We start from the raw sequence: 56,928 nt of genomic DNA, 5'->3' as shown, positions 1-56,928 counted from the left end.
TCACCGCCGACGCCGATTCCGGCGAGACTTGATCCCGCGATTCCGTCGGTTCGGCGCAACGGCGCCGGGCCCTGCGGGCGGGTCAATCGACACCCCGGCAAATTCGTGTCAAAGTAACCGGCGTTTTTTTGCACAAAAACTGACCGAGATACGACGATGCTTGAGAAGCTGCACAAGCCCCTACGCCGGGCGCCCCTGATACCCAGTCTGCTGGCCCTCGCCATCCTCGGCGGCTGCCAGCGCGACGAGGCCCCGGAGGCCGGCGCCAGCGCGCTGCAGGCGCAGAATGCCGCCGCCACCGCAGATGCCAAAGACAGTGCTGTCGACCCCGCCGCCGAGACGCAGCGCCTGACCGAGTGGTTCAACGAGCGCTACGAGGAAAAGCTGCAGTTCAGCCCGATGCAGCTTTCCTACCTGGGTCGCAAGGACCTCTACGACCAGATCGACGACATGGGCGAGGAAGCCTCGAAGCGCAAGCTGGCCTGGATGGCGAAGACCGTCGAGGAGCTGAAGAAAAACTTCGACTACGACAAGCTGACCCCCGCCGGCAAGGAATCCTACGATCTGTGGGTTTTCCAGTACGAGCAGGACAAGGCGGCCGAGCCCTTCAAGCGCCACGGCTATTTCGCCGGTGAGCTGGGCGGCCCCGAGGCCTCGCTGCCCAACTTCCTGATCAATATCCACAAGGTGGATTCCGTCGAGGACATGCAGGCGTACATCGCCCGTATCGACGGCATCAGTCGCGCCATGGACCAACTGCTCGAGCGCGCCAAGCTGTCCGCCAAGGACGGTATCCGCCCGCCGCGCTTCGCCTACGACCTGGCCGTCGAGCGCGCGCAGAAAGTCACCGCCGGTGCACCCTTCGGGGGCGAGGGCGAGGCCCCGCTCTACGCCGACGCCAAGGCCAAGATCGAAACGCTGCAGAAAGACGGCAAGATAGATGACGACACCGCCAAGAAACTGCAGGCGCAGGTGGAGCAGAGCCTGAACGAGAAGCTCAAACCCGCTTTCGACGCCTATATCGCCTGGGCGCAGGCGGACCGCGAGAATGCCAGCGAAGAGCCGCAGGGCGTCTCCAGCCTGCCGAGCGGCGAGGCCTTCTACAACAATCGCCTGGCCAACTACACCACGCTGGACCTGACCGCCGACCAGGTACACCAGATCGGCCTGGACGAAGTGGCCCGCATCCGCAAGGAAATGGAAACGATCAAGGAGCAGGTGGGTTTCGAGGGCAACCTGCAGGAATTCTTTACCTTCATCCGCAATGACGACCAGTTCTATTACCCCAACTCCGACGAGGGGCGCGAGGGCTACCTGGCGGAGACGCGCAGCTTCCTCGAGGACATCGAGAAGCGGCTGCCGGAATACTTCGGCATACTGCCCAAGGCGAAGCTGGAAGTTAAGCGGGTGGAACCCTTCCGCGAAGTGGCGGGCGGTGCCCAGCACTACCAGCCCGGCACGCCGGACGGCTCCCGCCCCGGCACCTACTATGTGCACATGTCCGACATGACTGCCCTGTCGACCACCGACATGGAGACGGTGACCTACCACGAGGGCAGCCCCGGTCACCATATGCAGATCTCCATCGCCCAGGAGCTGGAAGGCATTCCGCAGTTCCGCACCCAGGCGCACTTCACCCCCTACGTCGAGGGCTGGGCGCTCTACTCGGAAAAACTCTCCAAGGAGATGGGCCAGTTCCGCGATCCCTACAAGGACTTCGGCCGCCTGACTGCGGAGATGTGGCGGGCCATCCGCCTGGTGGTGGACACCGGCATGCACGCCAAGGGCTGGACCCAGGAGCAGGCAGTGGAATACTTCCTGGAAAACTCCGCCATCCCGGAGAGCGCGGTGCGCTCCGAAGTGCGCCGCTACCTGACCCTGCCCGGCCAGGCCACCTCCTACAAGATCGGCATGCTGAAAATCCTCGAGCTGCGCGATCAGGCGAAGGAGCAGCTGGGAGACAAGTTCGACATCCGCGGTTTCCACGACACGGTCCTCGGTGCCGGCGCCCTGCCGCTGCCGATGCTGGAGGTGCGGGTTGCTGCCTGGGCCGACCAGGTCAAGGCCGGCTAAGCTGCCGACCTGGATTCACTCCAGACAAACAGGCCGGGCATTGCCCGGCCTGTTTGTTTCTGAGTACCGAAGCAGCCGCCACAGAGGGGGCATCTATGAAATTGTGTGTGGCGCAAACCCGGCTGGACGGTAAAAGCCAAGGGCTGAAAGTATTCGATACAAACAGCGGGGCAGCGGCTGTAAAGTACCTGTAGCAACTGACGGTTTGCGATAAGAGTTTGCCGGGCGGGCGCGGGAACCCTTATCGACGGGTTTGCCCGCCTTTGCCGCGATAGGAGCACGCAATGAAAACAACCATGAAAAAACTCCGCCGCTGGCTGGCGGCTGCAGCGCTCGGCGGTGTCGCCGCCTGCGCAGCCGCAGCGGAGGTGGTGCGGGAGAAAATCGACAGCGAGGTGCACAGCTTCCGCCTGGTGCGCCTGGCCTCCGGCCTGCATCACCCCTGGGCCGTGGTGCGCCTGTCGGAAGGCCGCTTCCTGGTCAGTGAGCGTCGCGGCCGCCTGGCGCTGATCGAGGGCGGCCGGGTCGGGTATCTCGACGGCGCGCCGCCGGTGTCGGCGCTGGGCCAGGGCGGCCTGCTGGACCTGGTGCTGCACCCGCAGTACGGTGACGGCGAGCACGACTGGATCTACATGACCTATTCCAAGCCCGGCGAAAACGGCACCGCCACGGCCCTGGCCCGCGCGAAACTCAAGGGAAATGCGCTGGCGGATTTCGAGGAGCTGTTCGTACAGGACCGCTACTCCCACCCGGGGCGCCACTACGGCGCGCGGCTGGCCTGGCGCGCGGACGGCACCCTGCTGATGACCGTCGGCGATAGGGGCGTGACCCCGGAGCGGGCCCAGGACAGGCGCGACCACGCCGGCAGCGTGCTGCGCCTGACCGAGACCGGCGTGGCGCCGGCGGACAACCCCTTCGCCGGCGACGACAGCGGCCTGGACGAAATCTACAGCTACGGCAACCGCAATATCCAGGGGCTGGTGGTGGCCGATGACGGCCGCATCTGGGCCAGCGAGCACGCGGCACTGACCGGCGACGAACTGAACCTGATAGAGGCGGGAGCCAACTATGGCTGGCCCGTGGCGACCCGCAGCAAAGACTACGGAACAAAAGAACCGATAGGCGTGCCGTCCCTGCCCGGCGTGCGCGAGGCGAAACACATTTACAGCGGCCGCTTTGCCCCCTCGGGCCTCGCGCAGGTGGACAGCGACCATTTCCCCAAATGGCAGGGCAACCTGCTCGCCGGCGGTCTCGGCAGCGAGAAACTGCTGCGGCTGGTGCTGCGTGATGGGGAGATCGCCCACACCGAGCCGTTGCTCGAGGGAGAGATAGGCCGTATCCGCGACGTGCGCCAGGGCGCAGACGGCTATATCTATCTGCTCAACGACAGCAGCGACGGCGGTCTCTACCGGCTGGAACCCACTCGATAAAAAACGGAGTCACGACTATGAAAACCATCCAATTGCTCGCGGCCATTCCCGTCGCACTGCTGCTGATACTGGCAGGACCCGTGCTCGCCGCCGAAGCCGTACCCACCGAGATCGTCGTGCGCGCCAAGGCCAAGGACGCCAAGTTTATCGGCACCTCCATCGGCGGCGCCATGGTGCGTATCCGCGACGCCGAGAGCGGCGATATACTGGCCCAAGGCCTGACCCGCGGCAGCACCGGCAACACCGAGGTCATCATGGAGAAGCCCCGCGGCCGCTACGATGCCATTGGCGAGGGGGCAGCCAGGTTCGAGACTAAACTCGATATCAGCGAGCCGGTTTTCCTGACCGTGGAGGTGCTGGCGCCCTACATCAAGAAGCAGGCGCGGGTGCTGGCGCAGACCCAGACCTGGCTGGTGCCGGGCAAGCCGATCGGCGGCGACGGCCTGGTGGTGGAGATCCCCGGCATGGTGGTGGACGTGCTGAGTCCGCAGACGCACTTCTACACCACCGCCGACAAGAGCCCCTTCGAGATTCGCGCCAACGTGGTGATGATGTGCGGCTGCCCACTGACCGACGGCGGTCTCTGGGACGGCAGCCAGATAGAGGTGACGGCCATCGTCAAAAAGGACGGCGAGCCTTACAGGACAGTGCCGCTGAAGATGCTGGACACCATGAACACCTTCAGCGCACCGCTGCAAACCGCAGAGCCGGGTGTCTACGAGATTCTCGTCTACGCCTACGACCCCAAGACCGGCAACACCGGCGTGGACAGGGTCAGTTTTATCGTCAAATAGGGACAGAGAGGGGGAGCCAAGCCATGCATATTCGCGAGGCGGTCGAGGACGACCTGGAAGCCATGTGGGGAATCTTCCGCGCGGTGATCGCCGGCGGCGACACCCTGCCCTTCTCGGACTCCATCGACAGGGAGACCTTCCGCGCCCACTGGTTCAGCGAGGGGCAGGTCACCTGCGTGGCCGAGGAGGATGTGCACCTGCTGGGCATGTACAAACTCGGCGCCAACTACCCGGACCTGGGCTCCCATGTGGCCAGCGCCACCTACCTGGTGCGGCCGGAGGTACAGGGGCAGGGAGTCGGCCGTGCCCTGGTCGAGCACAGCATTGCGCGCGCCCAGGATGCGGACTACCTGGCGATGCAGTTCAACTATGTGGTCAGCACCAACAGGGCGGCACTGACACTGTACGAGGAACTGGGTTTCGAGATTGTCGGAACCCTGCCCAAGGCCTTTCGCCACTCTGAACTCGGCCTGGTCGACGCCTATGTGATGCACCGCTTTCTGCAGTAGGTTTTCCACTTTCCCTCCCCCGCGCCGGTGGCGCTTGACTCGTCGGTGCCAAAACGGTGGAATAGCGCACCGGTAAATCGGCTGGCGCCGTTTACATCTCAGATCTGGGCCGCTTTGGCCGCAGGTCGTCTCCGGTGACTGCTTTTAATCCGGTCACCACTCCATGGCCCGAAGCTGCGGGCCCCACATTGGCGGACACACCGCCGCATTTTCGACGCTCACAGCCGTGTGAGGCGGCGCCGTGTCCTGCGCAAAAAACGAAGTTACACAGGAGGAAACATGTCTATGGCAGGTGATCTGTACCCTTCCCGCGTCGGCGGCAGGGAGCAAATCATCGAAAGAAAAGATCCGGTGGTCTACGGCGATGCGGGCGCGGACACGCCGCTCGACCGCGCGCAGCTGGATTGCTATGAAGAAAACGGCTACCTGATCCTGCCGGACCATATGCCGGAAATGGTGCAGCCGCTGCGCGCGGAGATGGAAAGGTTGCGCGGGCAGCTGCGCGGCCGCGAGGAGCTGGTCTGCGAACCGCAGAGTCAGGTGCTGCGCACCATATTCAGCCCGCATAAATTCAGCCCCCTGGTGGATCGCTTCTTCCGCCACGAAAAAGTGCTGCCGCTGGTGCGCCAGTTACTGGGCTCCGACGTCTACCTGATGCAGTCCCGCCTCAACAACAAGCCCGCCTTCACCGGCCGCTCCTTCGCCTGGCACTCGGATTTCGAGACCTGGCATGTGGAGGACGGCATGCCGCGCATGCGCGCGCTGACCGCCTGGGTCATGTTGAGCGAAAACCACGAGCGCAACGGGCCCCTTTACGTGATTCCCGGCTCCCACAAGCTCTATGTGTCCTGCCGCGGCAAAACCGGCGAGGACAACTACAAGTCCTCCCTGCGCCAGCAGGTGCTCGGCGTGCCGCAGCCGGACACCATGCGCGAGATACTGCGCGAGCGCGAAATCCACGCGATCACCGGCGGGCCGGGCACCCTGGTGATTCACGAGTGCAACCTGCTGCACGGCTCTCCCGACAATATCTCCGGCGACTCCCGCCAAGTGTTGATGTGCGTCTACAACAGCGTGGAGAACAGGCCGCTGGCGCCCTTCGGCGGCCTCAGGCAGCGACCGGCGTTTCTTAGCAGCCGCGACTGCACCCCGGCCAGGGTGGCCTAAAATGCGGTAAACGAATCGCAGGGGAAGCGGCGATGAAGGAATCGGGCAGGAAGGCACTGCTCCGGGAACACCGGCCGGAAAACATCGCCCAGCGCCTGCAGCGGAAGCCGGAGTCGCAGAAGGTCTCGGATTTCGTGCTGGGCGCCATCGACGGCTGCATCACCACGTTTGCCGTGGTGTCCAGCGCCTTCGGCGCCGGCTTTCCCCCCCTGGTGATACTGGTGATGGGTTTTGCCAACCTGCTCGCGGACGGCTTCAGCATGGCGGTGAGCAATTACGAGGCGGTCGATGCCCAGCGCGAGCATTTCGAGGCCGCCAGGCGCACTGAAGAGCGCCATATCAAGCTGGTGCCGGAGGGGGAGCGCGAGGAGGTCCGGCAGATCTTCGCCAACAAGGGCTTCAGCGGCGAGACGCTGGAGCAAATCGTCGCCACCATCACCGCCAACCGCAAGCTGTGGGTGGAGACGATGCTCACCGAGGAATACGGCCTGAGTTTCGAACGCTTCAGCCCGGTGGCCTCGGCGCTGGTCACCTTCGCCGCCTTTGTCGCCGTGGGTGCTGTACCGCTGGTGCCCTTCCTGTTGCCGGGTCCGGGAATGGAGGCGCAATTTATTGCCAGCGCGACACTGGCCGGCCTGGTATTCCTCGCGATCGGTATGCTGAAGAGCCTGGTGTATGCGCGGCCGAAACTGCGCTCGGCGATCAGCACCTTCCTGCTCGGCGGTGGCGCGGCGTCCCTGGCTTTCCTGGTCGGTTATCTGCTGCGGCAGCTGTTCGGTATAGAGGCGGCCTGAATTTTTTGGGGCCGCTCCTACCGGGAGGGAGTCGTCAGTCGATGGCTACCGCTTCCAATATTTTGTCTCTGTTTGCACGCGTCTCCTCCCCGCCGACAACCCGGTCGATATGGTACCTGGGCCGTCGCTTCACCTCCTCGAACAGCTTGGCGATATACTCGCCGATCACGCCCAGGCACAGCAGCTGCACGCTGCCGATAAACAGCAGCGGCAGCAGTATGGACGCCCAGCCGGGCACGGCATCGTCGGTGAACAGCCGCGTCGCCAGCACCCAGGCGATGACAAAGAATGAGAAGGCGCTGGCGGCCAGCCCCAGCAGTGTGATCGCCCGCAGCGGCGCGGTGGAAAAGGCGGTGATGCCGCTCCAGGCCAGGGACAGCATGCGCCTGAGCGGGTACTTGCTCTCGCCGGCGGCGCGCTCCCGGCGGCGGTACTCCACCTGCGAGGAACTGAAGCCCAGTTCGCGCACCATGCCGCGCAGGAAGAGGTTGGCCTCCGGGTATTCCAGCAGCGCGTCCAGGGCGCGGCGCGACAGCAGGCGGAAGTCGGCGTGGTTGAACACCAGGTCGACGCCCAGTTTGTGCATCACCTTGTAGTAACCCTCGGCGGTGAAGCGCTTGAAGAAGGTGTCCGTGTGGCGTTCGTTGCGCACGCCGTAGACCACCTCGCTGCCCTGTAAATAGTGGTCCAGCATCGCCTCGATGTTGTCCGCACCGTCCTGCAGGTCGGCGTCGATACTGACCACCGCCTCCTCCACCGTCTGCGACAGGCCCGCGTGCAGCGCATTCTGGTGGCCGCGGTTGCGCGACAGTTTGATCGCGACTATGGACTCTTCTTCAGCGGCAATTTCCCGCATCAATTCCCAGGTCCCGTCGCGGCTGCCGTCGTCCACCAGGTAGATCTTCGAATCGGCGGTGGCCTTGCCGATGCGCACCAGCCGCTTGAGCAGCCGCGACAGTTCCGCGCAGCTGTCCCGCAGTATCTCCTCCTCGTTGTAGCAGGGCACCACTATCGCCAGGGAGGGCGCGTCTTTCATTAGTGGGCCGCGGGCGCTATACGAGCTGTCAGACATTATTCTCTCCGGTAGATCCAGTACTGGTGCAGGGCGAAGTTGCACACCAGGGTGATGCCGGTGGCGATGCACTGGGCGGGCAGGTAGTGGAAGGCGATCAGCAGTACCGCGAAGCTCGCGGTGTTGACCCCCAGCCCGATCAGGGCCACCAGGACAAATTTGGGCAGCGTGCGCCAGTGGCTGGCGCGGCTGGCGAAGGTGAAGCGGTAGTTGAGCCAGTAATTGAATGCGGCGGAAATCGCGAAGGCCGACGCGGAGGCTAGTACCGCGTTGATGGACAGCAGTTCGACAAACAACGCCAGCAATAAAAACTGCAGCAGGGTCGCCGCCCCACCGACACAGGCGAAGCGCACGAAGCGCCGTTGCAGCAGCCACTCAATCACTGCCCGGCTCCTGTTTGAGGAAGCGGGCCATGGCCCAGGCGGCGTGGTCGTGGTGGTTGCTGTCCAGCGGCTCCACCAGCAGGGTCAGTGTGTCGGCGCCGTTCAGTGGCAGCAGTATTTCGCCGGCACTTCCGTGGGTGAAGCGGCCGCTGCTGAAAACTTCCTCGCCGTCGAGCAGCAGCTTGAACTCCACCAGGCCGCGGCGGCCGCCGTCGTCGCTGAGGCCGTAGTGGCTGTGGAAATACTTGGCACCGGCGGGAATTTCGTAGCGCGTCTCGCTGCGGGCGTGCACGCCGAGGCCGCGGGCAAAGCGCTCGCCGCCGATCGCAATGGGCCTGCGCCCGACGCTGCGATCGATACCGAGGTTGCCCCACTGCTGGTGGTGGCTGTCCGTACTCAATTCACTCAAGAAAAGGGCCCCATCGCGCTCGAACTGCGCCGCCAGCGCCCACTGCTGCCAGGCGTAGCCGCCGCCGAAGCAGAGCAGCAGGCCCGCACCGGTCAGCAGGGCGACACTGGGCCCGTGCGCCTTTTCTTCAGTCTCTTCGCGTCGCCGGCGCGCTGCCACACCCAGGCCCAGCAGCAGCGCCGCCTGGGCCAGCAGCAGCCCCTCGGCGGGCTTGCGGTAGCGGCCCTCGTTGACCGCGATCGGCATCAGCCCCTGCACCAGTATCCACACCGCGATCAGCACCGGCAGCAGCCGCCGGCCGCGCAGGCGGCGCCAGTAAATCGCGGTGGCGGCGATCAGCAGCAGCGTCAGCGGCGCCCACAGCCAGCGCATGTGGAAATTCGCCCGGTCGACCGCCCGCTCCAGGTTCTTGTCCGGCCAGGAGGCGCCGAAGAAGAGGTAGATCAGGTTCTCCTTGGTTATCCACAGGTAGTCGGAGAAAGTCAGCGGATTCTCCGCCAGCGCCTTCTGCCAGTCCTCGCCGCCGCGCTCCAGGTCGATGGTCACCTCGACGTGGCCGCGCCGCGCCGTCTGCCAGTCGGACAGTGGCGCCAGCGGCTGCTCGCCGGTGGAGGGCGACGAGAACCAGTAGTCCCAGCGCTCGCCGCCGCGGCGGTAGTGGATATTGATCTGCTTCTTGCCGGAGCGGGTGTAGACGGACACCAGCTTGCCGTTGCCGTGGGGGGCGAATAGCTGCATCTGCTGGTAGGCGCGGTAGGTCAGTGGGCCCAGCACCAGCGCCAGCAGCAGGACCGACCAGGCGGCCTTGCGCAGCTTGTCCCCCTGCTCCAGCCACAGCCAACTGCAGGTGACCGCCGCCAGCGGTATGGCGATGCCGCGGGTCAGCCCGGCCAGGGCCCACAGGAAGGCCATCAGCAGGAAGCTCGGCAGCGTCTGCTTGCGCCGGCAGCGCCAGCTGGCGTAGAGGGCCGCGCCCAGCAGCGGCAGCAGCAGCGTCTCCTGCATGAAATAGCCGTAGATGGCGGTCCAGGATGGCAGCAGCGACAGCGCGGCCCAGCCGCCCAGGGCGACCAGCTTGCCCGGCTGCAGCTCGCGCAGGAAGCGGTACCAGATCCAGGGCGTGAACAACGACAGCAGCGCCGTGTAGAAGGCGACCAGCAGCGGGTCTTCCAGGGTCAGCTTGCCGAGCAGGCCGATATACAGCTGGTAGAACACCGGATCGGTCAGCGTCATGGGGTCGTTGCGCAGCGCGTCCACGCCCTGTTCCCAGTGGCGCTGGGGATCGCTCCAGATATGGTCGAGGGGGTTGAACTGCAGGATATAGTCGATCCGCAGCCAGGCGCCGACAAACACGAGCCCATACAGCAGGGCATAGAGGCATTCGCGCCGGGTCAGCCGCAGTTCGAGTTGCGGCAGGAGAGTGGCGAGGGAACTGAAGCGGCGGTTTCCAGTGGCGGCGGCTGTGTCCGCCGGGTGGCTGTGCATGGGGACTGCCCCGATTATTGTTGTTGCGGGCTGGCGGCCATCTTAACCGCAGGACGGTAGCGGTAACACTGATTGAGGCGCCAACGGTGTCGGAACCTGCCTCAGACAGCGACCACCTTGTTGCGCCCGCCGTCCTTGGCGCGGTACATGCGCGCATCGGCCTCGGCCAGCAGCTGGCCGTGGGTGGCGCTGGCGGGGTCGCCCTCGGCGACGCCGAAGCTGATGGAGATGGTCACCGGCGGGTCGTATTTCTGGCTCAGGGCCTCCACCTTGCCGCGCAGCTTCTCCGCGAGGATGCCGCCGCCGTGCAGGTCGGTGTTCGGCAGCAGCACCAGGAACTCCTCGCCGCCCCAGCGGGCCACTATGTCGTCGGCGCGGGTGTTGTCCCGCAGTACCTCGGCCACGTCCTGCAGCACCCGGTCGCCGAAGGCGTGGCCGTAGGTGTCGTTGAGGGTCTTGAAGTTGTCCAGGTCGCCGATCAGCACCGCGTAGCGGCCGGCCAGGTGGCGGTTGCGGCGCTCCAGCTCGTGCATGGCGCGGTAGGCCTCGCGGCGGTTGGCCAGCCCGGTCAGCGCATCGGTGGAGGCGCGGTTCTCCAGCTCCCGGGTCAGCCGGTGCAGCAGCTTCTGGGTCTGGTGGCGGCTGCTGTCCAGCAGCGCGGTGAGGGCGGTCAGGGCGCCGAACACGGCGATAAAACGCGCGCGGTAGGCGGTGTCGTACTCGGCGGTGAGGCCGGGGAAATCCGGGTAGAAGAGCACCAGCGCGGTGGCGCCGCCGATGGCGGCCAGCGCCGCCACGCCGCCCTTGTAGCCATACAGGTTGATAAAGCCCGGCACCAGCATCACCGCCCACATCAGGCCGGTGTTGTTCACGCCGCCGGACAGCAGCAGGTAGAAGTAGAGCACCAACAGCAGGGTGCCGACCAGCAGCGGCGTCTTCCTGCTCGGGCCCACCAGGTTGATGGTGATATAGGCGCCGAGGATCAGCGCGGCCACGCCGAACAGGGTGGTGGCCTGCCAGACATCGCCGCCGGTCAGCGCGATGGCCGCCATGGCGCCGGTGATCGCCATGGAGAAGATCAGCATATAGCCGGAGGCCTGGATGCGCCGGCGCAGCTCTATCTGGCGCGCCTCCTCGATGGGGTCGCGAAACGCCAGGCTCTGATTGTCATACCCTAGGTTCATGGGGGGCCCTGTGATTGTGCGGGCCACTACCTCCGTCCGGCCCGGCGCCGCGTCATTGCGGCGCGACTTTAATAATTAGTTTTTCTGATCCTTGCATTCCCCCGGCCCAACCCGGTGCACTGCGAATGCGGAGTGGCGGTCAGTATATTGCGATTCGCCCCGGCACCAAAGCGCCGCGCTACAGTATCAGTAGTCCGGAATGCGAAATTGAGAAACCGTGGCAAAAATTGAACTGACTTGCGGCGATATCCTGGCGCTGCGCGGCGACGCCCTGGTGTGCCCGGCGCACAAACATCTGATCCGCGGGCGCGGCCTCTCGGCGCAGATCTACGACCGCGGCGGCGCGGCCCTGGCGGCGGCCTGCGAGCAGCAGCCCGAGTGCACCGTGGGTGAGGCCAGGATCACCCGCGCCTACGGCCTGCCGGTGCAGTATCTTTTGCATACGGTGACACCCCAGTGGAGCAGCGGCGACCAGTGGGGCGCCCAGGCGCTGGTGCAGCTGCGGCGCTGCTACGAGAGTGTGCTGGCCTTGGCGCGGCAGAAGAAACTGAAAAGGCTGCTGTTCCCCGCCCTCGGCGCCGGCACCAACCGCTTCCCCCACTCCATCGCCGCGCACCAGGCGCTGGAGGCGCTGCACGGGCAGAAGGAGGGCTTCGAGAAACTGACGGTCTGCCTGCACACCCCGGCGGCGCTTGGGGAGTGGCGGCGGGTGGAGCAGCGCTTTTTCGGCGGTGACTGATTCCCCCTCCGGCCGCGGTTATTGGTAGTATTCGCAAACCGCAAATGATGACAGGGAGTGTTTATGCGAAGGCCGGTCTGTTTGTTGCTGATTCTGGGGGCCCTGGGCCTGTTGGGCGCCTGTGCCAGCGGCCCGCAGGTGTCCGGGAAAAATTTCGTCTATGAAAGGGATATCGGCGAGGGTTATGCCACCCTGTACGTCTACCGCCCCTACCAGCGAATCGGCAGCTGCTGCTGGCCGAAGCTGAAGGTCGACGGCAGACCGGTTGCGGACCTGGGCAACGGCTCCTACAGCGTCATCCATATTGCGCCGGGCAGTTACGATTTTTCCTTTGAATATCTCGAGGGCGCGCTCGACTCGCCGCGCCCGACCCTGCAGATTTTCAACAAATCCCGGGTCTTCAACTTTGCCGCGGGCAAGGAGTATTTCCTGAAATTCAATATTCAGGTCGATCGCGATATCAGCTTCGGCAACATCGGCGGATCTTCTGCACCCGTCTCTTCCAACCGGGTATACGATATGGGCATCGATCTGGTTGAGAGGGATATCGCCATGATCGAGTTGCAGGACACCGGCGAGATAAAACCGATCGTTGCGAGAGTGGCCTTGTAAACCCCCGCTAGCGCGTCAACACATCTGCCAGCGTCAGCAATATCAGCAGCGCAATCCACAGCAGCCCCCCCACCGCTACCAGGCGCAGCAGTTCGCCGGCGGAGCGCAGGCGCATGAATACCAGCATCACCAGCGCGGCCATGGCCGCGGCGCAGAGGAAATGCACCGAGTAGCGCAGCGCCGCGGACTGGAGCATGCCGGCCAGCAGGGTGATGCCCAGCAGCAGCATCAGCGCCAGCCAGGTCAGGATTGCGGGGCGGTAGTGCATGTCAGGCTCGCAATAGATAGAAACATGTAAAAATAAAGATCCACACCACGTCGATAAACGCCCAGTAGAGTCCGGCGATATGCAGTTGCCGGTCGAGGCGGTCCGGCCGGCGCCAGCGTCGCGCCAGTGCCAGCATCACCGCCAGCACGCCCAGGCCGATCAGCATATGCAGCGCGTGTAGTCCGGTGGCGATGAAATAGAGGTTGAAAAACAGTTCGGCCACTTCCGGTTGCTCGCCAGGATAGTGAAACGGCAGGCCCAGCACCGGCATCAGCTGGTGGCGGAATTCCTCGTACCATTCAACTCCCTTGATCACCAGGAAGGCCGCGCCCAGCGCCATGGTCGCCAGCAGCCAGAAGGCGGTGGGGCCGCGCCGCCGCGCGCCCGTCGCCAGCTCCGCCAGGGCCATCGTCAGGCCGCTGCTGAACAGCAGCGCGGTGTTGATCGCGGCCAGGGTCAGGTTCAGGTGCTGTGCCGCCTCGGCAAAGATAGCCCCGTGGCGCAGGCGCAGTATCGCGAAGGCGGCGAAGAGGCCGCCGAACAGCAGCAGTTCGGTGAGTAGGAACATCCACATGCCCAGCAGGCCGGCGTGGCTCTGCTGTGCCATGGAGTCGAACTGTATTTCCGGCGGCGTCTCGCTTCCGGACTGCTCACTTGTAGGCATAGGGCTCCTCGTCTACCACGGGTGTCTCGGCAAAGTTGTGCACCGGCGGCGGCGACGGCGTCTGCCACTCCAGTCCCTTCGCATCCCAGGGATTGGGGCCGGCCTTTTCGCCGCGGCGCAGGGACCAGGACAGGTAGATCAGCGGCAGCAGGTAGCCCAGTGCCAGCACGCCGGCGCCGAGGCTCGACAGCACGTGCAGCAGCTCGAAGTCGTCCGGGTAGGAGTGGTAGCGCCGCGGCATGCCGGCGTAGCCGAGCAGGAACTGCGGGTAGAAGGTGAGGTTCAGCCCCACCAGCAGCGCCAGCGCCGCGGTGGTGGCCCAGGGGCGCGAGTACATGCGCCCGGTGAGCTTCGGCCACCAGAAATGCAGTCCGCCCATATAGGCGGTCACCGCGCCGCCGACCATGATGTAGTGGAAATGCGCGGTGACGAAATAGGTATCGTGCAGGTGCACGTCCAGCGCCAGCGCGGCGAGGAAGACACCGGTCAGGCCGCCGACGGTAAACAGCTCCAGGAAGGACAGGGCGTAGATCATCGGCACCGAAAAACTGATGGAGCCGCGGTACAGGGTCGCGGTCCAGTTCAGTGTCTTGATCGCCGAGGGCACCGCCACCAGGAAGGAGAAAAAGGAAAACAGTATGCCGGCGTACATGCTCTGCCCGGACGCGAACATATGGTGGCCCCAGACCACGAAGCCGAACAGCGCTATCGCCATGATCGCCAGCACCATGCCCTTGTAGCCGAAGATCGGATTGCGCGAGAAGCAGGCGATGATTTCGGAAACGACCCCCATCGCCGGCAGTATCATGATGTACACCGCCGGATGCGAGTAGAACCAGAAGAGGTGCTGGAACAGCAGCGGATCGCCCCCCAGCGCCGGATCGAAAATGCCGATGCCGAGGCCGCGCTCCAGTCCGATCAGCAGCAGGGTGATGGCAAGCACCGGCGTGGCCAGCACCATGATCAGCGCGGTGGCGTAATTGGCCCAGACGAACAGCGGCAGGCGCAACCAGGTGAGCCCCGGCGCGCGCATGGCGTGTATGGTGACGATGAAATTGATCCCGGTGAGGATCGACGAAAAGCCGACGATAAAAATCCCCACCGCTGCGGCCAGCACCGCGGAGTTGGAAAATAGCGTGGAATAGGGGGTGTAAAAGGTCCAGCCGGTATCCACGCCGCCGGCGATTACCGCCGCCAGCGTGAAGAGACCGCCGAGGGTGTAGATATACCAGGACAGCAGGTTCAGTTTCGGGAACGCCATGTCCCGCGCGCCCACCATTATCGGTATCAGGAAATTGCCCAGCGTGGCCGGTATCGATGGAATCAGGAAAAACCACACCATCACGATACCGTGCAGGGAAAACATCCGGTTGTAGCTCTCCGCGCTGAGCAGATCCCCGGCCGGTGTAAGCAGTTCCAGGCGGATCAGCAGCGCGGCACCGCTGCCGAAAAAGAAGAACGCGGTGATGGAAAACGCGTAGAGCCAGGCGATGCGCTTGTGGTCCACGGAGAGCAGCCAGGAGCGGATACTCCAGCCGCCGCTCAGGTAGTCGCCCTCTGTCGCGTGGCGGTCCTCGCCCTCCGAATAGACGATGCTAGTCATTTTGCCCGTCGGCCTCCAGTGACTGGATGTAGGAGATCAGCTGCAGGATTTCCTCTTCGGAAACCTGCCCGGAATAGCTCGGCATGATCGGTTGGAAACCGGAGACCAGTTGTTTCTGCGGTTCCAGGATCGAGTCGCGGATATAGGCCTCGTCCGCGATCACCTCGCTGCCGCCGGCCAGCGGCACCCGGCTGCCGAAAAGGCCCCCGAGCTTGGGCGCCAGCGCACTGCCGCCGGGCTTGTGGCAGCCGCTGCAGCCGTAGTTCTGGAACAGCTGTTCCCCTGCCTCTGCGCGGCTGGGGCCGGCGAGCCGCCCCGCCAGCCACTGCTGGTAATCGGTGCGGTTCAGCACCACTACCTTGCCCCGCATGCGTGCGTGGTCGGTACCGCAGTACTCCGCGCAAAAAAGCCGGTACTCCCCCGCGCGGGTGGGGGTGAACTGCGCGCTGGTGTACATGCCCGGCACCGCATCGCGCTTCAGCCGGAAGGCCGGCAGGAAAAAACTGTGGATCACGTCCTGCGAGGTGATGCGCAACTCCACGGTCTCGCCCACCGGCACATGCAGTGTGTTGATCTCGCGGCTGCCGTCCGGGTGCTGGATCTTCCACATCCACTGCTTGCCTACCACGTCGATAGTGATATCCGCGTCCGCTTCTCCGTACAGATTCAGGTATAACTGGCTGCCCCAGTAAAAGAGCCCGAGAAACGACAGCAGCAGGAGCAGGGCGAAGGTAATCTCCACACGCCGGCTGGTGTGTTCCGACAGCAGTTCTCTGCGCTCCCGCTGCAGGCTGCGCCGGTAGCGCGCGGCGAACACCACCACCAATCCTGCGAGTATTGCCATCAGCAGTGCGGAAATGCCCAGCAGCGCGTAGTAGAGGTAATCCACCTGGGCCGCATAGTCCGACGCCTGCGTCGGAATCAGCTGCAGGCCGAGTAGCGGGTCTTCGATCGCCGACGGTTGTTCAATTGGCGCCGTGTTTTCGCTCATGATATTTTCTCCGCCCGCTCACGGCTGTCCCGCCGGCGCAGGCCGACTATCAGGGCGAGCAGCGCGAGCACAGACAGGCCGCCGGCGATCTGCAGCAGGCGCACGACGGCGAAACTGTAGCGGCCGTTTTGCGGATCGAAGTGGTAGCAGCGCAGCAGCAGCTGGTCCACCGGGCTGCCGAGCCGGCCCCGGCCGGCATCCACCAATGCCAGGCGCAGGTCCGGCTGCGCCGGGTCCAGGCGCAGCAGGTAGCGGCTGATGGGGCCGCCGCTGGCCACCACCACCAGCCCCGCCGGGTGCGCGTAGCTGTTCCGTGCGGCGTCGTAGGTGTAGTGAAAACCCACTGCCTGTGCCAGTGTGTCGATGGCCGCGGATACGCCGGTCAGCAGCTGCCACTCGCCCACTATCGATCCGTGGCGCCGACTCAGGCGCTGCAAAAGTTCCGCGGCCTGCGCCGGGGTTTCGCGCGGATCAATACTGACCACCGCGACCCGGTAATCGTCGGGGGCAAACGGCAGTGCACTCACACTCTCGGCGAGGCGGTCCAGCACCATCGGGCACAGGTGTGGACAGTTGAACCAGGACAGCACCAGGATCAGTGGCTTCTGCTGCGCCAGCGCGGCCAGTTCAATATTTTCATTCCGGGCGTTGAGAAAGTGCACCGCAGGCAGCGGCTGGCCGATGTGCTGCTCAAAGGCAACCCTGTCCAGGGTTTGCTGTTGGGGCGAAGACGGCTGTGCAATGGCCTGAATGGCAAGCGAGAGCAATAGCAGTGCACAGAGTGATTTCATTGCATGCCCTCCCCTCGCGTATTTCCTGTCCCGGTTTTTTCTTCATTCGCCTCTTCCGGCAGCCCGCGCTCCAGCAGCAGTGTCATGGCGCGCTCTATGGGGATATGCACCACGCCCGCGCGCCGGTCCACCCAGCCGACACCATGCAGCCGCTGTTCCACTTGCCGCTGGTACTCCGCCATATCCGCGCGCGGATTCCGCTGCAGGCGCGGCTGGCCCTGCGGTACCGGCAACGGCTCGAACAGCGGCGGCGGCGGTTGCGGTCGCCAGTAGAGGTAGGCCGCCCACAGCAGCAGCCCGCTCACCAGCACCAGTACCAGCGTCAGCAGCATGGTCCAGGCGATGGGCCCCACGGTCGACAGGTCCGGTTCGTGTTTACGCCGTCCGGCCATGCTCTTCTCCGCGATGAGCGGCCGCGCGGATGGCGGCGACGTAGACGGCACCGATCACCAGCACCAGTGCACACAGCAACAGCAGCTGCGCAACGCTGCCGCCGCCGAACGCCGGCAGTACCAGCCAGCCGATCTGCAGCAGGTGACCGAGCAGGCAGCTGGCGGCCGCGGCCGCCAGCCAGTCCGCGCGGCCCTTGGCTTTACCCGACAGCAGCACGACAAACGGCAGCAGGAAAAAAAGCGCAAAGGAGATGACGCTGAGCGGGCGCCAGAGGTCGCGGCTGCGGTGGACATACCAGAGGATCTCGTCGGGCAGGTTGGCCGACCAGATGACGATGTACTGGGAAAAGGCGAACAGCGCCCAGCCCAGCAGCACCCCCAGCCACAGGTTGGCGATATCCCGGCGCGCGTCCGGCTCCATGCCGCCCGCGCCGAGCAGCAGCACCCAGGCGAAGGCCGCGACCACCGCATTGGCGGCGAGCATCAGGCCGTAGACATCGGAATAGAATTCCGGCTCCAGGGACATCAGCCAGTCGAAGGAAAAAAAGGTCAGCGCCAGCAGCCACAGGATCAGTCCCGGCGCCTGGATGCGATTGTTGCGCGGGCGCCAGACGCCGAGGGCGTGGGCGAGCCACAGCCACAGGGCGAAATAGACCAGGCTGCGCAGGATAAAAAACGGCGGGTTCAGGTAGGCGAGTTTGTTCTGCACCAGTTCCGGCAATTCCTGCGCGGGTGCCGTCCAGGCGAACAGGGACTGCATACCGAGCAGCAGCGGCAGCAGCGCGGCGGCGAACAGCGGCAGTGTCGCCGCGACCGCCAGCCACAGCGGCCTGCCGGCCTCGCCCCAGCGGCCGCCGGTCAGGCCGTGCACCATCAGGATCGCCAGGGCGCCGAGCGGCAGGCATCCCCACACCAGCGCCGCCGCCAGCCAGGCGGCCGCAAACGGTTTTCCGGCCAGAGCGCTGGCGGCCGCGCCCAGCGCCAGCGCGACTGTTCCGGTGAAAAGTATCGCGCGCGGCTTCACGGTGCCTTCTCCAGCGTCTCGCGTTCTTGCGGCGTCAGGTCGTCGAGGGTCGCGTGCTGGGACAGCTGCAGCGCGCGGATATAGGCGGCGATGGCCCAGCGATCTTCCGGCGGCACCCGCGCGCCGTAGTCATACATTTTGCCGAAGCCGTCGCTGATCACGTCGTAGAAATGGCGCAACGGCGCCTCGCGCAGGCGCGCACTGTGCAGCGACGGCGGCGCGGGAAAGCCGCGCTGCACTATCATGCCGTCGCCGTAACCGGCGCCACCGTGGCAGGGGCTGCAGAAAATGTCGAAGCGTTCGCCGCCGCGCTGCAGCAGTGCGCGGCTCAGTGGCTCGGGCAGCGTCTCCGGGCGCGGGCCCAGCGGGTCGCCGCGGGCGACGGTACCCTCCGCCGGCACGCGCGCGGACTGGTCGTTCGGCCAGCCGGGCGCAGCCGCCAGCGGGTCGTAGCGCGGCTGGTCGCGCATATCGTTGCCGCAGGCGCACAGCATCAGGATTGCGATCAAACTGATGTAGGGCGGATAAGCGCAGCGCATCCGCCAGGGCCAAATGGTGGATGCGCTGCGCTTATCCACCCTACAAAATCGTACGCTGAGCCGCATCACAGCGTCAGCTCCCGCACCGACAGCGCGTCGCAGTCGCGCAGCAGTGCTTCCAATTGCGCCGGTTCGCCGCCGCGAACGCTCAGGAAAAAACCGTCCGCGGAGGCGCGAGCGAAGTCGTCTTCGTTGAAGACCGGGTGATAGAAATGCGGCAGGCGGTTTTTCACCAGCATGGTGATGGCCGCACCCATCACCGCATTGAAAATACCCACCGCGAAGGTAATCGGCAGGAAGGCCGGCCAGCTGTCCAGCGGCTTGCCACCGACGACGATGGGGTAGTCGATCACCGCCGTGTACCACTGCAGCAGATAGGCGATCCCCGCGGTGGCCAGCCCGGCCGCGAGGGAAATGCGCCGGATCCCCACCTCATCAAATTCCAGCGCCTCTGCCAGGCCGGGCACCGGAAAGGGTGCGTGCGCCTCCAGGCGGCGATAACCCGCCTCGCGGACGCTGCGGGCCGCAGTCAGCAGGGCCTCGCTGCTGTCGAAGCGCGCGAGCAGTCCGTAGTGTCCGCTATCCGAGCCCTTCACTCGCGCTTCTCCTGTTGATTTCTTCTCGCTGCTCTCTCTTGTGCTCTTCCCTATATATGGCCACACGCATATCGTGCATGGACACCACTGGCGCCAGGCGCACGAAGGCCAGCAGGAAAAATGCGAAGAGCCCCAGGGAGCCGAGGGCGAGCAGAATGTCCCAGGCGGTGGGCATCGCAGTGCCCCAGGTGGCGGGGATAAAACTCGCGTGGGTGCTGGTGAAGAGTATCTGGTAGCGCTCCAGCCACATGCCGATATTGCTGGTGATGGCGAGCGCGAAGAGCGCGCCGGGCGAGCGGCGCACGTGCTTGAACCACAGCAGCTGCACCAGCAGCACATTGCACAGGAACATGCCCCACCAGGCGGGGGCGTAGGGGCCGGTCCAGCGGTTGATATAGACGGCGCGCTGGTAGAGGTCGCCGGAATACCAGCCGGTGAAAATTTCCTGGATATAGGAATAGTCCACGACCAGTGCGAACAGCAGCATCATGCGCCCGAGATAGTCCAGGTGACGACGGGTGATCAGGTCCTCGAGATGGAAAAAGCGGCGGGTGATCACCGCCAGCAGCGATACGGTGGCGAAGCCGGAGAAGAGCGCGCCGGCGACAAAATAAGGCGGGAAAATGGTGTAGTGAAAACCCGGCACCAGGGACACCGCCAGGTCCAGGGAGATGATGCCGGTCACCGACACCACGATCGGCGCCGCCACCGCCGCCAGCACGCCGTTGACCTGCTCGTAGCGCGCCCAGTGCAGCGCCGAGTTGCGCCAGCCCAGCGCCAGCAGGCCGTAGAAAATCTGCAGCCCGCGGGGCTGGGCGCGGTCGCGCAGGGTGGCGAAATCCGGCAGCAGGCTGAAATAGAGGAAACCCAGGGTGAAGAGGAAATAGGTGGATATGGCGAAGAAGTCCCACACCAGCGGGCTGCGCCACTGGGGCCACAGCCCCATGGTATTCGGGTAGGGCAGCAGATACTGCATAAACTGCGGCCGCCCCAGATGCGCGATGGCATAGATGCCGGCGCAGACGATCGCGAACATCGCCATCGCCTCCGCCAGCCGCGCCACCGGCGCACGCCAGGGCTGGCGCGTCAGTAGCAGCACCGCGGAGATCAGGGTGCCGGCGTGGGCGATGCCGATCCACCAGATGGTGTTCACGATCGGGAAACCCCAGGCCACCGGAATATTGATGCCGAACAGGCCGACGCCGGTGCTGAACACCGTGCCCAGGCAGAAGACGAACAGCAGCGCCAGGGCCCCGGCCAGCGCGAACGCCAGGCGCCAGCGCCTGCGCACACGGGGTGCCAGCACCAGGTCGGCGATGCGTGCGGTCATGGCGCCGTGGGTCAGGCCCTCGGGCAGCAGGGTTTCAGCCGTATTCTGGGGCATCTCCTTGCCTCAGTAGCACTTGGTGGATGCGAGGCCGCCATGGATGGCGGTCATGCAGACCAAATTGCCAGGAGCAATTTGGCACAGCGAAGCTGCCCGAAGGGCCGAGCACACGGATGTGCTCGGTGCAAATGCCTGGAGCAATTTTCTGCCTTGGCGCCTATCCACCCTCAAATCCAAGAAGAAACAGCTTCTTGTAGGAGCCTGCCCTGCAGACGATCAAATCGCCCGGAGCGATTTGACGCAGCGAAGCTGCCGAAGGGCCCCGGGCACAGGGATGTGCCCGGCGAATGACCTAGAGGCCCCCTTCTTGTTCGCCTGCAGGGCAGGCGCCTACAGCACAATTCCGGAAGTCCCGAGTCCCGAGTCCCGAGTCCCGAGTCCCGAGTCCCGAGTCCCGAGTCCCGAGTCCCGAGTCCCGAGTCCCGAGTCCCGAGTTCCGAGTCCCGGACTTACGAATTGTCGTCTTCCTTCAGTTTAGGATTCGGGTTATGCACCGCTGCCAGATAGGTGGTGCGCGGCCGGGTGTTCAGCTCTTCCAGCATGGCATAGTTCAGCGGATTCGCCCGCAGGCGGCTGACGCGGCTGTCGGGCTGCGCCAGGTCGCCGAAAACAATCGCCTGTGTGGGGCAGGCCTGCTGACAGGCGGTCTGCAGCTCGCCCTCTGCTATCGGCCGCCCCTCAGTCTCTGCATTGCGCCGCACCGCGACTATGCGCTGCACGCAGTAGGTGCACTTCTCCATCACGCCGCGGGCGCGCACGGTGACATCCGGGTTCTGCAGCGGCGGCAGCGCCGGGTAGGCGGCGCCGGTTCCGGTGTAGTCGAACCAGTTGAAGCGGCGCACTTTATAGGGGCAGTTCTGCGAGCAGTAGCGGGTGCCCACGCAGCGCTGGTAGATCATCTGGTTGAGACCGTCGCCGGAGTGCATGGTGGCGCCCACCGGGCAGACGTATTCGCAGGGGGCGTTCTCGCAGTGCATGCAGGGCACCGGCTGGAAGGTGGCGCGCGGCTGTGATTCTGCGTCGGTGAAGTAGCGGTCCACCCGCAGCCAGTGCATATCGTGGCCGCGCGCCACCTCCTCGGCGCCTACGATGGGAATGTTGTTTTCCGCCTGGCAGGCGGTCACGCAGGCGTTGCAGCCGATGCAGGCGGACAGGTCTATGGCCATGCCCCAGGCGTGGCGGCCCTCATCGGCGGGTAGCGGCTCCGGCTCCGGGTAGAGGGACAGCTCCGGGACGTGGCCCTGGGCGAAATGGGGATTGCGAAGGTACTGGTCGAGATCCGCGGCGCGCACCATATCGCGACCCTCGATATTGTGGTGCACCTGTGTCAGGGCCAGCGTCTGCTCGGCGCCGATATATTCAATCGCCGCCGGCGCGGCCCAGGAATCGTCGCCGGCGCGCAGCCGGTAGGCGCTGACGCCGACGCCGTCGCCGACCCGCCCGGCGGCGGTGCGGCCATAGCCGAGGTGCAGGGTCGCGGCGTTTTCCGGCTGCCCCGGCAGGATCAGTATCGGCACCGTCAGGGTGCGGCCGCCGCTGGTCAGTTTTACCAGGCTGCCGTCGCGCAGTTTTTCCCGCGCGGCGAGTCGCGGGCTGACCAGCAGCGCATTGCCCCAGGTCAGCGTGGTCAGCGGGCGCGGCAGTTCCTGCAGCCAGCCGTTGTTGGCGTGGCGGCCGTCCCACAGTGCCGGGTCCGGGCGGAACTGCAATGTGAGTCCGACCGGCGCCGGTTTCGGCGCGGGCAGCCTTTTGCTCCAGTCGGGGGAAATTTCTATGCTCACGGTTGCCGCCGCGCTGTCCGGCACCAGGCCGTCGCGCAGGCTGTGGCGCCAGAAGTGTTCGAAGTCGTCGCCCCTGTACTGGCCCTGCCAATAATCCTGCAGCAGTTTCAGTGCATCGCCGTCGCTGCCCTGCTCCAGCGCGTTGAAAAATTGCAGCGCGGATTTGCCGCCGTGCAGCGGCCGGATCAGCGGCTGCAGCAGCGCCGCGCTGCCGTCGTAGGCGCGGGCGTCGCCCCAGGTTTCCAGCGCCTGGGCGGCGGGAATATGCCAGTGGCACAGGCGCGCCGTCTCGTCGAGATATTCGCCCCAGTGCAGCCGCCAGGGGACTTTCTTGAAGCGCTCCGCAAAATCCAGCTCCGCCGGCGCGCTGTACACCGGGTTGCTGTCGAGCAGCACCAGGCTGTCGATCTCGCCGGCATCCATGGCCGCGGCCAGTTCGGCCAGCGGCCGGGCTTCGGCGTCCAGGGCGATCGGCGGCAGCCATTCCACGGTGTTGCCGAAGGCGTTCAGTTCCCGATTGATCGCCTGTACCAGCGCGTGCACCGTGGCCGGCTGCTGGTCGCCGGGAATCACCAGGGCCGAACCCCGGTGGCGTTTCAGATCCGCCGCCAGCGCGGCCAACCAGCGCTCGGGCAGCGGCTTCTCGAGTGGTGGCGCTACGGTGATGCCGAGCGCAATGGCCAGCTGGCGCGCGGTGTCCTCCATCTGCGGGTAGGCCAGGGCCAGGCGCTGGTCGGCGTTGGCGCCGGTGACACTGGGGGTGGATTCGACCGCGTAGAGCCGGGCGAGATTTCTGTCGTTGTCCCGCGGGCGGCGGCGGGCGGTGAAATCCCGCGCGTAGCGCAGGAAGCCCGGCTGCGCCTGCATAAAGTCCGCGTCCAGGGAGGCGGCCACGTTTACCCGCTCGAAGCGGTAGCGCGGCTCCAGCGGCCGCCCGAACAGTATCCGGCTGCCGGCGTAGACGCCGCTGCGGTCCACCGGCTCGTGCAGGTACCAGCGCGCGTCGGGCCAGCGCTCGCGCAGCGCCTGAATGCGCGCGCGCTGGCTGGGCGAGGTGACGGTGCCGGTGACGAAGGCCAGGCCGCGGCCGCGGGTCGCGTTCCACTGTTGCCGTTTTTCGCCCAGGGCGCGCAGATATTCGTCGCAGCTGGCGATGGCGCCGCGGTGGCGCACCGAGGCGGAGCGGTCGGGATCGTAGAGGGACAGCACGCAAGCCTGGGCTATGGCGTCACAGGCGCCGAGGGTCGCCGGGTGATCCGGGTTGCCCTCCAGCTTGATCGGGCGGCCCTCATGGCTCTCCGCCAAGACCCCGTGCGCATAGCCGCCGATCAGGGCGGCGCTGGCGTAGTAGCGGGCGCGGCCGGGCACCAGCATCTCCGGCTGCTGCACGTAGGGCACCAGCAGATTGCGCGGTTCGCGGGTGCAGGCGGGCAGTCCCGCCAGGGCCATGCTGGCGCCGAGCAGTTTCAGCAGGCTGCGGCGGCTGATCGACCGGGCGTCGCCGTCGCTGCATAGGATGTCGTCCTGCTGTGCGGCCAGTTCCGTCAGGCTGCGCCAGTAGCCGGCGCCGCGCTTGCCGGCGAGCCGCCGGTCGCCGGGTTTTAGCGGTGGCATGTTATGCACTCGGTCATTCGATCCGTGGGAATCAAGTGGTGCAGCAATGCCGCTGCATCGCTGGCAGGCGCAATGCCCATCGCGGTGATCTGCCCCGCGGCGCGAAGGTTGGGTGCCGGATTGCGGTGGCAGTCCAGGCACCACAGCATCGTCATCGGTGCCGCCTGGCGCATCAGTGGCATGCGGTCCACGCGTCCGTGACAGGACTCGCAGCCGATGCCGCGGGTGACATGGGCCCGATGATCAAAGTAGACAAAATCCGGCAGCCTGTGCACGCGGATCCAGCGCAGCGGAATATCCCGCTCCAGGCTGTCGCGCACCGGCGCCAGCATCTGCGCGTTGGTCCACAGCTGCGAGTGGCAGCTCATGCAGGTGTGGGTATCCGGCAGCCCCGCAAACGGCGACTTGTCCACCCCACTGTGGCAATAGCGGCAATCGATACCCAGGCCGCCGACGTGGTGCTCGTGACTGAAAGGCACCGGCTGCTCGGGAATCGCCCCCTGGCCGGTGCGATAGGGGGATCGATTAATGAAATAAGCGACGACAGCCCAGGCCACAAGCACCAGCCCACCGCCGGCGAGCAGTATGCGCGTCAGGCCGTTCATTCTGGGGTGGAATATCTGTGGCATGGATGGCTGGACCGCGTCGAGTGCCTCGCTTGATTTCTAGCAGCCTAGCGCACTGGGAGGGTACACGGTAACTGGCTTCAATTTTCACTGCGGGATATGGGGTTGTGAAATTCTGGCCTTTGAAACCGCGGCACAATTTTTAGTGCCATTCAGTTTGTAGCATAGAACAGGGCCGCGGGTGGGCGGCCCCGTCCGAGCGACTTTTAATTTGCACTGCTGGCAATTACGGACCTGCCCTTCGAGTCCAAATTCTTGGCAATCAGCTCTACGCTCCCGGCAGCACGTAAGTATGCCTCTATCTCGTTATTGTCGATGTAAAACCCATCGAACGCGATATCAGAAACGCTGCCCCTTAGTGTCGTCTTTCCAAGGTCGTAGCCCTTTGCCAAGTCTGCGTTGGCCTGTGCCAGTATCCGGTCTATATCCTCCCCGATTGCATACTGCAAGCCCTCGATCAGCTCCGCGTACTTCAGTTGAACCACCCAGTGCAGGCCGGCATCAAGCAGGGCTGAGTTGGTTTCAGATGTCAGCTCCAGATCGTGCAGGAAAACGACGCGTTTGGCTGCGTCGTAGCCAGGAGTTGCTGTGAGATATAGAGTGCCGGAGGCACGTTTCAGAAAGGGGTCATACCAGCGCACGTTGCGATGCGCCTTGAAGTCCACTCCAATCAGCACCGATGATCGATTGTCGCGTGTCAGGCCTGTCAGCCTCAGGTCCTTCACCTTGAAGCTGTATTGCTCATTGCTGAAGTTTCTGCCCTTGACCTTGCTGGCTAACTCACTTTCAAGGGCGTAAAACGTCGAATGCAGCGGCAGCAGCATATTGAAATGTGGGTCGGTATTGTCCACCCGGACCAACTGGGGTGGCGGAGCGCTGATCGGCTGTGGTTTGGCCAAGCTCACGCGCAGATTGCCGTCGATGCCGATACCGAGGTTCAGCTGGCTTGCGTCCCTGCTTGGATAGATGCCGCGGAACAGAATTTTTTCCGGCAAGAGCTGCACCCATGTGTCACCAGCCTGGTGTGGCTTACTGGCTTCGGCCCAGTAATGGCGAACCTTGTCTTTTAATGCCAGTTCGGCCAGCTCTCGATCAATCTGTTCCTGCACCTTGGCGATCAGTTCCGGGTACTTGTCATTCAGCTTTTTACGCAGCTGGTCAGTGATGTCGATATTGATACGAATGGCATTGCCAATCAGATCCATTTTCAGATGCACCTTGCCATGAATTTCAGCGTGGCCGCTGGTCTTGACCTGCAGCTGGTAATCGGGGCTCAGGTCTACACCTACCCGGAGGTGTGCCGTTATATTGGCGTTCGCATCACCGTGTTCAGTTTGCGTAGCCCCGCGGCAGCGGCCCCTGTGCCACCAGCCCAAGCACGCGGTGTAACTGCCTCTGGCACTTGCCTTTAGCGGGATCGCGATATTGAGCGCACCTTCCGCCGCGCTCACCCGGATATCCCCATCCCGGCGCACGGAATAGGAAAAGCGTTTGGTGTTCCCTTCACGGCCGCCGCCTGATGCGATCTCGCCACGCGGCAGTTCCGTGTTGGCCAGCTTTTCCAGTTCGGCGATTTGCAACGCTAGCGGCATAAACACTGTAGTGCGGCCGGGGTTCGGTGTGGCATGGACACCACTCTGTGGAGGTGAGGGATTGATAGATTGACAGGCTGCCAGGGCCAGCAGGGATAGTAAGAGAATGATTTTTTTCACAACCTGCTCCTTATAGTTGCTTTGTTTAGTAATAACCGGCGGCCCACGGCCCTGATGAACAGCAAACAAAGAGAGACATGGCGATACCCCCGCCACACGGTTTATTTGGACTTTATCACAGTTATGTTTTGGGCTATATCGCAAAAATGGGGCTTGAGACCTGGTTCGACGTATTCTTTGCCGGCAGGAAAGGTTTGGCACTGTAATCGAATGTTTGCGCGCCGCTGCATTGCCGCCCAACACGACAGTCGAGGCAAGCATTTGCAACGCAAGGTGCACTCGGAGGGCCGTATCAACTGGAATAGGAACATAATCAGTGACGCGACAATCTACACGCTCTGTTGACAGCGCTATCATTTGATACCTATTGTAGTGTCGCCGTAGGCCAAAAGCCGAAACTGACTGTTCTCAAAAGGAGCTCCAGCCGATTGCATGCTAGAAAGCCGCCAGGCAGCTTTCTCAATTCGCGGCAGTGGTCGGCGCACAGCAGTGTCGCGCCGGGATCCATACGGATTGATCGCGAAGGAGTAAGCGCTGCAGGTGGCGGCAGTGCAGGGAGCCGATGCTCAAGGATATCGGAGAAGACTAGTGACCGATTATAAGTCGAATAAAATCAACCGGTTACCGAATGCACTATCCCGCGTTCCGTATTTCACGCCCAGAACCCACGCCTTCAGGGAAAGAGCGTTCTACCGAACAGGGTGATCAAGAAACCGTAGCCGCGCAGACAGGTTCGTGTCATTGGAACCGCTTCCTGGCGACAGCCGTGTGCAACTGTATTGGGATCACTGCTCTTAACCGGATCACCGGGCCCTGAGGTGCCGTTCCGGCCGCGTTACTGTTTTTTTCCGGTCCGCGTAGACGGCAGCTTCCCCCAGATGCATCCCAGGTCAGACCACTGCGGCACCCAGCGGCAGTCCAAAGGTTGACAACTGCGGGGGACGCACTTGGTTCCGCCCCCTTCCCGGCCTTGGGTTATATATGGTTGACGGCGGCTGGTGCCGTAAAAGAACAAAGCGGAAGCATGCTCCTCATGCGATCTCGGTCGCCGGAAGGACTGATCCTGCCTCTGCGCAAATCTGCGGGAAACTTAAAAAGGGCGCTGGTTAAACCACACTACAAATACAATAAAAAGGCGCGTTTTTACCAATACGCCGGATTCCAGTAAGTCCCTTATCAATAGCGTTTTCCGGACTGCAATCACTTTTCCAGTCGGCATGCGAGCCTTCGGCTGGAACAGGCTTCTGCACGCCTGTGAAAAGTCCGCACCAAAATCTCCGGCATTGCATGGGTCTTTGCATGCTGAGGGGATGTTGTAGTTGCAGTAACTGTAGTTGTTGTAACAGCCCGACAGGTTCTCCCTGTCGGATTTCAATCAGTAAAAAATATCTATAAAGAGAGTATCCAGCATGAAATTACTACGAAAACTAATAGTTCCCTTATTATTAGCTGCAAGCCTTCCATTTTCTGTCGGCGTCTTCGGTGCGGCGAAGATATTGTCCGCCGAGCCCGATAGCGCGATACCAGACCAGTTCATTGTGGTGCTGAAAGACGAAGCCCGGTTGAGCACGATGAGTACGTCGCAGTTCGTCGTATCCGAGTCCAATCGCATGGCGTCGAATACCGGTGTGTTGGTGATGCACCGCTATGACAAGGCGATTCTCGGGTTTTCCGTCAAGGCGACGCGGGAACAGGTTCAGAAACTGGCCGAGGATAGTTCGATCGACTATATCGAGCAGGATCAGTTGGTGTACACCAGCGCTTCACAATCCCCGGCGACCTGGGGCCTGGATCGCATCGACCAGCGCGATCGCACGCTGGACAACACCTACAACTACGATAGCGACGGCAACGGTGTCCACGCCTATATCATCGATACCGGCATTCTCGGCGCGCACAATGAGTTTGCCGGACGCATGGGCAACGGTTACGCGGGTGTCAGCGACGGCCGCGGCACCGAGGACTGCAACGGTCACGGCACCCATGTCGCCGGGACTGTTGGCGGCACCACCTGGGGGGTGGCCAAGGATGTCATCCTGCATCCGGTGCGTGTGTTCGGCTGCTCCGGGGGAACCAGCAGCTCTATTATTCTCGACGCGGTGGATTGGGTTGCGGCGAATCATATCAAGCCGGCCGTGGCCAATATGAGCCTGGGAGGCGGCGCCTCGGTCGCCATGGATTCGGCGGTGCGCAACGCGGTCGATCGGGGCGTGACCGTGGTGGTCGCCGCGGGTAATGAAAATTCCAATGCGTGCAATACCTCGCCCGCCCGCGAAAGCAGCGTGATTACGGTGGCCTCCTCGACCATGAATGACGCCCGCTCGAGTTTCTCTAACTGGGGTTCCTGTATCGATATGTTCGCACCGGGATCGGACATTACCTCGGCCTGGTGGACCGGTGCCAGCGCCACCAATACGATCAGCGGCACGTCCATGGCCTCACCGCACGCGGCCGGCACCGCGGCGCTGTTCCTGGAGGAAAACCCCGGCGCATCGCCGTCCGCCATTGCCGATCGCATGATCAGGCTGTCGACCTCCGGCCGCATCAGCGATACCAACGGTTCCCCCAACCGACTGCTGTTTACCGATCCCGGCAGTGGTGGCGGCAGTTCATCCAGCAGCAGTGGTGGCAGCTCGTCCAGCAGCAGCTCCGGCGGTTCATCCGGTGGCGGCTCCTGCAGTGCGCCGCAATACGTGGCCGGCACCAGCTACAGCACCGGCCAGCAGGTGCAGAACCTTGGCGACGAGTACAGCTGTGATGTCGGCGGCTGGTGTTCATCCACGGCGGCCTGGGCCTACGAGCCGGGTGCCGGTCTCCATTGGGAGACAGCCTGGAGCCATATCCGCAGTTGTGACGGCGGCAGTTCCTCCGGTGGCAGTTCCGGTGGTTCCGGCAGCGGCAGTTCCAGCAGCTCATCGGGCGGTTCGTCCGGCGGCGGTTCCTGCCCCAACCTGCCGGTCTGGAGTTCCGGCAGTGTCTACACTGGCGGCGACAGGGTGCAGCACGAGGGCGTGCGCTACGAAGCCAACTGGTGGACACAGGGCGACAACCCGGAAACCAACAATGGCGGTCCCGGCTCGGGCCAGCCGTGGACCTCGCTCGGGGCCTGCAATTAATCGCTGAATGATTGAGTTGACCCGGCAAGCGCGGGTCGACGGAACAGATCGGCGATCCGGCCGCAGCGGGGCCGCTGATCCGCGAAACCTTTCCGGCAGCGCTGCGGGAAAGGGCCGGTGGCGCGGCTTATTCCGGCTCTTTCATATCCCACTGGCTGGAAAGCATTTTGTACTACCGGGTACCCGAGTGGGTGTTTGTGATTTGCTATACCTTGTTTGGAGCGCTTGTGGTGGCCTGCTGGTTCTGGGTTTGCCCACAGCCATTGACCAAACGATGAATCCACGGTGTCTCCCAACTGCGCCGATCAGGTACGCATTGGCCCGCCACCAACCTGGAGACTGCAATGCAACCTCACTCCTTTAGCCGCCGCGATTTTCTCCTGGCCGGCGCGGCCCTGGGACTGGCTCCCCTGTTCGGGGCGCCCGTCGTGGCCCGGGCCGCCCTGCCCCAGGTGTTGCCGCCCCTGCCATACCCGGAGAACGCCTTTGAGCCGGTGATCTCGGCGCGGACCATCAGCTTTCACTACGGCAAACACCACAAGGCGTACCTGGACAAACTGAACAAGCTGGTGACCGGTACTCCCATGGCGGATATGACCCTGGAGCAGGTGATCCGGGCCAGTGCGGGGGCGGCGGACAAGGCGGCGATTTTCAACAACGCGGCCCAGGTATGGAACCACACTTTCTATTGGAACGGGATGCGACCCAAGGGCGGCGGCAAACCCGGCGGCGAACTGGCGGCGCGTATCGAGAAGGACTTAGGCGGCTACGATGCGATGCGCAAGAAACTGTTCACCGCCGCGTCCACTCAGTTTGGCAGTGGCTGGGCCTGGTTGGTGGAGGACGCCGGGGTGCTGAAGGTGGTGAAAACCGGCAACGCGGACAACCCCATGACCCGGGGGATGAAGCCATTGTTCACCATTGACGTATGGGAGCACGCCTACTACCTGGATTATCAGAACCGCCGCGCGGATTACATCAACGGGGTACTGGACAAACTGGTGAACTGGGATTTCGTGGCGGCGAACCTGGCGCGCTGAGACACCAGGCTCCGCATGGGAGCCCGGTATTTCTCTCCGGGTCCCGGGTGAGTAGTTTTTGAGTTTTTAAATCAATGGGTCGCGCCTTAACTTAGTACCATACAGGGCTGGCACCGCAACCTGGCAGTGGTTATCAGCGCCTTGTATGAGATTGCCGCCTAAAATTTCATTCAACAGATTCAACACAGGGCTCCAAATATGCCCGTGTTGCGGGGTGTTATGCGGAGCATGGAATCAGAAGAACTCTATCTCCTGGCGGCAGATACAATCCTTTTTACCCATGTGTTGTTTGTCGCATTCGTCGTCTTCGGCCTTGTGTTCATCCTGGCTGGCAAGCTGTGCTCCTGGTCCTGGGTGCGCAATCCTTGGTTTCGTTTGCTGCATCTCGCCGCAATCGGTGTGGTTGTGCTGCAGTCGTGGCTCAGTGTCATCTGTCCGCTCACCATATGGGAAATGGCGCTGCGCGAGCGGGCGGGCGGGGCGGTTTACTCCGGCTCTTTCATATCGCACTGGCTGGAAACCATCTTGTATTACCGGGTGCCGGATTGGGTATTTATCGTCTGCTATACGGCTTTTGGGACGCTTGTGGTGGTCAGCTGGTTCTGGGTTCGTCCGCGGCCGTTTACCCGGCGCTAAACTATGGTGCCGGTCGGTCGGGCCTGCGGCCCGTTTGCCGAGCTGGAGCCTTCAGCGCGCTGAAAAAATAATTCGGCGTTCCCAGGGGGAAACCGGTATACGAAAAGACGGCGCACTTCTTGCGCCGTCTGGTGGCCCGTCGATTAACGATGCCGGCTCGGGGTATCAACCGGCTTTCTTTTGCAGGCTGTCGCGCACGCTCAGCGCGTCATAGCTGTCTCCGCTGGAAGGCCTCACCCCCTTGCCCATGCGGATTTCCAGGACCGACTCCGCGCGGCTGGGCCCGCCGGTACTGACACCCGCGGAATAAGTGGGCGGGGTCGAGTAGGATCTGGTGGTACAACCGAGCAGGCCGCAGTCCCGGGTGATCACCCGGTCGTCGCTGCTGAACCCGCTTTGCATTTCAGTCTCCTTGCGGTCCACCAGGGTTTCGCGGCTCACCACCACGAACCAGTCGTAACCCTTGAGCAGGGTCAGTTCCGCGGCGCGCAGCAGCGCGTAGTCCGTGGCCCGGTCCCGGTCGTCGCCCCGGGCCTTGAAAGTCACCCGGTAGCGGTTCTCGGAAATCTGGCTTTCCTGATAGCCGTAGCCGGCGCCGCTGGCGGGTTTGTAGGTGGACTGGGAGGCGCAGCCGGCGGCGAGGAGCAGTGCAAAAACGAGGGCGGCATGGATTTTCATGGGAATCTCCAACAGGTTGTTTTGTTCGTGTAGGCGGCATTGAACAGAGGCCGTTATTGAGCTGACGGTTGGTCTGCGGTTTTATTCCATTGATTGGCAATAATTTTTGCCTCGGCACGCGGGTCTATGCCCTCGGCCACCATGGCGTCCAGGGCGCTGTCCAGCAGCGAGCCGCCGCTGGCGGTTTGGTAGCTGCCGGGTTGCTGCACGGCCTGTTGAATCGAGGCGATCAGCCGCCACTCGCCGTCCCCGCTTCGACAGGCGATGTTTTCGGATCCCTGCGCGCCGCTTACCAGCTGATACTGTCGGCAGTAGCTGCCCTGCTGGCTGACAAAGGTGAGCCGCGGCGTCAGCTGGCGGTCGTCCGCCAGTGTCTGGGTTGCGCCACTGGGCGCCTGTTCCAGAGTCGCGGCTACGGTCCGCCAGTCGCTGTCGATGTCCTTGCCCGGAAGAAACTGGCCGGCGCCCAGGCCGATGGCCAGGGCCACGGCGGCGGCGAGGCCGGCGTGGCGCTGCAGCTGCCGGTGCGCGCGCCGCCACAGGGGGAACCGGATCACCTGCGCCGATTGCGGGGCCTCCTCTTCGGCGAGCATGGCGGTCACCGTACCCGGCAGTGGCTTCTCGTCGATGGCGGAATAAGTGGCGGTCAACTGCTGATCCACGCTCGCCAGCTCGGCGAGGCGGTCACTGAGGCGTTCGTCCTCGCTCAGGCGCTGGCGAATGCGCTCCATTTCCGCCGGCGGCAGCTCTCCGTCGAGAAAGGCACAGAGGGTTTCGTCGGTCACTTTGTCGTACTCGGAATTTTTGTGCTCGTTGCTGTTCATGCGGTCCTCGCCGGGGATGTGTTCAGGAGGTCGATCAGCGCCGCGCGGGCGCGGGCCAGGCGGCTCATAACGGTGCCCAGGGGTATTTCCAGGGTGGCCGCCACGTCCTTGTAGGCCATGCCCTGGATGGCCACCAGGGACAATATGGAGCGCTGGTCACTGGGCAGCCCGGCCATGGCCCGGTGCACCCGCTCCAGCTCCATCTGGCCGGCGATGGCCCGCTCGCCGTCGACGATCTGGCCCTCGCTCAGCTCGGGCTGCTGGGCCGCCTCCTGGCGGACCTTGCGCGAGCGGTACTCGTCGATCCACAGGTTGCGGCATACGCGGAACACCCATTTGTTCAGATCCACGTCCTGTGGAACTTTTTTGCTCAATACCCGCTCGACGGTGCTCTGCAGCAGGTCGTCGGCATCCGCCATGGAGCCGGTCAGCGAGTAGGCGAAGCGCCGAATCGCGGGTAACAGCGACGTCAGTTCTTGTTTCATTGTGCATTCTTGCGATGTGTTCACTGGGGTGACGGCCGGCGAGCGGATTTATTCCCGGATTCTATGTCCGGGCGGGAATTTTTCGCAGGCGCAAACGTGATTAAATAGAGTACAGAACGAAAGGTATCCGCGGATATGAAACACGACACACAAAAACGCTGCCTGATGGTGGGGACTCTGGGCCTGCTCCTGTGTTTGCAGCCGGCGGCCCGGGCGCAGCTTTTGAGCCCGCAGCCGATTCTGGGCGGCGTGGAGCGGGTGACCCGCGAGGCGGATCGGGCGGCGCGGGAACTCCGGCGCAACGCCGGGGATGCCGTGCGCGAGACGCAGGACGCAGTGACCACTGGCGTGCAGGCGGTCGAATCCGCCCCGGATCCGCTGGCCGATCTCCCCGCGCGCCTGCCCATCGTCGGCGCGAGTGGCGATACGCTGTTTGTCGAGGTGGAGGTGGAAGGCGGCTGGCGCGCGGTGGAGCGCCAGTGGCTGGCGACCCTGGAGCCCGGCGAACTGGACATGCTGCAGAAATTGAATATCGAAATTCTGCAGCAGACCGATTACGACGGCCTGGGCCTCAGCCTGCTGCGCTTCCGCGTGCCGGAGGCACTGGATTCCCGCGACGCCCTGCGGCGGGTATTGCCGGAGCCGCTGGTGGAGCGCCTCGACCGCAACCACATATACAGCCCACAGCAGGACAGCCCGCAGCAGGCCGGTGGCAGCAGTGTTTCGTCTGACGCAGAGGAAAGCGGCGCGATTTGCACACGGCCCCTGAAGATCGGCATGGTCGACACCGCCATCCAGGTGGATCACCCCGCCTTCGCCCGGGGCCGCATCCGCGAAAAGCGTTTTCTCGCAGGGGCGCTGGAGCAACCCGATGCCCACGGCACCGCGGTGGCCGGTTTGCTGGTGGGCGACGGCGGGGAAATCGCGCCGCGTCTGCCCGGCGCTACCCTGTATAACGCCTCGGTGTTCTATCCGCGCAGTCAATACGCCCAGGGCGCCACCATGATGCACCTGGTGGCGGGGTTGAACTGGTTGATGGGCAAGGAGGTCAGTGTGATCAATATGAGCCTGGCCGGCCCGGACAACCGCGTGCTCGCCGCGGCCCTGGCGCGGGTGATCGGGCGCGGCACCCTGGTGGTGGCGGCGGCGGGCAACGCCGGGCCGGCGGCACCGCCGCTGTATCCGGCGGCCTATGCCGGCGTGATTGCCGCTACCGCCGTGGACGGCGAAGCGCGCATCTACCGCTGGGCCAACCGCGGCGAGCAGATAGATTTTGCCGCGCGCGGCGTCTCCGTGCTCACCGCCCGCAGCGGCGGTGGCATCGGCCGCGAAAGCGGCACCTCCATGGCCGCGCCCGTCGTTTCCGCCTTCGCGGCCTGCGAACTGGCGGACAGGGCCGGCGGCGCGGACGAAGTGATGGAGCGCCTCGCCAGCCGGGCACTGGATCTGGGTGAGCCGGGGCGGGATCCGGTATTCGGGTACGGGTTGCTGCAGTGATTTTGCCGTGGCAATGAAATAGATGCGGGTTCATCTGTTTCTTTGCCGGGTTGTCACTGCTCATCCCTAGGAGTGGCGGGGCGGCCATGGCCGCTCCTACAGCTGCACCGGGATCGGGTTTCCGGTTAAAAGCTGGCCTTCAGCATCAGGGAAGTGACGGTTTCGTTGTAGTCGGCGCTGGCCAGGTTGGAATCCTGGTTGCCGTATTCCACCTTGCCGACGGCGGAGATGGCCGGGGCCAGTTCCATTTCCCAGCTGGCCTCCAGGGTGCGGCGCTGGTCCTTGCGGTGGCTGTCGGCAGTGGAGTCCAGGGCGGGATCGAAAGCGTCGCCGAGCGCGGGATATTCCGGAGCGGGATCTCCAGGAGTGAGGTGGTCCCGCGCGTAGTCCCGCGACCTCTGGCGCCAGGCCAATTGCACTTGACTGTCCCTGCCCCACAGGGAAAAGCGCTTGGAGTAGCGGCCGCGGAAAGTCAGGCCCCGGTAGTCGAACTCGTCTGTGCGAGCGTTTTCCTCCTCGACGCCCAGGCCGATGGAAACAAAACTCGCGGCGCCGTCAAAGAACACAAAAACGTCCGCATCCAGGCCATCCGCGGTGGCGTTGCGCGCCGGATTGCCGGCAAATTTCTTGTCGCGCTGGTTACAGGCGGCGCGCAGATAAAACCGTTCGTTCAGCAGCTTGCCCCCGTAGAGACTGCGCTGTTCCAGTTCCAAAAAAGGCTCGCTGGCCAGGTCCGCATCGGCACGGTGATAAGTGCCGCCCAGGGTCAGCAGGCTGAAATCGTAACTGGCCTTGAGGGACAGGGTGCCCAGCACCTGGTCGAAATCGTCGAGCTCGCGGTAGGACTTGCGCCCGTGGCGGTAGCCGCCTTTCAGGGTGAATTTGTTCGTGAGCCGGGCGCGGCCGTGAAGTTCCGCGTTCAGCAGTGTGGCGGTGTCGGCGCTATTCGAAACGCGATCCAGCTCCTGCAGCGCGAGGTTGCTGTCGTATTCCAGACCGGCGCGGGCTTCGAAATTTACGGCTACCTTGTCTTCCGCCGCGGCGGTGACGGCGAGAGTGCAGCAGCACAGCGCCAGCAGCGATTTTGTAAAACGATGGCTATTCATGGTTCGGACTCCTTTTACTTTTTGGATTCCTTTTGACCGGATCCTGGGATCCGTCGAGCCGAGGCGGGGCCGTTGGCGGCCCCGCGTGCGCGGGAGAGGTTTTACAGCTGGCCCAGCAGACTGGCGTCCAGGCTTTCCTCTACGGTGGCGTTCACGGTTTCCTGCACGGCGGCGGTAATTTCGCCGTTTACCGCGGCCTCCACCTGCCCGGTCACTTCGGCGGCTATCTCGGTGCTTGCCGCAGCCTCGGTGGCGGCTTCCAGGGCCTGCGCGACGCTGCCGCTGACGGCGGCTCCGATACCGGCGGAAGCATCCGCATTGACGCTACTTGCCAGCGCGGCGGCGGTATTGGCGGAGTTGCTGATTGCGGTGGAAGCCGTGCCCTCGGCACCGGCGCGGACGCTGTCGATACCGGCGGTGGTTTTTTCCTTCGCCTCAACTGCCGCGTCTTTCGCCATTTCCGCTCCGGCCCGGGCCTTGGCGCCGGCGCTCAGGGTGGCGGAGTGTGCGAGGCCGACCACGGCATCGAGGCGTCCCGGTGCCTGATTGCCGGCCCACGCCGTCCGATCCGCCGCCACTTCCGCAGACTGGCCGGCTTCCCGACCCTTTTGCGAAGCGGCGGTACCGTCCGCCTGCGCGCTGCCGTGCGCGGATATGTTTGACTGCAACTGCACATCCGCACTGACTGCCCCACTGGCGTTGGCTTCGGCCTGCGCGCCGGCAATCGGCGCCTGGCTGGCGGTGGCGATCAGGCTGGCTGCGAGAAAGGAGCGGTAGAGTTTCATGGTTGTGTCCTCGTGTTGGTTTCACAGGGACGACGGGCGGGCTCGGAATTTATTCCGCGAGGGGGAATTTTTTCTGGTGAAATATCCGGGCGGGCCTTTCGGCCCGTTTGCGGAGCTGGGGCTCCGCGGTCCCGGGGGAATACTTTTAACGCTGGGGCAACAGCAATAAAAAACGGGCCCGATGGGCCCGTTTTTTCGGCGGCAACTGCGCTTATTTCTTCGCGCGCTTGCGCATATTCTCCTGCAGGATTTTCTTGCGCAGGCGGATGTGGTTCGGCGTCACCTCCACCAGCTCGTCGTCCTCGATAAACTCCAGCGCCTGCTCCAGGGTGTGGCGGATCGGCGGGGTCAGGGTCAGGGCCTCGTCGGTGCCGGCGGCGCGGATGTTGGTCAGCTGCTTGGCCTTGGTGGGGTTCACCACCAGGTCGTTGCCGCGGGAGTGAATGCCCACTATCTGGCCCTCGTAGATATCCTCGCCGTGGCCGAGGAAGAGGCGGCCGCGGTCCTGCAGCGCGTAGAGGGCGTAGGCCAGGGTCTTGCCGTTGACCATGCTGACCAGCACGCCGTTGATGCGCTTGCCCACCTCGCCCATTTTCACCGGGCCGTAGTGGTCGAAGATGCTGGTCATGATGCCGGAGCCGCTGGTCAGGGTCAGGAACTGGTTGCGGAAGCCGATCATGCCGCGGGACGGCACGACAAATGTCAGGCGCACGCGGCCCTTGCCGTCCGGTTCCATGTTGGTCAGGTCCGCCTTGCGCAGTCCCAGCTCCTCCATGATCGGGCCCTGGTGCTGTTCCTCGACGTCGATCACCACCTGCTCGTAGGGTTCGTGGATCTCGCCGTCGACCTCCTTCTGCACCACTTCCGGGCGGGACACACCCAGCTCGAAACCTTCCCGGCGCATGTTTTCGATCAAAACGGAAAGATGCAGCTCACCGCGTCCGGAAACCTTGAATTTATCCGGAGAGTCTCCCTGCTCTACCCGCAGGGCCACGTTGTGGATCAGCTCCTGATCCAGGCGCTCCTTGATGTTGCGCGAGGTCACGAACTTGCCGTCCTTGCCGGCGAAGGGGGAGTCGTTGACCTGGAAGGTCATGCTGACGGTGGGCTCGTCCACGGTCAGGGCCGGCAGCGCCTCGGGCTTTTCCGGGTCGCACAAGGTGTCGGAGATGTTCAGCTCGCCGACACCGGTGATGCAGACGATGTCGCCGGCGCTGGCCTGCTCCACTTCCATCCGCTCCAGGCCCAGGTAGCCCATCACCTGCAGCACCTTGGCCTTGCGCGATTTGTCCTCGCGGTCCAGTACCACCACCTGCTGGTTGGGTTTCAGGGTGCCGCGGGTGATGCGGCCGACGCCGATGACGCCGACGTAGCTGTTGTAGTCCAGCGCGGAGATCTGCATCTGGAAGGGGCCGCCCAGGTCCACTTCCGGCGGCGCCACCTTGTCGACGATCATCTGGAACAGCGGCGTCATATCCTCGGCCAGATCGGTGTCGTCGAGGCCGGCGATGCCGTTCAGGGCGGAAGCGTAGACCACCGGGAAGTCCAGCTGCTCGTCGGTGGCGCCGAGGCTGTCGAAGAGGTCGAACACCTGGTCCATCACCCAGTCCGGGCGCGCGCCGGGGCGGTCGATCTTGTTGATCACGACGATCGGGTTCAGGCCCTGCTCGAAGGCCTTCTGGGTCACGAAGCGGGTCTGCGGCATGGGGCCGTCCACCGCGTCCACCAGCAGCAGCACCGAGTCCACCATGGACAGCACCCGCTCCACCTCGCCGCCGAAGTCGGCGTGCCCGGGGGTGTCGACGATATTGATGCGGTAGTCGTTCCAGCGGATGGCGGTGTTCTTGGCCAGGATGGTGATGCCGCGCTCCCTCTCCTGGTCGTTGGAGTCCATCACCCGCTCGGCGCCCTGGTCGCGGCGGTCGAGGGTGCCGGACTGGGACAGCAGCTTGTCGACCAGGGTGGTCTTGCCGTGGTCTACGTGGGCGATGATCGCAATATTGCGCAACTTCTCTATCACTGGGGGCCTCTGGGCTTGATGCGTGAAATGGTAGGGGGCGGGGGCCTGCGGGGGTTGATACTGCGGCGGTCCGGCCAAAGGCGGCGATTATAGAGGCGATGCGTGACAATTGGGAGCGGGGATTGGATAAAAATTGCACGGGTGCGGGGAAAGGGCGGGCAGGGAGTGGAGGGGCGAGAGAGGAACGGGGCCGCAGGCTCAGGTCCCGTCGGCGATGACGGTTTCGGCGACAAAGCAGCCGTCTGTGCCCTCGGTGCCGAAGGCCTCGATGGGCTGGTCGGCCGCGAGGTCCTCTTCGGACACCTGTTCGCTGACTTGGCGGCCGTCCACCTGGGTCACCAGGAAGATGTCGGCCCCCTCGGTATCGACGCAGCGGTCACCGCTGTCGGTGGCCAGGGTCAGCGCGCCGGCCTCGGCGGACAGCAGGGTGCCGGAGAGGCGCAACTGGGGCACCTCGTCCAGCCTCAGCACCATAAAGGCCGTGCGCACCTGCCCCGGCTCTGCCAGCACACCGTCGAGCTTTGCCTTCAGTTCCGGCTGGATGGCCTCCGCCTCCAGCTCGGCACCGGCGCGGGAGAAGATGCGGGTCTGCGGGAAGAGGACGGCGCTCAGGGCGGTGCCGCCCCACTGCTCGCCTTCGGCCTGGAAGCCGAACTGGCCGCTGGTAACCTGGCTGGTGACCCCGCCGCGCAGGCGCGGGAATTCACTGGGCAGGCCCTGCTCTATCACCAGGGCGTCGGCGCCGTAGATATCCTGCACCGGCATGCCCTGATCGTTCAGCAGAATGGCGCCTTCGGGCACGGCCTGGGTGTCAAAGTTCTCGCAGGACTCCGGCGGCGGCTGGTCGCCGGTGCTGCGCGCGGGATACCACAGGCGACAGGACCCGGGCGGCGGGAAGTGGCCGTAGGGAATGGCGGGAATCTCGGTGACGCGGCGGTTGATATAGCCGACCACTATCACGTCGTCGCCTTCCAGCAGGTCGGCGGAGCTGGCGGGCATGCCGTCGGCGCCGAAGAAGCTGGTCTGGATATCGGTCTTTATCTCCGCGCAGGCGCCCAGGGCGCGGCGCTTGGTGTCCACCTCGGAGATCAGCTGGGTGTCGCAGATGCGCAGCCCGTCCGCCAGGACCTCGTCGACGATACCGCTCAGGCGCACGAAGCGGTCTGCAGGCAGCTGCTCGCCGATTTCGACGAAGATCACCGGCTGCAGCACCAACTCGCCGCCCTGCTCTGCCAGCAGCTCCAGGGCCTTGTCGATATCGAAGTCGATCTTCAGGAAGAGCACCTGGCCCTCGGCGATGGTAAAGGCGCTCTCCGGGGCCAGGTCGATGGTGTTGGAGGGCAGTGAAACCCGGGTTTCCACCAGGGCGCCGCTGTCGTCTTCCGCCACTATGACTACGTCGGACATCCGGATGCGGACGAACTGGTAAGTGCCGGGGGTGACCGAAGTGATGTTGAACAGCTCGTAGAAGTCGGTGAGCTGGGCGAAATCGACCCGCTCCTCGCCGTCGAAGACGGTGTGTGACTGCTCCTCGCCCACCAGCTCGATCCTGGTGATGGTGGCGAGCAGCCGCTCAATATCGTCGGAGGGCGCGTCGGTGAGCATGATGCCGATCATGGCGTCGGGGGCGCTCATGACCGCTTCCTGCTCGGGTTCACCGGAGGAGCCGCCTCCGCCGCAGCCGGCGATTGCAAATAGCAGGCACAGGAGAATCGCGAAATTGCGCATTGCCTTTACCTCAGTTGGAAATGGGAAACTGAACGGCGCGGAGTTTAGGGGAAGAGCGGCGGGGGAAAAACGAATCGGGTCACGCCGGGCGGGGGCAGGGTGCGCATTTGTGGAATTCTGGAAAGAGTCCTGTGTCGGGAGGACATCCGGGCGCCGGAAATTTCGCGCTGTGCAAAAAACCGACGCCACCAGTCAGCAATTATTGATCGGGGGAGGCTTTTTCCGGCCTGAAGACACCCACATTGCGGTAGCCCTCGTCCAGCAAATGCGACGCATGCAGCTTGCTCATGACGCCGCGCTTGCAGTAGAGAAGATAGTTGCGGTCCTTGTCCAGCTTCTTGAAGGCATTGCTCAGGCGGTAGAAGGGGATGGTCTCCACATCGGTGCCGGGCACTTCCAGCGGGTCCAGCTCCTCCTCGTCCGGGTGGCGGATATCGATCACCACCTGGCCGTGGGGCTCGGCGACCACCTCCACGTCCGGTGTCTCGCCGCGCACGTCCTCCATCACCTCGTCGATATTCTGCATCACGCGGTTGCCGATGGCGCGGTCCAGGACCGTGAAATCGAAGCGGTTCTCCTCGTTTTCCACTTTTTCCATTTTCGCGCGCGTGGTGGGCTTCACCGAGATCACGCCGCAGTACTCGGGCATGTTCGCGGCGAACTCCTCGGTGCCGATCTCTCGCGCGGTGCGGATGATGTCGGTCTTGTCGCTGGTGATCAGCGGGCGCAGCACCAGGGTGTCGGTGACGCTGTCGATCACCGACAGGTTCTTCAGGGTCTGGCTGGACACCTGGGCGATGGCCTCGCCGGTCACCAGCGCGTCCACCTCCAGTTCCTTGGCGATCACGGAGCCTGCGCGCAGCATCATGCGCTTCAGGATCACGCCCATATAGGAGTCGTCGACATTCTCGAGGATCTCCGCCACCACCTCGTCGAAGGGCACAGTGACGAAGCGCACCCGGTGGGAGGCGCCGTATTTCTGCCACAGGTAGAAGGCCACCTCCTTCACGCCGAGTTCGTGCTGGCGCCCGCCAAGGTTGAAGAAGAGGAAGTGGGTGCGGATGCCGCGCTTGATGGTCAGGTAGCTGGCCACGGTGGAGTCGAAGCCACCGGACACCAGCGACAGCACCGGGTCCTGGGTGCCGAGGGGGAAGCCGCCCAGGCCCGGGGTCTGCTGTTCCACCACGTTGAGCTTGTCGTGGCGTATCTCCAGCTTCACGGTGATGTCCGGGTCCTTCAGCTTGACGCCGGCGGCTTGGGTATTCTGGTTCAGGCCGCCGCCCACATACTGCTCCACGTCCAGGGACTTGAAGTCGTGGTCGCCGGTGCGCTTGGCGCGCACGCAGAAGGTCTTGCCGGTGAGCTTGTCGCCCCAGACGGACAGCGTCTTCTCGTAGATGTCCTGCAGGTCGCCCAGCGGGAACTGCTGCACCCGCGAGAAGTTGGCGATGCCGGGGGTGTGGGCCAGCACCTCCTCGATGCGCCCGCCCAGGTGGGCCACTGCATCGGGGGCTATGACGTCGATTTTCTCCCAGTCCTTGCGCACCTGGATGCGGTCGTCCAGCTGCCGCAGCAGGCGCTGCAGGTTTTCCTTGAGCTGGCGCGACATGCGCTTGCGCACCGGGTTGCTCTTGATGGTGATCTCGGGGAAGAACTTGACGACAAAGTGCATGGGAATCCGTGGTGTACCGCCTGTGGATGGAAGGTGCGGCATTATAAACTAGCTGGCGAAAAGTTGGTCATGCACACCATTGGTGCGCAGCTGCCAGTATGCGCGCCAAACTGGTGCATGCGGATGTGGCCGGGCGGACACTTTACCTCTATTCTGGCCCCTGTCCGCCCCGCGCACGCCGCAAACGCAGCCCCAACGCCACTGCCCCAATTTGGCACACTCCTTGCTTTGTTTCACGCCAGGTAGAGAGTTGAAGCCACAGAAGGGCTTTGCGACAAATTACTTTTCAAGACCTGGAGGATTCCAATGTCAGCTAAAACGCTCGGTTTGATCAAAGAGAGTGAAGCCAAGTGGGTAGACCTGCGCTTCACCGACACCAAGGGTAAAGAACAGCACGTGTCCATTCCGGCGAAGGAAGTTGACAGCGAGTTCTTCGAAGAGGGCAAGATGTTCGACGGCTCCTCCATCGCCGGCTGGAAGGGCATCAACGAGTCCGACATGATCCTGATGCCGGACGACGACACGGCCTTCCTGGACCCCTTCACCGACGAGAGCACCGTGATCATCCGCTGCAACATCGTCGACCCGATCACCGGCCAGGGCTACGAGCGCGACCCGCGCTCCATCGCGCTGCGCGCCGAGGAATACCTGAAGTCCACCGGCCTGGGTGACACCGCCCTGTTTGGCCCGGAGCCCGAGTTCTTCGTCTTCGACGACATCACCTGGGGCGCGGAAATGGGCGGTGCCTTCTACAAGATCAACTCCGAAGAGGCGGCCTGGTCCTCCGGCGCCACCTACGCCGAGGGCAACATCGGCCACCGCCCGGGCGTGAAGGGCGGCTACTTCCCGGTTCCGCCGGTCGACTCCCTGCACGACATCCGCGCCGCCATGTGCACCGCCATGGAGCAGATGGGCCTGCATGTGGAAGTGCACCACCACGAAGTTGGCACCGCCGGCCAGTGTGAAATCGGCGTCGGCGCCAACACCCTGACCAAGAAAGCGGACGAGGTGCAGATCCTCAAGTACGCAGTGCACAACGTGGCCCACGCCTACGGCAAGACCGCGACCTTCATGCCCAAGCCGCTGGTGGGCGACAACGGTTCCGGCATGCACGTACACCAGTCCTTCAGCAAGGACGGCGTCAACCAGTTCGCCGGCGACGCCTATGCCGGCCTGTCCGAGACCGCGCTGTTCTACATCGGCGGTATCATCAAGCACGCCCGCGCCCTGAACGCCATCTGTAACGCCTCCACCAACTCCTACAAGCGTCTGGTGCCGGGCTTCGAGGCGCCGGTGATCCTGGCCTACTCCGCGCGCAACCGCTCCGCGTCCATCCGCATTCCGTTCGTGCCGAGCCCGAAGGGCAAGCGCATCGAGACCCGCTTCCCGGATCCGACTGCCAACCCCTACCTGGCCTTCGCCGCCCTGCTGATGGCCGGCCTCGACGGCGTCAAGAACAAGATCCACCCCGGCGACGCCGCCGACAAGGACCTGTACGACCTGCCGCCGGAAGAGCTGGCCGAGTACCCGACCGTCGCCTCCAGCCTGGAAATGGCCCTGGATGCACTGGATCAGGACCGCGCCTTCCTGACCGAGGGCGGCGTATTCACCGACGACGCCATCGATGCCTACATCGACCTGAAGCGCGCCGAGGTGGAGCGCCTGCAGATGACCACTCACCCGGTCGAGTTCGATATGTACTACTCGGTGTAAGTCTCACAACTTCACACTGTTGCAAAAAGCCCGCACCGCCCTGGTGCGGGCTTTTTTTTTGCAGGTACACTAGCCTTTAATTAACCGGGACCCGGGATTCCCCCCCCAGTAGGAGCGGCCGTTGGCCGCGATCGAGGACCGATGAAAGGACACAAACTGCTACTGGCACTGCTGCTCGCTGCCCCCCTGGCCACCCTGGCCGGCGGCGACGGCACCGACGACCTGCCCGCAGGCAACGCCATCTACAAATCCGTGGGTCCGGGCGGCCGTGTCGTCTTCAGCGACAAGCCGCTGCCGGGGGAAAAGGCGGAGAAGGTCGACCTGGGCCCCACCAATGTGCAGCCCATCGCCCTGCCGCGCCCCCTGCCCATCCGCAAGCTGTCGCCGAAAGACCGGCGGGACCAGGAGGACGAATACACCGGCCCGATCAATTTCGCCATTGTCAGCCCCCAGGACGGCGCCACCATCCCCCCTGGCCAGCGCTTTATCGTGCTGCAGGTGGCAGTGGACCCGGTGCCGCGCACCGGCTACCGGTTCTTCGCCGTGGTGGACGGCCAGCCCTGGGCCGGGAGCTCCTCCGGCACCAGCCTGGATATCTCCGCCCTGGAGCGCGGCTCCCACAGCGTGCAGGCGGTGCTCACCGACCCGGGCGGCAATGTGCTGGCCCGGTCCCAGGCCGTCACCATTTACGTGCATCGCCCCGGTGGCACAGTGCCGGACAACCCGGCGGGCCAGGCGCAGCAGGCGCCCAAGGCCCCGGTGGCCCCCGGGCTGCCGAAGGCGCAGCCCAACAACTGATCCGCTTCCCACGGGACCGGGCTGCGCCGGGTCCCGTCCATCGTATCTGCCCTCTCCCGGACGTCCACGCTGGCGTTTTTTTAATCAATGCACAATAATGGTGCATCTCCGGGAGGGCGATCCGCAGTGTGTCCCCACTCGCATCACAGGGCGCGCCACGACAGGCCCCGCGGCCTGGTTTCGCCCCCCGACGGGTCAGTGCCGGCCACCCGAAAGCGCCGTCGGTACCCGCATGCGCCATTTTGGTTTGCTTCTTGCACTGACAGAAAACAACGGCCTATTGACGACGTTTGGCGGGGTGCGGACCGCGGGTCCGCGCCGCGCCCCGATTGAACCGGAAACGACTGCATGCTCAACGACCGCCAGTTGCGCCAGCTGCTGGACAGCCTGACCTCCGCGGTGCTGGTGCTGGATGACAGCCTGCTGCTCTGCTACCTCAACTCTGCCGCCGAGGACCTGCTCGCCGCGTCCAGCGCGCGGGTCAGCGGCCTGCCGCTGGAGGAGGTGGTGCGCGAGTCGCAGGCCGCCGAGCAGGCCATGCGCAGCGCCCTGGCCAGCGGCGAGAAGTACACGGTGCGCCGCGCCAGCTGGCGGCTGCACAACCTGGAGACACGCACCGTCGACTACTCGGTGAGCCCGGTGCCGGAACTGGGCCTGCTGCTGCTCGAGGTGCAGTCCATGGACCGGCTGCTACGCATCGCCCGCGAGGATGCGCTGATCAGCGCCCAGGAGACCACCCGCAACCTGGTGCGCGGCATGGCCCACGAGGTGAAGAACCCCCTCGGCGGCATCCGCGGCGCGGCGCAGCTGCTGCAGCGGGAGCTGCCGGACGAGGAGCTGTCGGAGTACACCCAGATCATCATCGACGAGGCGGACCGGCTGCGGAACCTGGTCGACCGCCTGCTGGGCCCGCGCAAACCGGTGCAGCTGAAACCCACCAATGTGCACGAGATACTCGAGCGGGTGGCGCAACTGATCGATGCCGAGTGCGACGGCGAACTGAAAATCCGCCGCGACTACGACCCGTCGATCCCGGACATCCCCGGCGACAGCGAGCAGCTGATCCAGGCGCTGCTGAATATCGCCCGCAATGCCATGCAGGCCCTGGACGAGAGCATCGGCCTGGCGGCCGGCGAAATAGTTTTGCGCACGCGCATCCAGCGCCAGTTCACCATAGGCCGGCGCCACTGCCCGCTGGTGTGCCGTATAGAAATCGAGGACAACGGCCCGGGCATTCCCGAGGACATCCGCGAGCGCATCTTCTACCCGATGATCTCCGGGCGCGCCGAGGGCTCGGGCCTGGGCCTGTCGATCTCGCAGAACATCATCAATCAGCACCGCGGCCTGATCAAATGCGACAGCCGCCCCGGGCAGAGCGTCTTCCAGATCTACCTGCCCTTAGCTGGCGAATAGAGAGCCAGCGAATGATGAGCCAACGAATAACTGATTTAGCGGAAGTGTGAGTATGAGCAATCGCGTTTGGATAATTGACGACGACCGATCGATCCGCTGGGTACTGGAGCGCGCCCTGGCCCGGGCCGGCATCGAGACCAAGTGCTTTGAGAACGGCGACCGCGCCCTGGACGACTTCTACAGCGACTCGCCGGACGTGGTGATCAGCGATATCCGCATGCCCGGTTCGGACGGCTTCAAGCTGCTGCAGCGCTTCCAGGCGGAGAGGCCCGCGCTGCCGATCATCATCATGACCGCCCACTCGGACCTGGATAGCGCCGTGGCCGCCTACCAGGGCGGCGCCTTCGAATACCTGCCCAAGCCCTTCGACGTGGACGAGGCGGTGGCCGTCACCCGCCGCGCCCTGGCCCACGCCAGCGAGCAACTGCACGACAGCCGGATCGAACTGGAGAATGCCGGGGGGCGCAGGGAGATCATCGGCGAGGCGCCGGCGATGCAGGAGGTGTTCCGCGCCATCGGCCGCCTGTCCCACTCCAACATCACCGTGCTGATCAACGGCGAGTCCGGCACCGGCAAGGAGCTGGTGGCCCAGGCGCTGCACAACCACAGCCCGCGCAAGAACCAGCCCTTTATCGCCCTGAACATGGCCGCAATCCCCAGGGACCTGATGGAATCGGAACTCTTCGGCCACGAGAAGGGCGCCTTCACCGGCGCCAGCTCCCAGCGCGCCGGCCGCTTCGAACAGGCCGACGGCGGCACCCTCTTCCTGGACGAGATCGGCGATATGCCGGCGGAGACCCAGACGCGCCTGCTGCGGGTTCTCGCCGACGGCGAGTTCTATCGCGTCGGCGGCCACACGCCGGTCAAGGTGGACGTGCGCATTATCGCCGCCACGCATCAGGACCTGGAAAGGTTGGTGGAGCAGCACAAGTTTCGCGAGGACCTGTTCCACCGCCTGAACGTGATCCGCATCCATATCCCGCGCCTGGCCGACCGCCGCGAGGACATACCGCGGCTGGTGCGCCACTTCTTCAACGCCGCCGCCAAGGACCTGGGGGTGGAGCCGAAAATCCTCACCAGCGAAACCGAGAAATACCTCGCCGGCCTCGACTGGCCCGGCAATGTGCGCCAACTGGAAAATACCTGCCGCTGGATCACCGTGATGGCCTCCGGCCGCGAAGTGCATGTCGAGGACCTGCCCCAGGAACTGCAGCAGCAGGCCGCTGCCGGCGACACCCCGCAGGACTGGCAAAAGGCCCTGCGCCTCTGGGCCGACCAGGCCCTGGCCACCGGCCGCCGCGAAATCCTCGGCGAGGCGGTGCCGGCCTTCGAGCGCGCGCTGATCGAGATTGCCCTCAAGCACACCGCCGGTAGGAAGCGCGATGCGGCCGAGCTGCTCGGCTGGGGGCGCAATACGCTGACGCGCAAGCTCAAGGAACTGGGCATCAACGGCGATGCGGACTAAGCGCCGGACAGCAACACCGGCACGGCTGACATGGAAAGGAATGAGGTTAAAAAGTACTGCTTGTCTCTTGCCGGTGCTCGGGAAGACCCAAAGGGAGGTCCAGCGAATATCCTTGCCTATAAAGCCGGGGACAAGAATGCCTACTTCAAAACCGGCGCTCCGGGGCAGTGGCGTTTCAGTGTCAGGGGCAGTCCCGAAAGGTTTGTGGAGCTTACAGACCAGGATGGTATAAAGCCGATACATGCACAGGTCTCACTGGATAACGTTATCCGGAACCCCTTTTCATAAACTTGTCGAGGCCCGATATGTTCGATCATATAAATCTTCCGGTTTCAAACTATTCAGAGAGCAAGCGTTTCTACGAGACTGTGTTGGCGCCTCTCGGTCATACCCTGATCATGGAGCACCCGATATCCGGCGGCGGCTTTGGCTCCTCCGGCAAACCGGGCTTCTGGATAAAGGAAGGCAGACCGATAGCTGCAATTCACGTCGCCTTCGCCGCTAAAGACCGGGCATCGGTAGATGAATTCTACGCAACCGCCATTGCTGCGGGCGCACAGTGCAATGGCACGCCCGGCTTACGGCCGGAGTATCACCCGGCGTACTATGGTGCCTTTGTATTGGACCCGGATGGGAACAACGTAGAAGCCGTGTGTCACTTTCCCGAGTAATAGTGAGTGTGGCATCAGAGAGCGAAATGTCGCCTGGCGAAGCCGTACCAGGGAATGGACAAGGTGGCCCCGTCGGCACACGCCGGGTACAACTATGGTACGGTCCCGGGTTTGAGGCCGAGCGCGACGAGGGATGGAGCTTCACGATGGAGGGTCTCGGGGTCAAGTCCTGCATTTCCAGCCTTGAAGTCACTGGAGTGCACAGCTTTTCCGATCGGAAAAGGTGGACGAGGGTCGACCTGGCGACTGGGGAGCGCCCCGAGGGTGAAATGGAGTCGACTGGCGCACTCGACCGGGACCCGGTTTCACCCGGCGATGTGGCGGAGGAGCACTTCGGCTTTACAAAGACTTTCGGAGGAGTGCAACGGCACCGGCTGCCGGATCAATGCGCAGCGGCTGACGGTGGAAGTGCCGCTCAACAGCGACGAATACAAACCGCGAGTGCAGTAGGCGATCGCCGCGCTCCCTCCCTTGAGGCTCTGGCGCAATCGAGCAATCTCAAAGCGGCAATCGTCACTCCGCCGGCCAGTTGCTCACATGGACACCACCAAGCTGCACTTGGTGTCCTTAACATTTCGGTGCCGCATAGCGCAGGCGTCAGCTTTTCCGCGCAACTCCCAGCTCATCCAGCGTCCGCGCGATGTCCTCGGCGCTGGTGGCCGGGTGGATCTCCTTGTCTATCTTGAGAATGCGTCCGTCTTTACCGATATAGATGGTGATGCGGCGCGCTATGTTCATCACCGGCATCAGTACATCGTAGGCCTTGGCCACCTCGCCCTCGGGGTCGCTGAGCAGCGGGAAATCGGCTTCCTGCGCCGCGGCAAATTTTGTACTTACCTCCACCTCGTCGGTGCTCGCCATAAAGTAGGCGACATTGTACTCGCGGATCAGGTGACCGTTTTCGGCCAGGGATTTGCATTCTATGGTGCAGCCCTTGGTAAAGGCCTTCGGGTACCAGGCGATGACCACGGCCTGTTTGTCCTTGAAGTCGGACAGCGAGTAGGTTTTTCCGTCTGAGGCCTGCAGGGTGAAGTCGGGTGCTGGCTGGCCGGGTTCCAGTGCCAGGGTCGGCAGGGCGACAACTGAGGTGAGCAGAAAAGCGATTAGGCGTTTCATTGTGCAATCCGTTCCTGTTTTTGCATATGGTGGGTGCGGCTATGCTAACCGGCGCGGTGACAGGAGGCCACTGCGGGAGCGCGGGCGCCGCCATTACGCCACCGCAATACCCTCAGCCTGCAGCCGTTGCCGCAGCGGCGCGAGGGCGTCGGCGAGTTGGCGCCAGCGGCCCACAGAGCGGCTGTGCATCGGTTGGCGCACCTGGGCGGCGCTGGCGGTGGCTGCGGCGCCGGATGCGCGATGGAAGTCGAGACAGACGGGCTCGAAGGGCAGCCCCAGCCTGTCGAGCAACAGCCGGGTCTGTTGCTCCTGGCCGGTCACCAGGCGATCGTAGTCCACCTCGATCAGTCTTTCCCCCAGCAGCGAGCGCCAGTGCGCCATCAGCCGATGATAAGCCGCATAGTAATCACCCAGTTCCTCCAGTGTGTAGGAAAAAGGGTAGGCGTCCGCGAACAGTTGCTTGAACATGGCGAAGCAGCTGTCCATCGGATTGCGGTGCACATGCACAATGCGCGCCTGCGGGAAGGCTTTGGCCAGCAACGGCAGGTAGAGGAAATTATTCGGGAGCTTGTCGGTAAAGTAGGGACTGCCATCGCGCAGATAGGCGATTTCCTGTCGATACAATTCTGCGGCCCGGCGCAGATCCAGTGTGGCCGCCTGCGCCGCGATATCTGCCCTGAACAGCCCCGCCGCGCGGATGTTGGCGAGCCGCTTGATGGCCATTGGCCACTGCGCAAGCTCGCCCAGGGACTGGACTTGGCTGTGGCTGGACACTATGCGCTCCAACAGGGTGCTGCCGGATCGGGGCAGGCCGAGGATAAACACCGGCTCGCCCTGCCGGTCGCCGGAGCACTCCGGTGTGTCGCTGAACCAGCGCTGATCGAAGCGCTCGATCAGCGTACTGAACAGTGCCTGGTCGTCCTCGATCCGGTAGCGAATGCTCTCGCGTTGCAGCCTGCTCCCGTCCCGGTAGTGGGCCCAGGCCCTGTCCCACTGCGCCAGGTCTTCATACTCCTTACCCAATGCATAGTGAAGATACACTCTGGTCCCGACACCGACATTTTCCCCGGCCAGTAGGGCCTCCATGGCCTGGCAGTGTTCGCGATTTACGGCCCGGCGCGCTTTGGCGAGCTGCCAGTGGCTGCGGCCGTGCGCCGGGGCGAGCTGGAGGGCGCGTTCGAGGTTGTGCACCGCCTCCGCGTCCCTGCCGGCAAACAGCTGTATAGCTGCGGCGTTGGAGAGGATGGCGATATCCGCGGGTGCCAGTTCCGCGGCGCGGCGGATCAGAGGCTCGGCTTTTTCCTGCTTGCCGATATGGCTGAACACGGTCGCCAGGAGGTCCAGCAGTTTGGCATTCTCCCGCGCCGGCTCGATACAACGGTCCGCCTCCCGTTCCGCGTCCGCGTGGCGGCCGGCCTGCACCAGACAGCGCGCTTTCTGGATGCGGGCATCGAAACGGTTTGCATCGATTTCCAGTGCGGTCTCGAATGCGCGCAGGGCCACACCGATCTTGCCGCCTTCAGCGGCGGCGAGCCCGAGAACGAGATGGGCATCGGCTTGCCGCGGATCCCTTTTAAGAATGTCGATACACAGCGCGGTGGCGGTACGCCAGTCTTTGTGTGCTACCGCCGCACGCACTTTTTCGAGCTGCTCTTTGGGGTCCGGCTGAATCATGGCTACCTGCTAATGACGGCCTGTGTGTGGCTTCATAAGAATCGGGGCACATTATAGAGCCCGGAAATAAAAAAAGCGGGGCAAGGCCCCGCCAAACAATTGTGTGAGAGGAATGGATTCAAAACTCGTAGGAAACACTCAGTCCGAGCGTGCGCGGCTGGCCCACATAGTAGAACTGGCCGCGCTCGCCGTAGCGTTTCTCACTGCGGACGCCTGAGAAGTAGTACTCGTTGGTGATGTTGTCGGCGAACAGCGACGCGCGCCACTGGTCCAGGCGGTAGTCGGCGGACAGGTTGGCCACCACGTAGGAGTCCAGTGTCTCGTTGTCGAAGTTGTCGCCAATGCTGTTCAGGCGGGTCTGCACGTCGTCCTTGTAGTAGGCGTTGCCGCGCAGGGTCAGTTCACCGGTGGGCACTTCGATCGCATAGTCGAACGCCACATTGGCCTGCAGGTTGGGTACGCCCGGGAAACTGTCGCCGTCGAAGCCGTCGATTTCCGGTGCATCGCCCTTCAGCGCGTGGTCGTAGTAGGTGACCCAGCCGCTCAGGGTCAGGTTGTCGGAAACCGCCGCCTGGGTGGACAGCTCCAGGCCGGTGATCTCACCGCGACTGGCGTTCTTGGTGATGTTGATCGCGGCCTCCTGGGATTTGGTCGGAACCTGCAGGTCGCTCCAGTCGATTATGAATACGGCGCCGTTGAAGATCACCGCGCCCTGGGCCAGGGTAGTGTGCCAGCCCAGTTCATAGTTGACGGCTGAGTCCGAAGTGAAGGTCTGTTCGCTGTCGAGCAGCTGTGGGCCGGCATTGGCGCCGCCGCGGCGGAAGCCTTCGGCTACAGTCGCATAGAGCATCACGCCGTCGGTGAAATCGTACGCCGCGTTCAGCTTGAATACGGTATCGTCAATTTTCCCCGAGCCTGAGCGACAGTCGGGTTCAATGGCGGGGAGCTCCCAGTATGCGTATACGGGAATGATGTTGCAGTCATAATCGAAGGTTTCTTCCTGCTCGAAATAACGAGCGCCCACAGTCAACTGCAGCTGGTCGTTGGCGTGGAAGGTGGTCTCACCGTAGACCGCGCGCTCCTCGAAAGTACTGTCGGCATAGCGCCAGTACTCGAGTTCACCGTAACCGGTGTCGATGCCGGCCCAGTCCTGGTAGCCGGGGGTGTACTCACGGGCGTCCAGCAGGGTGTCGGTTTCCTCGTAATAGACACCAGCGATCCAGTCGAGCCAGTCGGGCGAATTGGCGTCCGTGGACAGGAAGCGGGTTTCGTGCACCAGGGATTCGGACTGATTGTCGTCCACGGTGTAGCCGGAGAACTCGGGGAAGTCGCAGTATCCTGGCCAGATGTCGACGCAAAGCAGGTCGGTCTGGTCGCGGTTGCCGATGCCCTCGTATTCGGCGAGAGAGGTGGTGGAGAAGATCTCGATGGCGTCGCTGTTGTAACCGAGCTCCGCGTTGAACAGCGAGTCTTTGTTCTCGCGCACTTCCTCGTAGCGCAGCGCGGAGGAGAAATCACTGCCGGTAAACTCGGGGTTCACCGCCTGGCGGCCGCCGGCCTTGGAATTCTGTACATAGTAGTTGCCCTGCGCGAAGAACTCGTCGGAGGGCTCCCAGCGCAGGGAAACGCGGGCGGAATTGGTTTCCTCGCTGTTGGCATCGTCGATGGTGCGTTCGGCATTGCTCACGCCCGGCTCGACGAGCACATTCTTGTAGTCCACGAAGCCGGCGTCATCGACGCGGGTGCCGGAGAAGCGCAGCGCCAGGGTTTCGGACAGGGGCAGGTTGAGGACGCCGCTGACCTCGGTGGAGATGCCGTCGCTCTCGCTGTTCTGGTAGATCTCGGTACTGATGGAGCCCTCGATCGCCTCGGTACTGGGCTTGTTGAGGATATAGCGCAGGGTGCCGGCCATGGCGCCGCGACCGTAGAGGGTGCCCTGGGGACCGCGCAGCACTTCGACCCGCTCGATGTCCACCAGCTTGAAGTCGATCAGCAGCGGGGTGTCGTTCACATAGCGGGAGATGATGTCCTTGCCGCCCTGGTTCTCGGACGCTTCCAGGCCACCGACGTTCATGCCGCGCAGGGTCACCAGGCCGGTTGAGCGCGCGCCGGCGTCGATCATCTGCATGCCGGGAATGAATTGCACCATTTTCGTCAGGTCATCGGCGCCGATATTTTCGAGCGCCTCGCCGGTGACGGCGGTGATGTTGTAGGGAATTTCCTGGATGGACTCGGCGCGGCGGCTGGCGGTGACCACCACCTCTTCCAGTGTCGTTGCACTCTCCTGTGCCTCTTGCGCCACCAGGGGCGCGGCCTGGCCGGCGGCGATCGCCAGCGCAATCAGGTTCCTGCGGTAGTGTTTTATGGTCATACCCATGGTTCTCTCATTTTTGGTTGTCATTGTTCGCGCGAATCGGTCTGGGTGGCGTGCTTGCCAGTGCGGGAATTTGGTGCTTGTGAAAATGTCGCCTGCTCGATGGGGCAGGCATTGGGCCGTCAGGGTGCGCGGCACAGGGCCGCCGCCCCACCGGGAGGAGGGGGAACTCAGTTATTGAACCATTCGCTGAGGTGATAATCGCTGGAGCGATCGCAGAGCGGGTCGCCCGCAGCGCGCTTGCTTGGATACATGGCGGTTCGTTGCGGTAACTTCGGCCACACTTCTACCGCATGGCCTGTCGCTATGCAAGAGCGCGGGGAGTGGCGGTGGACCGGCGGGAAAATATAGGCAACTTTTCTGCGAAAAAGGGATAAATGTCAGGTGTCGCGATGCCGGTATCGGTCGCGTGGTCTTGTTACGTTGCCCCGGTCCTGGCGCGGCGCAGGGATCTACTCTACCGACCGGAGGTTGGATTCATCGCCCCGGGCAGTAAGCAACTAGGGGGACTTTTTCGGGGGCGAGTTGATGAATTCCCGCATAAAGATCTCCCAGAAGGCCATAAACAGTGCCGCCAGCAACGGCCCTATGGCGAAGCCGCTGATACCGAACATGATCAGGCCGCCGACAGTGGAGAAGAGCACTATATAGTCCGGCAGCTTGGTGTCGCGCCCCACCAGCATCGGCCGCAGCAGGTTGTCCACCAGGCTGATGACGGCGAAGCCGAACACCAGCAGCACCGAGGCCTTGACGATGTCCCCAATGGCGTAGAGATAAATCGCGGCGGGGAACCAGATCAACGCCGCGCCGATAGCGGGCAGCAGCGACAGCAGTGTCATGACCACCCCCCACAACAGCGGTGCCGGCAGGCCGAGGATCCAGAAGATGAGTCCGCCCAGGGTGCCCTGGGTCACGGCGACCACCAGATTGCCCTTGATGGTGGCCCGGGTCACCTCGGCGAACTTGGCCAGCAGCAGGTGCTCGCGTTCGTCTCCCAACGGCAGGGCGCGGATCAGCAGGTTCACCAGCTTCTCGCCGTCGCGCAGCAGGAAGAAGGTCAGGTAGAGCATCAGCCCCAGCATCACGAAGAAGTTCAGGGTGTTCTGTCCCAGGGCCAGGGCGTTCTTGGCCAGGAAACTGCCGGCACTCATAAAGCCGCCGAGCAGGCGCTGTTTGATCTGGTCCAGGTCGAGGCCGGTGCGCTCCAGCATCGCGTTGATGCCGGGAAAAGCAGTGCGTACCTTTTCCAACTGCTGCGACAGATCTATCTGGCCGCTCTGGATTTTCTGGTAGACGCCCACTGCCTCGTTGATAAAGGTACTGGCCACCGCCAGCACCGGAATCACCACCAGCACCACGCACAGCAGCAGTGTCAGAAGCGCCATCAGGTTGCGCCATTTTGGGAAGCGCCCGACAAGGCGGCGGTAGACAGGGAAGAAAATCAGTGCAATGGCACAGGCCCAGAAGATGGGGGTGAAAAAGGGCTTCAACAGCAGCGCAAAGGCCAGTGTCACCAGCACCAGTGAAACGATAAACGAGCGCCTTTCCAGTTTTTCCTGCACCGGACATTCCTTCAATTATTGTTGTGGCGCATTAAAACAGAGCGCCCGAATCGCGCCTATGTAATCAGAAGCCGGTGGCTTTTACCAGTGGCCGCAGGCGCTTACCAGTTGCCCCGGGCATTTACCAGCGCCGGTAGCCGCAGGTATCCACGTGAAAGCGCACCCCGCTGTAGATGCCGAGACCCATATTCCACTTGCGCCCGGAATTCTTGTGGATGTCGCGCAGTATCGGCACCAGTTGCCTGCGCGAGAATTTTTTCTCCGGGACCATGTCCAGGCCGCAGAAGTGCATGTGTTTGCTGAGCTTTGAGCCACCGGCCTTGCCGTTGTAGGTGTCGGTGCGCCAGCCGGACAGCACGTGCACCGGCCCGATGCGCGGGATTATTTCCTGCTGCACCACGCGCAGTGTATCGACCATGGTCTTCCAGTTTTCCTCCGGCGGTATCGCGAAGGGCGGTTCGTCGATTTCCTGCCAGTCGCTACCCTGGCGCAGCAGCTGGAAGGGCGGCACAACCTGGTCCACCTGGTTCCGTTGCAGGAAGTTCTCCAGCTTCGCGTAGGTCTCGCGATTGTTCCCCTCACTCAGGAACTTGTCGAAGGCCTTCTCCGAGGCGGCGGCGTAGCCCTTGATCTCGTAGACGTCGGGTATCGGCCTGTACTCCACCGGGGTGACTATGCGCTCCGCCAGCTCCCGGACTTTGTCTACGGTCAGCACCACCAGCGCGATGATGCCGGCGAGCACCAGGGCGGAGAACCAGATGATCCGGCGCCGCTCGATATGAATGTCGACATATTCGTGGTCTTCACTCTCATGTATATCCATGGAAAGAATCCATAAGGTATCCAGAGGGGTTCTGCAGTTCACCAGGTCCGGTAGCCGCAGGTGTCTATGTGGAAGCGCAGGTTGTAGTAGATGCCCAGCCCGAGGTTGCTCCCGGGCCCGAGGCGCGCGTGCAGGCTGCGCAGTTCCTCCACCAGCTCCTTGCGGCTGATATTGGATTTCGGGATCAGGTCAAGGCCGCAGAAGTCGCGGTGCTTGCTGCTGCTGGCGCCGCCCGACTTGCGGTTGTAGTTGTCGGTGCGGTAGGCGGAGAGGATGTCCATCGGCCCCAGCGCGGGCTCCACCTCGTCGCGCAGCAGGACCAGGGTAGCCACTATGTTGCGCCACTGGTCGCTCGGCGGTATTGCGAAGGGCGGCTCGTCGATATCCAGCCAGTCGGTGCCCTGGCGCAACAGGTTGTGCACCGCGGTCACATCGCCGACGCCGCGTTCCTTCAGGAAGTCGGCCAGCTGATTGACGCGCGCGCGGTTGCCGCTGCGGCGCAGAAAACTATTGAAGCTCTGCACGGTGGCGACACGGTAGCCCTTGAGTTCGTAGTAGGGTTTTTCCAGGGTTTTCAGGTAGAGGTAGAGCCACAGGGCGGCAACCACCAGCAACAGCAGGGCCGCCAGGCCGGCCACCACCAGGCGGTTGATGCGCTGCCCCGGGGGACGGGGGCCGTAGGGGGACAAGGGAATGCCTGCGGACATGACTGCTGTTCGCGACTGCTCACCAAGGGAAAAATCGGGCGCCGCGGCGCCTCTTTATTCACTATAGCCGCAAATGACAAAGCGCCTGCGGATTGCTCCGCGGGAGCTTGGAGGAATGGTGCAGGAGCGGCGGGGCGGCCATCCGCCCACGGCCGCGATCGGACTTCGACCGGTCCTGCTGCCGGTGGCCGCCCGGGAAAAAACCTGATCGGTAAATGTTTCCCAGGCAGTCACCGGCAGCAGAACCTGACTCAGTGCCGTCCGGCAGAGCCCAGTCGCGGCCATGGGCCGCTTCTCTAAAGCGGCTCCTGATGTCAACCACTAATCTGGTTTCCGCTGTCCAACCATTACTGAGTTTCAGGCTTCTCTACGTGGTCGCTCAAGGC

Annotated in this window: 50 protein-coding genes (1 of these 50 only partly in view); 19 read left to right on the top strand and 31 right to left on the bottom strand. The window is 63.8% G+C overall.

Going from position 1 to position 56,928, the window contains the following annotated elements; genetic code table 11:
- The 7 genes from AC6R19_RS18415 to AC6R19_RS18385 form a co-directional block, all read left to right on the top strand.
- On the top strand, positions 1-32 hold the final stretch of the coding sequence (locus tag AC6R19_RS18415; RefSeq protein ID WP_500581317.1) for a mechanosensitive ion channel family protein. It extends 826 nt beyond the left edge of the window; the window shows 32 of its 858 coding nt (coding positions 827-858); its start codon lies off the left edge, out of view; the stop codon is at positions 30-32.
- Between the two features lie 124 nt (positions 33-156).
- Positions 157-2,073, top strand: a complete 1,917-nt coding sequence (locus AC6R19_RS18410; protein ID WP_500581316.1) for a DUF885 domain-containing protein — start codon at positions 157-159, stop codon at positions 2,071-2,073.
- Positions 2,074-2,357: 284 nt separating this feature from the next.
- Positions 2,358-3,503, top strand: a complete 1,146-nt coding sequence (locus AC6R19_RS18405) for a PQQ-dependent sugar dehydrogenase (protein ID WP_500581315.1) — start codon at positions 2,358-2,360, stop codon at positions 3,501-3,503.
- A gap of 17 nt (positions 3,504-3,520) precedes the next feature.
- Positions 3,521-4,297 (top strand): hypothetical protein, encoded by a 777-nt coding sequence (locus tag AC6R19_RS18400; protein WP_500581314.1) that lies wholly within the window; start codon positions 3,521-3,523, stop codon positions 4,295-4,297.
- 23 nt (positions 4,298-4,320) lie between these two features.
- A complete protein-coding gene (locus AC6R19_RS18395) occupies positions 4,321-4,806 on the top strand; it encodes a GNAT family N-acetyltransferase (protein ID WP_500581313.1) in 486 nt (161 codons plus the stop codon).
- Between the two features lie 285 nt (positions 4,807-5,091).
- Positions 5,092-5,973 (top strand): phytanoyl-CoA dioxygenase family protein, encoded by an 882-nt coding sequence (locus AC6R19_RS18390; RefSeq protein WP_500581312.1) that lies wholly within the window; start codon positions 5,092-5,094, stop codon positions 5,971-5,973.
- 32 nt (positions 5,974-6,005) lie between these two features.
- Complete coding sequence (locus AC6R19_RS18385) at positions 6,006-6,767, top strand: VIT1/CCC1 transporter family protein (protein WP_500581311.1); 762 nt, start codon at positions 6,006-6,008, stop codon at positions 6,765-6,767.
- Between the two features lie 34 nt (positions 6,768-6,801).
- Here AC6R19_RS18385 and AC6R19_RS18380 read toward each other — a convergent pair whose 3' ends face one another.
- From AC6R19_RS18380 to AC6R19_RS18365, 4 genes are all read right to left on the bottom strand, one after another.
- A complete protein-coding gene (locus AC6R19_RS18380) occupies positions 6,802-7,839 on the bottom strand; it encodes a glycosyltransferase family 2 protein (protein ID WP_500581310.1) in 1,038 nt (345 codons plus the stop codon).
- Complete coding sequence (locus AC6R19_RS18375) at positions 7,839-8,222, bottom strand: GtrA family protein (protein WP_500581309.1); 384 nt, start codon at positions 8,220-8,222, stop codon at positions 7,839-7,841. Before AC6R19_RS18375 ends, AC6R19_RS18380 begins: the two co-directional genes overlap by 1 nt.
- The gene (locus AC6R19_RS18370; protein ID WP_500581308.1) at positions 8,215-10,116 is read right to left on the bottom strand and encodes an NPCBM/NEW2 domain-containing protein; all 1,902 of its coding nucleotides are present in this window, start codon (positions 10,114-10,116) and stop codon (positions 8,215-8,217) included. Before AC6R19_RS18370 ends, AC6R19_RS18375 begins: the two co-directional genes overlap by 8 nt.
- Before the next feature lie 101 nt (positions 10,117-10,217).
- Positions 10,218-11,300: a GGDEF domain-containing protein gene (locus AC6R19_RS18365; RefSeq protein ID WP_500581307.1), complete on the bottom strand. Its 1,083-nt coding sequence runs from the start codon at positions 11,298-11,300 to the stop codon at positions 10,218-10,220.
- Positions 11,301-11,517: 217 nt separating this feature from the next.
- Here AC6R19_RS18365 and AC6R19_RS18360 point away from each other — a divergent pair, with 217 nt between their 5' ends.
- Positions 11,518-12,039 (top strand): macro domain-containing protein, encoded by a 522-nt coding sequence (locus AC6R19_RS18360; protein WP_500581306.1) that lies wholly within the window; start codon positions 11,518-11,520, stop codon positions 12,037-12,039.
- 63 nt (positions 12,040-12,102) lie between these two features.
- Positions 12,103-12,651, top strand: coding sequence for a DUF2846 domain-containing protein (locus AC6R19_RS18355; RefSeq protein WP_500581305.1), 549 nt, complete (start codon positions 12,103-12,105; stop codon positions 12,649-12,651).
- A 7-nt stretch (positions 12,652-12,658) separates the two neighbouring features.
- Here AC6R19_RS18355 and AC6R19_RS18350 read toward each other — a convergent pair whose 3' ends face one another.
- The 13 genes from AC6R19_RS18350 to AC6R19_RS18290 all read right to left on the bottom strand — a co-directional run bounded on the left by AC6R19_RS18350 (position 12,659) and on the right by AC6R19_RS18290 (position 26,639).
- A complete protein-coding gene (locus tag AC6R19_RS18350; RefSeq protein WP_500581304.1) occupies positions 12,659-12,919 on the bottom strand; it encodes a hypothetical protein in 261 nt (86 codons plus the stop codon).
- A gap of 1 nt (position 12,920) precedes the next feature.
- Positions 12,921-13,583, bottom strand: a complete 663-nt coding sequence (locus AC6R19_RS18345; protein WP_500581303.1) for a cytochrome c oxidase subunit 3 — start codon at positions 13,581-13,583, stop codon at positions 12,921-12,923.
- The gene (locus AC6R19_RS18340; protein WP_500581302.1) at positions 13,570-15,186 is read right to left on the bottom strand and encodes a cytochrome c oxidase subunit I; all 1,617 of its coding nucleotides are present in this window, start codon (positions 15,184-15,186) and stop codon (positions 13,570-13,572) included. Before AC6R19_RS18340 ends, AC6R19_RS18345 begins: the two co-directional genes overlap by 14 nt.
- A complete protein-coding gene (gene coxB, locus AC6R19_RS18335) occupies positions 15,179-16,177 on the bottom strand; it encodes a cytochrome c oxidase subunit II (RefSeq protein WP_500581301.1) in 999 nt (332 codons plus the stop codon). Before coxB ends, AC6R19_RS18340 begins: the two co-directional genes overlap by 8 nt.
- Positions 16,174-16,968 (bottom strand): SCO family protein, encoded by a 795-nt coding sequence (locus tag AC6R19_RS18330; protein WP_500581300.1) that lies wholly within the window; start codon positions 16,966-16,968, stop codon positions 16,174-16,176. Before AC6R19_RS18330 ends, coxB begins: the two co-directional genes overlap by 4 nt.
- The gene (locus AC6R19_RS18325) at positions 16,965-17,360 is read right to left on the bottom strand and encodes a hypothetical protein (RefSeq protein ID WP_500581299.1); all 396 of its coding nucleotides are present in this window, start codon (positions 17,358-17,360) and stop codon (positions 16,965-16,967) included. Before AC6R19_RS18325 ends, AC6R19_RS18330 begins: the two co-directional genes overlap by 4 nt.
- A complete protein-coding gene (locus AC6R19_RS18320; RefSeq protein WP_500581298.1) occupies positions 17,344-18,384 on the bottom strand; it encodes a hypothetical protein in 1,041 nt (346 codons plus the stop codon). Before AC6R19_RS18320 ends, AC6R19_RS18325 begins: the two co-directional genes overlap by 17 nt.
- A complete protein-coding gene (locus AC6R19_RS18315) occupies positions 18,381-18,962 on the bottom strand; it encodes a c-type cytochrome (protein ID WP_500581297.1) in 582 nt (193 codons plus the stop codon). The genes AC6R19_RS18320 and AC6R19_RS18315 overlap by 4 nt, the downstream gene beginning before the upstream one ends.
- 26 nt (positions 18,963-18,988) lie before the next feature.
- Positions 18,989-19,519, bottom strand: a complete 531-nt coding sequence (locus AC6R19_RS18310) for a DUF3341 domain-containing protein (RefSeq protein WP_500581296.1) — start codon at positions 19,517-19,519, stop codon at positions 18,989-18,991.
- Positions 19,503-20,903, bottom strand: coding sequence for an NrfD/PsrC family molybdoenzyme membrane anchor subunit (gene nrfD, locus AC6R19_RS18305; RefSeq protein ID WP_500581295.1), 1,401 nt, complete (start codon positions 20,901-20,903; stop codon positions 19,503-19,505). The genes AC6R19_RS18310 and nrfD overlap by 17 nt, the downstream gene beginning before the upstream one ends.
- Before the next feature lie 452 nt (positions 20,904-21,355).
- Positions 21,356-24,301, bottom strand: a complete 2,946-nt coding sequence (locus tag AC6R19_RS18300) for a 4Fe-4S dicluster domain-containing protein (RefSeq protein WP_500581294.1) — start codon at positions 24,299-24,301, stop codon at positions 21,356-21,358.
- Positions 24,289-24,930: a cytochrome c3 family protein gene (locus tag AC6R19_RS18295; RefSeq protein ID WP_500581293.1), complete on the bottom strand. Its 642-nt coding sequence runs from the start codon at positions 24,928-24,930 to the stop codon at positions 24,289-24,291. The genes AC6R19_RS18300 and AC6R19_RS18295 overlap by 13 nt, the downstream gene beginning before the upstream one ends.
- 203 nt (positions 24,931-25,133) lie before the next feature.
- Positions 25,134-26,639: a DUF4403 family protein gene (locus AC6R19_RS18290; protein WP_500581292.1), complete on the bottom strand. Its 1,506-nt coding sequence runs from the start codon at positions 26,637-26,639 to the stop codon at positions 25,134-25,136.
- A gap of 1,409 nt (positions 26,640-28,048) precedes the next feature.
- On the opposite strand from AC6R19_RS18290, the gene AC6R19_RS18285 reads away from it, so the two are divergent.
- The 4 genes from AC6R19_RS18285 to AC6R19_RS18270 all read left to right on the top strand — a co-directional run bounded on the left by AC6R19_RS18285 (position 28,049) and on the right by AC6R19_RS18270 (position 31,431).
- Complete coding sequence (locus AC6R19_RS18285; protein WP_500581291.1) at positions 28,049-29,755, top strand: S8 family serine peptidase; 1,707 nt, start codon at positions 28,049-28,051, stop codon at positions 29,753-29,755.
- A gap of 47 nt (positions 29,756-29,802) precedes the next feature.
- Positions 29,803-30,033 carry a DUF2784 family protein gene (locus tag AC6R19_RS18280; RefSeq protein WP_500581324.1) on the top strand — a complete coding sequence of 77 codons (231 nt, stop codon included), beginning with the start codon at positions 29,803-29,805 and terminating at the stop codon, positions 30,031-30,033.
- A 66-nt stretch (positions 30,034-30,099) separates the two neighbouring features.
- Complete coding sequence (locus AC6R19_RS18275) at positions 30,100-30,795, top strand: superoxide dismutase (RefSeq protein ID WP_500581290.1); 696 nt, start codon at positions 30,100-30,102, stop codon at positions 30,793-30,795.
- Positions 30,796-31,023: 228 nt separating this feature from the next.
- A complete protein-coding gene (locus AC6R19_RS18270; RefSeq protein ID WP_500581289.1) occupies positions 31,024-31,431 on the top strand; it encodes a DUF2784 domain-containing protein in 408 nt (135 codons plus the stop codon).
- Between the two features lie 165 nt (positions 31,432-31,596).
- On the opposite strand, the gene AC6R19_RS18265 is transcribed toward AC6R19_RS18270, so the two are convergent.
- From AC6R19_RS18265 to AC6R19_RS18255, 3 genes are read right to left on the bottom strand one after another with little or no spacing between them, the layout of a single operon-like run.
- The gene (locus AC6R19_RS18265) at positions 31,597-32,109 is read right to left on the bottom strand and encodes a CC0125/CC1285 family lipoprotein (RefSeq protein WP_500581288.1); all 513 of its coding nucleotides are present in this window, start codon (positions 32,107-32,109) and stop codon (positions 31,597-31,599) included.
- A 53-nt stretch (positions 32,110-32,162) separates the two neighbouring features.
- Positions 32,163-32,933: an RT0821/Lpp0805 family surface protein gene (locus AC6R19_RS18260; RefSeq protein WP_500581287.1), complete on the bottom strand. Its 771-nt coding sequence runs from the start codon at positions 32,931-32,933 to the stop codon at positions 32,163-32,165.
- Positions 32,930-33,418, bottom strand: coding sequence for an RNA polymerase sigma factor (locus AC6R19_RS18255; RefSeq protein WP_500581286.1), 489 nt, complete (start codon positions 33,416-33,418; stop codon positions 32,930-32,932). Before AC6R19_RS18255 ends, AC6R19_RS18260 begins: the two co-directional genes overlap by 4 nt.
- A 135-nt stretch (positions 33,419-33,553) precedes the next feature.
- Between AC6R19_RS18255 and AC6R19_RS18250 the strand changes: the two genes are divergently transcribed.
- Positions 33,554-34,915 carry a S8 family serine peptidase gene (locus AC6R19_RS18250; protein WP_500581285.1) on the top strand — a complete coding sequence of 454 codons (1,362 nt, stop codon included), beginning with the start codon at positions 33,554-33,556 and terminating at the stop codon, positions 34,913-34,915.
- Positions 34,916-35,040: 125 nt separating this feature from the next.
- On the opposite strand, the gene AC6R19_RS18245 is transcribed toward AC6R19_RS18250, so the two are convergent.
- The 5 genes from AC6R19_RS18245 to thiI form a co-directional block, all read right to left on the bottom strand.
- On the bottom strand, positions 35,041-36,021 hold the full coding sequence (locus AC6R19_RS18245; protein WP_500581284.1) for a hypothetical protein: 981 nt from the start codon (positions 36,019-36,021) through the stop codon (positions 35,041-35,043).
- A gap of 101 nt (positions 36,022-36,122) precedes the next feature.
- Positions 36,123-36,806 carry a hypothetical protein gene (locus AC6R19_RS18240; RefSeq protein WP_500581283.1) on the bottom strand — a complete coding sequence of 228 codons (684 nt, stop codon included), beginning with the start codon at positions 36,804-36,806 and terminating at the stop codon, positions 36,123-36,125.
- Between the two features lie 211 nt (positions 36,807-37,017).
- Positions 37,018-38,826 carry a translational GTPase TypA gene (gene typA / locus AC6R19_RS18235; RefSeq protein WP_500581282.1) on the bottom strand — a complete coding sequence of 603 codons (1,809 nt, stop codon included), beginning with the start codon at positions 38,824-38,826 and terminating at the stop codon, positions 37,018-37,020.
- A gap of 198 nt (positions 38,827-39,024) precedes the next feature.
- The gene (locus AC6R19_RS18230; RefSeq protein WP_500581281.1) at positions 39,025-40,554 is read right to left on the bottom strand and encodes a DUF4382 domain-containing protein; all 1,530 of its coding nucleotides are present in this window, start codon (positions 40,552-40,554) and stop codon (positions 39,025-39,027) included.
- Positions 40,555-40,753: 199 nt separating this feature from the next.
- Complete coding sequence (gene thiI / locus AC6R19_RS18225) at positions 40,754-42,226, bottom strand: tRNA uracil 4-sulfurtransferase ThiI (protein WP_500581280.1); 1,473 nt, start codon at positions 42,224-42,226, stop codon at positions 40,754-40,756.
- A 306-nt stretch (positions 42,227-42,532) separates the two neighbouring features.
- Here thiI and glnA point away from each other — a divergent pair, with 306 nt between their 5' ends.
- From glnA to AC6R19_RS18200, 5 genes are all read left to right on the top strand, one after another.
- Positions 42,533-43,939 carry a glutamate--ammonia ligase gene (gene glnA, locus AC6R19_RS18220; protein WP_500581279.1) on the top strand — a complete coding sequence of 469 codons (1,407 nt, stop codon included), beginning with the start codon at positions 42,533-42,535 and terminating at the stop codon, positions 43,937-43,939.
- A 141-nt stretch (positions 43,940-44,080) separates the two neighbouring features.
- Positions 44,081-44,737 (top strand): DUF4124 domain-containing protein, encoded by a 657-nt coding sequence (locus tag AC6R19_RS18215; RefSeq protein WP_500581278.1) that lies wholly within the window; start codon positions 44,081-44,083, stop codon positions 44,735-44,737.
- Positions 44,738-45,085: 348 nt separating this feature from the next.
- Positions 45,086-46,150 carry a nitrogen regulation protein NR(II) gene (glnL, locus tag AC6R19_RS18210; RefSeq protein WP_500581277.1) on the top strand — a complete coding sequence of 355 codons (1,065 nt, stop codon included), beginning with the start codon at positions 45,086-45,088 and terminating at the stop codon, positions 46,148-46,150.
- Positions 46,151-46,202: 52 nt separating this feature from the next.
- Entirely contained in the window at positions 46,203-47,615 is a 1,413-nt protein-coding gene (gene ntrC, locus AC6R19_RS18205; protein WP_500581276.1) for a nitrogen regulation protein NR(I), read from the top strand.
- A 305-nt stretch (positions 47,616-47,920) separates the two neighbouring features.
- Positions 47,921-48,286 carry a VOC family protein gene (locus AC6R19_RS18200; RefSeq protein WP_500581275.1) on the top strand — a complete coding sequence of 122 codons (366 nt, stop codon included), beginning with the start codon at positions 47,921-47,923 and terminating at the stop codon, positions 48,284-48,286.
- A 597-nt stretch (positions 48,287-48,883) separates the two neighbouring features.
- Here the strand turns inward: AC6R19_RS18200 and AC6R19_RS18195 are convergent.
- From AC6R19_RS18195 to AC6R19_RS18170, 6 genes are all read right to left on the bottom strand, one after another.
- Entirely contained in the window at positions 48,884-49,402 is a 519-nt protein-coding gene (locus tag AC6R19_RS18195; RefSeq protein ID WP_500581274.1) for a peroxiredoxin family protein, read from the bottom strand.
- Positions 49,403-49,495: 93 nt separating this feature from the next.
- Positions 49,496-51,076: a tetratricopeptide repeat-containing sulfotransferase family protein gene (locus AC6R19_RS18190; protein WP_500581273.1), complete on the bottom strand. Its 1,581-nt coding sequence runs from the start codon at positions 51,074-51,076 to the stop codon at positions 49,496-49,498.
- 118 nt (positions 51,077-51,194) lie between these two features.
- Complete coding sequence (locus AC6R19_RS18185) at positions 51,195-53,453, bottom strand: TonB-dependent receptor (RefSeq protein ID WP_500581272.1); 2,259 nt, start codon at positions 53,451-53,453, stop codon at positions 51,195-51,197.
- 497 nt (positions 53,454-53,950) lie between these two features.
- On the bottom strand, positions 53,951-55,012 hold the full coding sequence (locus AC6R19_RS18180) for an AI-2E family transporter (RefSeq protein ID WP_500581271.1): 1,062 nt from the start codon (positions 55,010-55,012) through the stop codon (positions 53,951-53,953).
- Positions 55,013-55,133: 121 nt separating this feature from the next.
- Positions 55,134-55,835 carry a D-Ala-D-Ala carboxypeptidase family metallohydrolase gene (locus AC6R19_RS18175; protein WP_500581270.1) on the bottom strand — a complete coding sequence of 234 codons (702 nt, stop codon included), beginning with the start codon at positions 55,833-55,835 and terminating at the stop codon, positions 55,134-55,136.
- 38 nt (positions 55,836-55,873) lie between these two features.
- Positions 55,874-56,542, bottom strand: coding sequence for a D-Ala-D-Ala carboxypeptidase family metallohydrolase (locus tag AC6R19_RS18170; protein WP_500581269.1), 669 nt, complete (start codon positions 56,540-56,542; stop codon positions 55,874-55,876).
- Positions 56,543-56,928 lie beyond the last annotated feature (386 nt).

The organism is Microbulbifer sp. SE14, from assembly GCF_059834885.1.
Note: the sequence above shows the minus strand (reverse complement) of the source record. Positions and strands in the feature narration are given on the sequence as shown.

What these genes read in the sequence shown, in the direction of transcription:
- AC6R19_RS18410 (WP_500581316.1), top strand. Translation starts at nt 157, where the DNA reads ATGCTTGAGAAGCTGCACAAGCCCCTACGCCGGGCGCCCCTGATACCC.
- AC6R19_RS18405 (WP_500581315.1), top strand. Translation starts at nt 2,358, where the DNA reads ATGAAAACAACCATGAAAAAACTCCGCCGCTGGCTGGCGGCTGCAGCG.
- AC6R19_RS18400 (WP_500581314.1), top strand. Translation starts at nt 3,521, where the DNA reads ATGAAAACCATCCAATTGCTCGCGGCCATTCCCGTCGCACTGCTGCTG.
- AC6R19_RS18395 (WP_500581313.1), top strand. Translation starts at nt 4,321, where the DNA reads ATGCATATTCGCGAGGCGGTCGAGGACGACCTGGAAGCCATGTGGGGA.
- AC6R19_RS18390 (WP_500581312.1), top strand. Translation starts at nt 5,092, where the DNA reads ATGGCAGGTGATCTGTACCCTTCCCGCGTCGGCGGCAGGGAGCAAATC.
- AC6R19_RS18385 (WP_500581311.1), top strand. Translation starts at nt 6,006, where the DNA reads ATGAAGGAATCGGGCAGGAAGGCACTGCTCCGGGAACACCGGCCGGAA.
- AC6R19_RS18380 (WP_500581310.1), bottom strand. Translation starts at nt 7,839, where the DNA reads ATGTCTGACAGCTCGTATAGCGCCCGCGGCCCACTAATGAAAGACGCG.
- AC6R19_RS18370 (WP_500581308.1), bottom strand. Translation starts at nt 10,116, where the DNA reads ATGCACAGCCACCCGGCGGACACAGCCGCCGCCACTGGAAACCGCCGC.
- AC6R19_RS18365 (WP_500581307.1), bottom strand. Translation starts at nt 11,300, where the DNA reads ATGAACCTAGGGTATGACAATCAGAGCCTGGCGTTTCGCGACCCCATC.
- AC6R19_RS18355 (WP_500581305.1), top strand. Translation starts at nt 12,103, where the DNA reads ATGCGAAGGCCGGTCTGTTTGTTGCTGATTCTGGGGGCCCTGGGCCTG.
- AC6R19_RS18350 (WP_500581304.1), bottom strand. Translation starts at nt 12,919, where the DNA reads ATGCACTACCGCCCCGCAATCCTGACCTGGCTGGCGCTGATGCTGCTG.
- AC6R19_RS18345 (WP_500581303.1), bottom strand. Translation starts at nt 13,583, where the DNA reads ATGCCTACAAGTGAGCAGTCCGGAAGCGAGACGCCGCCGGAAATACAG.
- AC6R19_RS18340 (WP_500581302.1), bottom strand. Translation starts at nt 15,186, where the DNA reads ATGACTAGCATCGTCTATTCGGAGGGCGAGGACCGCCACGCGACAGAG.
- coxB (WP_500581301.1), bottom strand. Translation starts at nt 16,177, where the DNA reads ATGAGCGAAAACACGGCGCCAATTGAACAACCGTCGGCGATCGAAGAC.
- AC6R19_RS18330 (WP_500581300.1), bottom strand. Translation starts at nt 16,968, where the DNA reads ATGAAATCACTCTGTGCACTGCTATTGCTCTCGCTTGCCATTCAGGCC.
- AC6R19_RS18325 (WP_500581299.1), bottom strand. Translation starts at nt 17,360, where the DNA reads ATGGCCGGACGGCGTAAACACGAACCGGACCTGTCGACCGTGGGGCCC.
- nrfD (WP_500581295.1), bottom strand. Translation starts at nt 20,903, where the DNA reads ATGCCCCAGAATACGGCTGAAACCCTGCTGCCCGAGGGCCTGACCCAC.
- AC6R19_RS18300 (WP_500581294.1), bottom strand. Translation starts at nt 24,301, where the DNA reads ATGCCACCGCTAAAACCCGGCGACCGGCGGCTCGCCGGCAAGCGCGGC.
- AC6R19_RS18295 (WP_500581293.1), bottom strand. Translation starts at nt 24,930, where the DNA reads ATGCCACAGATATTCCACCCCAGAATGAACGGCCTGACGCGCATACTG.
- AC6R19_RS18285 (WP_500581291.1), top strand. Translation starts at nt 28,049, where the DNA reads ATGAAATTACTACGAAAACTAATAGTTCCCTTATTATTAGCTGCAAGC.
- AC6R19_RS18275 (WP_500581290.1), top strand. Translation starts at nt 30,100, where the DNA reads ATGCAACCTCACTCCTTTAGCCGCCGCGATTTTCTCCTGGCCGGCGCG.
- AC6R19_RS18270 (WP_500581289.1), top strand. Translation starts at nt 31,024, where the DNA reads ATGGAATCAGAAGAACTCTATCTCCTGGCGGCAGATACAATCCTTTTT.
- AC6R19_RS18265 (WP_500581288.1), bottom strand. Translation starts at nt 32,109, where the DNA reads ATGAAAATCCATGCCGCCCTCGTTTTTGCACTGCTCCTCGCCGCCGGC.
- AC6R19_RS18260 (WP_500581287.1), bottom strand. Translation starts at nt 32,933, where the DNA reads ATGAACAGCAACGAGCACAAAAATTCCGAGTACGACAAAGTGACCGAC.
- AC6R19_RS18255 (WP_500581286.1), bottom strand. Translation starts at nt 33,418, where the DNA reads ATGAAACAAGAACTGACGTCGCTGTTACCCGCGATTCGGCGCTTCGCC.
- AC6R19_RS18250 (WP_500581285.1), top strand. Translation starts at nt 33,554, where the DNA reads ATGAAACACGACACACAAAAACGCTGCCTGATGGTGGGGACTCTGGGC.
- AC6R19_RS18245 (WP_500581284.1), bottom strand. Translation starts at nt 36,021, where the DNA reads ATGAATAGCCATCGTTTTACAAAATCGCTGCTGGCGCTGTGCTGCTGC.
- AC6R19_RS18240 (WP_500581283.1), bottom strand. Translation starts at nt 36,806, where the DNA reads ATGAAACTCTACCGCTCCTTTCTCGCAGCCAGCCTGATCGCCACCGCC.
- AC6R19_RS18230 (WP_500581281.1), bottom strand. Translation starts at nt 40,554, where the DNA reads ATGCGCAATTTCGCGATTCTCCTGTGCCTGCTATTTGCAATCGCCGGC.
- thiI (WP_500581280.1), bottom strand. Translation starts at nt 42,226, where the DNA reads ATGCACTTTGTCGTCAAGTTCTTCCCCGAGATCACCATCAAGAGCAAC.
- glnA (WP_500581279.1), top strand. Translation starts at nt 42,533, where the DNA reads ATGTCAGCTAAAACGCTCGGTTTGATCAAAGAGAGTGAAGCCAAGTGG.
- AC6R19_RS18215 (WP_500581278.1), top strand. Translation starts at nt 44,081, where the DNA reads ATGAAAGGACACAAACTGCTACTGGCACTGCTGCTCGCTGCCCCCCTG.
- glnL (WP_500581277.1), top strand. Translation starts at nt 45,086, where the DNA reads ATGCTCAACGACCGCCAGTTGCGCCAGCTGCTGGACAGCCTGACCTCC.
- ntrC (WP_500581276.1), top strand. Translation starts at nt 46,203, where the DNA reads ATGAGCAATCGCGTTTGGATAATTGACGACGACCGATCGATCCGCTGG.
- AC6R19_RS18200 (WP_500581275.1), top strand. Translation starts at nt 47,921, where the DNA reads ATGTTCGATCATATAAATCTTCCGGTTTCAAACTATTCAGAGAGCAAG.
- AC6R19_RS18195 (WP_500581274.1), bottom strand. Translation starts at nt 49,402, where the DNA reads ATGAAACGCCTAATCGCTTTTCTGCTCACCTCAGTTGTCGCCCTGCCG.
- AC6R19_RS18190 (WP_500581273.1), bottom strand. Translation starts at nt 51,076, where the DNA reads ATGATTCAGCCGGACCCCAAAGAGCAGCTCGAAAAAGTGCGTGCGGCG.
- AC6R19_RS18185 (WP_500581272.1), bottom strand. Translation starts at nt 53,453, where the DNA reads ATGGGTATGACCATAAAACACTACCGCAGGAACCTGATTGCGCTGGCG.
- AC6R19_RS18175 (WP_500581270.1), bottom strand. Translation starts at nt 55,835, where the DNA reads ATGGATATACATGAGAGTGAAGACCACGAATATGTCGACATTCATATC.
- AC6R19_RS18170 (WP_500581269.1), bottom strand. Translation starts at nt 56,542, where the DNA reads ATGTCCGCAGGCATTCCCTTGTCCCCCTACGGCCCCCGTCCCCCGGGG.